This window comes from Pseudomonas sp. LB-090624, assembly GCF_003205205.1.
Classification (GTDB): Bacteria; Pseudomonadota; Gammaproteobacteria; order Pseudomonadales; family Pseudomonadaceae; genus Aquipseudomonas.
The window spans coordinates 1-56,479 of the sequence record NZ_QJRL01000024.1; the positions used below are offsets into that span (position 1 = coordinate 1).

Here is a 56,479-nt window from a genome sequence, read left to right on the forward strand (position 1 = left end):
CCAGATGAGGATGGCGGTGAGGGGGAACAGATAATTCATGTAGCAAGGGTACTCGCAAAGCAGTGTGTGTAGGCGTTGGCCGTTACAGCAGCAGCGCCTGTCAGATCGAGCGCCGCCCGGGCGGCGCTCGATCTCTGCAACACCCCAGAACTCACGTCATGCATCCCTTGCCCCCGCCTCGCCAGGCGCGAAGGGGCGCTGAGCATTCTTGGCTACACTCAGCTCGACCCCCGTGCATCGGGCGCGGAGCCAAGGAGACCACTCCATGAAAGTGCTGCACATTCCGTTACTGGCGCTGGCGCTATTGTTCAGCGCGCAAGGTTTCGCCGCCAATACTGCGCAACAGGAAAAGATGAAAACCTGCAACGCCGACGCTACCACCAAAGCCCTCAAGGGTGATGAGCGCAAGGCGTTCATGAGCACCTGCTTGAAGAAGGATGTCCCACAAACCCAGCAGGAGAAGATGAAAACCTGCAACGCCGACGCTACCACCAAGGCCCTGAAGGGGGACGAGCGCAAAGCCTTCATGAGCGACTGCCTGAAGAAGAAATGACCTGCGCCTATGCCTGCAGCCTCAAGGCTGGCAGACTGCGGGCATTCCTGCTGTCTGCCGTCGAGGCTGTATGACTTTCACCCCCCGCCAGATCACCCTGGCCAGTCTGATCATCGTCATGGCTGGGTTGCTGCTGGCCTTGCCCCTGAAGTTGCTGCCCAGCCTGCTGGCCGGGCTGTTGGTATTCGAACTGGTCAACATGCTGACCCCGCGCCTGCAGCCGCTGATTGCCGGGCAGCGCGCCCGCTGGTTGGCCGTGGCGCTGCTGGGCACATTGGTGGTCTTTACCCTGGCCTTGCTGATTGCCGGTGCTTTCAGTTTTCTGCTGCACGAGGCGGAAAACCCCGGCGCCTCGCTGGACAAGTTCATGGCCTTGGTCGAACAGGCCCGCAGTCAGCTGCCGCCGTTCATCGAAGCCTATCTGCCGGCCAGTGCCGCCGAATTCAAGGTGGCCATCGGCGACTGGATCAAAAGCCACCTGAGCGATCTGCAACTGGTGGGCAAGGGCATGGCGCACATGTTCGTGACGCTCCTGATCGGCATGATCCTCGGTGCCATCATCGCCTTGCAGCGCATTCCCGATGTGTCCCGGCGCAAGCCACTGGCGGCGGCGCTGTTCGAGCGCCTGAACCTGCTGGTGAAGGCGTTTCGCAACATTGTCTTCGCGCAGATCAAGATTTCGCTGCTCAACACCACCTTCACCGGTATCTTCCTGGCCGTGGTGTTGCCCCTGTTCGACGTGCACCTGCCGCTGACCAAGACGCTGATCGTGCTGACGTTCCTGTTGGGCCTGCTGCCGGTGATCGGCAACCTGATGTCCAACACCCTGATCACCATCGTTGGCTTGTCGCTGTCGATCTGGGTGGCGGCGGCGGCGCTGGGTTACCTTATCGTCATCCACAAGGTCGAGTACTTCCTCAACGCGCGGATCGTGGGTGGGCAGATCAGTGCCAAGGCGTGGGAGCTGCTGCTGGCGATGCTGGTGTTCGAGGCCGCGTTCGGTCTGCCCGGGGTGGTGGCGGGACCGGTCTACTATGCCTACCTCAAGAGTGAGCTGAAGCGGGCGGAGCTGGTCTGATTCAGGATTAGCCTGTGCCGGCCCTTCGCGGGCACAGGCTGAAGAAATGGCTCAGGCTGCGCCGTAACGCTTGCGCGCCTCAATGGCCAGCCCGCTACCAATGCTGCCAAAGATATTGCCTTCCACATGCCGGGCATTCGGCAGCATTGCCGAAACGCTGTTGCGCAGCGCCGGAATCCCGCTGGAGCCACCGGTGAAGAATACGGTGTCGACCTGCCCTTCATTCACCCCGGCCTTGGCCAGCAACTCGGTCACGCTACCGCGAACACGCTCCAGCAACCCTTCGATGGCATCTTCGAACAACACCCGGGTCAGCTCCGCAGTCAGCTCGGGCTCGACCCGGCGCAGGTCGATGCGGCGGCTGTCATGCTCGGTCAGTTCGATCTTGCTGGCTTCCACCTCCATCGCTAGCCAGTGGCCGGCGCGCTGTTCGATCAGTTTGAACAGGCGGTCGATACCGAAGCTGTCCTCGATGTCGTAGCGCATGCTGCCCAGCGCCAGCTGCGACTTCTGCGAGTACAAGGCGTTGATGGTGTGCCAGGTGGCCAGGTTGAGGTGATAGCTGGTCGGCATCAGCGCGCCGCTCTTCATCCGGCTGCCGTAGCCGAACAATGGCATCACGCCCTGCAGGCTCAACTGCTTGTCGAAGTCGGTCCCGCCGATGTGCACGCCACCGGTGGCAAGGATGTCGCTCTGGCGTTCGGCGACCAGGTGGCGCTCGGGCGACAGGCGGATCAGGGTGAAGTCCGAGGTACCACCGCCGATGTCGACGATAAGTACCAGCTCTTCACGGCTGATGCCCGACTCGTAGTCGAAGGCGGCGGCAATCGGCTCGTACTGGAACGACACGTCCTTGAAGCCGATCTTGCGCGCCACCTCGGCCAGGGTATCTTCAGCCTCCTGGTCGGCGGCCGCGTCTTCGTCGACGAAGAACACCGGCCGGCCCAGCACCACCTGGTCGAATTCACGACCTGCGGCGGCCTCGGCGCGCTTCTTCAGCTCGCCGATGAACATGCCCAGCAGGTCCTTGAACGGCAAGGCGCTGCCCAGCACACTGGTGTCATGCTTGATCAGCTTGGAGCCCAGCAGGCTTTTCAGCGAGCGCATCAGGCGGCCTTCGTAGCCTTCCAGGTACTCGTGCAATGCCAGGCGGCCATATACCGGGCGCCGTTCCTCGATGTTGAAGAACACCACCGAAGGCAAGGTGATCTTGCCGTCTTCCAGGGCAATCAGCGATTCCGCGCCAGGGCGGTGCCAGCCTACCGTGGAGTTGGAGGTGCCAAAGTCGATGCCCAGGGCGCGGGCCGGGGATACGTCAGACATGGGGAAATAGCTTCCGGAGGCAAAACGGCCGCGCAGTGTATGCCAGTTGGCTACAGAATCAAGACCAGTCGTCTGCCATGGGGCAAACCCAAGGTGGTCTTGAAAGGCTATGCTTGACCCCTATCTTCTGATGCAACACGCACTTTCACACTGGTGATCCACAGATGGACTTCAAAGACTATTACAAGATACTTGGCGTAGAGCCCACGGCGGACGAGAAGGCGATCAAGGCCGCGTACCGCAAGCTGGCGCGCAAGTATCACCCCGATGTCAGCAAGGAGCGCGATGCCGAGGACAAGTTCAAGGAGGCCAACGAGGCCTACGAGGTGCTTGGCGACGCGCAGAAACGTGCCGAGTTCGACGAAATCCGCAAGTATGGCGGCCAGCATGGCCGGCCATTCCAGGCACCTCCAGGCTGGGAAAGCCGTGGCGGTGGTGGCGGCTTCGAAGGCGGCGATTTCTCCGACTTCTTCAGCTCGATCTTCGGTAACCGCGGTGGCAACCCCTTCGGTGGCACCCGGCAGCAGCAACGCAGCGCCGGCAGGCGGGGGCAGGACGTGGAACTTGAACTGGCGGTATTCCTTGAAGAGACCCTGAGCAAGGAGTCCAAGCAGATCAGCTTCCAGGTGCCGCAAACCAATGCCATGGGCCAGCGCACCGGCTTCACCACCAAGACGCTGAACGTGAAGATTCCGGCCGGGGTGACCGACGGCGAGCGCATCCGCCTCAAAGGCCAGGGCGCGCCGGGCAGCGGTGGTGGGGCCAATGGCGACCTGTTCCTGACCATCCGCATGGCACCGCATCCGCTGTTCGATGTCGAAGGTCATGACCTGATCATCACCGTGCCGCTGGCACCGTGGGAGGCTGCGCTGGGCACCAAGGTGGCGGTGCCGACCCTGGAAGGCAAGATCAACCTCACCATCCGCCCGGACAGCCAGAGCGGCCAGCGCCTGCGCGTACCGGGCAAGGGCCTGGCCAACAAGAACGGCGAGCGCGGCAACCTTTATGCGCAGCTCAAAGTGGTCATGCCACCGGCATCCGACGAGTCTGCCCGCGAATTGTGGACAAAGCTTTCCGAGAAGGCGGCGTTCAACCCGAGGACACAATGGAGTAAGTGATCATGAGCAGCACCCTGATCGTTCAACTGGACATGCGTACCTTGTGTCAGGAAGCCGATGTGACGGCGGACTGCGTGATCGAAATCGTCGAACACGGCATTGTCGAACCTTCCGGGCGAACGCCGGAGGACTGGCTGTTTGACGATCAGGCGCCGTTATTGGCCAAACGCGCGGTGAAGCTGCACCAAGAGCTGGAACTGGAATGGGAAGGCGTGGCGCTGGCGCTGGAGCTACTGCAGGAAGTGCAGCAGTTGCGCAGTGAGAACAGCATGCTGAAGCAGCGGCTGGGCCGGTTTATCCAGCTGTAAGTTCCCCCGCCGGCATCTGTGGGGGATTGCCCAGCCCCAAGTACTGCATAAGCCTCAAGCCTGCGGGGGTACCTGTGGGAGCGGGCTTGCCCGCGAAGAATCCAACACGGTGCATGGCACGGGCTTCGCCCGTGTTCGCGGGACAAGCCCGCTCCCACAGGGATCGCGCAAGATTCTAGAAATTGAGCAAGACAGTTGATCCAACAATGGACCGAATTTCAGGTCGGTTGGGCGCCTGGGTTCAACACCAGCTGCATGAAGGTCAGGTCAAGCCAGCGGCCAAACTTTACCCCCACCTGGGGCATCTGGCCGGTCACTGCGAAGCCCAGACGCTCATGCAGGCGAACCGACGCCGCATTGCCACTCTCGATGGCCGCCACCATCACATGCTTGCCGCATCCCTTCGCACGCTCGATCAGCGCGGCCATCAACACCGGCCCCAACCCCTTGCCCCGCTGGTCGCCACGGATATACACCGAGTGCTCCACAGTCAGGCGGAAGCCCTCGAACGGCCGCCAGTCGCCAAACGAGGCATAGCCCAGCACGCCGGTTTCATCCCTGGCCACCAGGATCGGGTAGCCCTGCTGCGCGCGTGCTTCGAACCAGGCCTGGCGGTTGGCCAGGTCGACGGGGGTTTCGTTCCAGATCGCCGTGGTGTTGCGCACGGCGTCGTTGTAGATGTCGAGGATGCCCGGTACGTCGGCGGGCAGGGCGTCGCGGATTTGGTAACTCATGACAGCGTCTCGCAGGGTCGTTGGTTGCAGGTTAAATGGTTACCAGCCCGCGCACACCTTCGGCCTGCATGTTTTCGCCACGGCCGCGCTGGACGATTTCGCCACGGGCCATGACCAGGTACTGGTCGGCCAGCTCTTCGGCAAAGTCGTAGAACTGCTCCACCAGCAGGATTGCCATGTCCCCGCGTTCGGCCAGGCGGCGGATCACTGCGCCTATTTCCTTGATTACCGAGGGCTGAATGCCTTCGGTCGGCTCGTCGAGGATCAGCAACCGCGGCCGGCTGGCCAGGGCGCGGCCGATCGCCAGCTGTTGCTGCTGGCCGCCGGACAGGTCGCCGCCGCGCCGTTGCTTCATCTGTTCCAATACCGGGAACAGTTCATAGATGAACGCTGGCACTTCGCGGGCCTCACGGGCGGGGAAGCGCGACAGGCCCATCAGCAGGTTTTCCTCGACGGTCAGCCGCGGGAAGATCTCGCGCCCCTGTGGCACGTAGGCGATGCCGGCGTGAACGCGTTGCTGGGGTTTCAGTGCGGTGATCGGCTTGCCTTCCCATTCGATATTGCCTTCGCGAGCCGGCACCAGGCCCATCAGGCAGCGCAGCAGGGTGGTCTTGCCCACGCCATTGCGGCCGAGCAGGCAGGTGACTTCGCCGACGTTGGCTTCAAAGGACAGGCCGCGCAGGATGTGGCTGCCGCCGTAGTACTGGTGCAGGGTGTCGATCTTGAGCATATGAGAATTCCTGGAAGAGATGCTGTGCCTGTGCAGGCGATAGGGCCCGCACAGGTTTGAAGATCTAGCGGCCCAGATACACCTCGACCACCCGCTCATCCGCCTGCACCTGCTCCAGCGATCCCTCCGCCAGCACACTGCCCTGGTGCAGCACGGTCACATGGTCGGCAATGCTGCCGACAAAGCCCATGTCATGTTCCACCACCATCAGGGAATGCTTGCCGGCCAGGCCCTTGAACAGCTCGGCGGTAAACTCGGTCTCGGCATCGGTCATGCCCGCCACCGGTTCATCCAGCAACAGCAATTGCGGTTCCTGCACCAGCAGCATGCCGATTTCCAGAAACTGCTTTTGCCCGTGCGACAGCAGGCCGGCCTGGCGCTGGGCCAGCGGCAGCAAGCGCAAGGTGGTGAGCACCTCCTCGATGCGCTGGTGCTGCTCGCCGCCCAGACGTGCCGCCAGGCTGGCCCACACCGACTTGTCGGTCTTCAGCGCCAGCTCCAGGTTCTCGAACACCGTCAGCGCCTCGAACACCGTGGGCTTCTGGAACTTGCGGCCAATGCCGGCTTGGGCGATCTGGTACTCACCCATGCGGGTCAGGTCGAGGGTGTCGCCGAAATAAGCCGTGCCACTGTCGGGCCGGGTCTTGCCGGTGATCACGTCCATCATGGTGGTCTTGCCGGCGCCATTGGGGCCGATGATGCAGCGCAGTTCGCCCACGCCGATGTACAGGTTCAGGGCGTTCAGGGCCTTGAAGCCATCGAAGCTGACGCTGATGTCCTCCAGGCTCAGCACCGTGCCGTGGCGGGTATCCAGGCCGGCCTTGCGGCTGTGGCCCAGGCCGATGGCATCGCGGCCTGCGCCGAGCTGGTCGAACACCGGCTCAAGCATGAATTCTGGGTGTACCGGGGGCACGCCTCTCATGGCTGGCTCCTTTTCTTCAACAGGCCGACCACGCCCTTGGGCAGGTACAGGGTAACGAGAATGAACAGCGCGCCGAGGAAGAACAGCCAGAACTCCGGGAAGGCCACGGTGAACCAGCTTTTCATGCCATTGACCAGGCCGGCGCCGAGCAGCGGGCCGATCAGCGTGCCGCGCCCGCCGAGGGCCACCCATACGGCGGCTTCGATGGAGTTGGTCGGCGACATTTCGCTGGGGTTGATGATGCCCACCTGCGGCACGTACAACGCCCCGGCCAGGCCGCACAGCACCGCGCTGAGCACCCACACCAGCAGCTTGAAGCCGCGCGGGTCATAGCCGCAGAACATCAGGCGGTTCTCCGCGTCGCGTACTGCCGTCAACAGGCGGCCGAACTTGCTACGGGTCAGGCGCCAGCACAGGTAGAGGCTGGCCAACAGCAGGCCGACAGTCAGCAGGAACAGCACGGCCCGGGTGCCTTGCGCGGTAATGTCAAAGCCCAGGATGGTGCGGAAGTTGGTGAAGCCGTTGTTGCCGCCGAAGCCGGTTTCGTTGCGGAAGAACAGCAACATGCCGGCGAAGGTCAGGGCCTGGGTCATGATCGAGAAGTACACGCCCTTGATCCGTGAACGGAAGGCGAACCAGCCGAACACCAGCGCCAGCAGCCCAGGCGCCAGTACCACCAGGCATAGGGCCCAGGCAAAGTGCTGGGTACCAGCCCAGTACCACGGCAGCTCGGTCCATGACAGGAAGGTCATGAACCCCGGCAAGCCGTCGCCGGCCGCCTGGCGCATCAGGTACATGCCCATGGCGTAGCCGCCCAGGGCGAAGAACAGGCCATGGCCCAGCGAAAGCAAACCGGCGTAGCCCCAGACCAGGTCCAGCGCCAGCGCGACGATGGCATAGCAGAGGATCTTGCCGACCAGGGTCAGGGTGTAGGCCGAGACTTGCAGTGAGTGGTCCGCTGGCAGCAGCGACAGCAGCGGCAGGGCCACCAGCACCAGGACGACGACGGCGCCGATGGCCAGCGACAGGCGCGGCCCGGCCTTTTGCGTAGCGGTGACAAGCAGTGGCTGGTTCATCAGTCGATTACCCGTCCCTTGAGGGCGAACAGGCCTTGCGGGCGCTTCTGGATGAACAGAATGATCAACGCAAGGATAAGGATCTTGCCGAGTACCGCACCGATCTGCGGCTCCAGCAGCTTGTTGGCGATGCCGAGGCCGAAGGCGGCCCAGAGGCTGCCGGCCAGTTGCCCGACACCGCCAAGCACCACCACCAGGAACGAGTCGATGATGTAGCTCTGGCCCAGGTCCGGACCGACGTTGCCGACCTGGCTCAGGGCCACGCCGCCAAGCCCGGCAATGCCTGAACCAAGGCCGAAGGCGAGCATGTCGACGCGCCCGGTGGACACCCCGCAGCAGGCTGCCATGTTGCGGTTCTGGGTGACGGCCCGCACGTTGAGGCCCAGCCGCGTGCGGTTGAGCAGCAGCCAGGTCAGCAATACCACGGCCAGGGCGAAGCCGATGATGACCAGGCGGTTGTATGGCAGCACCAGGTTTGGCAACAGCTGGATGCCGCCCGACAGCCACGCCGGGTTGCTGACCTCGACGTTCTGCGCGCCGAACAGCAGGCGGATGGCCTGGATCAGGATCAGGCTGATACCCCAGGTGGCCAGCAGGGTTTCCAGCGGGCGGCCGTATAGGTGGCGGATCACGGTGCGCTCCAGTGCCATGCCGACCCCAGCACTGACGGCGAAGGCTACCGGCAGGGCGATCAGCGGGTAGAACTCGATGGCGCCTGGCGCGTAGCGCTGCATCAGCACCTGGACCATGTAGGTGCTGTAGGCACCGAGCATCAGCATTTCGCCATGGGCCATGTTGATCACCCCGAGCAGGCCGAAGGTGATGGCCAGGCCGAGCGCCGCCAGCAGCAGGATCGAACCCAGCGACAGCCCGCTGAAGGCCTGGCCGAGCAGTTCGCCGACCAGTAACTTGCGCTGCACCTGCGCCAGGCTGGTTTCGGCGGCTGTGCGCACGCCCGCGTCGGTTTCCGCGCCTGGTTGCAGCAGCGCCTCAAGGCGGGTACGGGCCAATGGGTCACCGGTTTCACCCAGCAGGCGCACAGCGGCCAGGCGCACTGCTGGCTCGCTGGCGCCCAGCTGCAGGTTGGCCAGGGCCAGGCCGAGGGCAGCCCGCACCGCAGCGTCCGGCTCGGCGGCGAAGCGCCGGTCGAGGAAGGCCATTTGCGCGGGTTGTGCGCTTTTCTGTAGTTGCTGGGCCGCGGCCAGGCGGGTGTCGCTGTTGTCGCTGAGCAACTGATGGCTGGCCAGGGCGTTGTCGATCAGGCCGCGCAGGCGGTTGTTCAGGCGCACCTTGCGGGTGTCGTCGGCGGCGATGCGGCCCTGGCGCAGGTTGTCCAGCAGCGGCAGGCGCCCGGCATCGGGTTGTGCTGCCCAGCCTTCGAGCAGGCTGGCTTGCTCGGCGGGCTTGGCGGTGAGAAAGAATTCGCCCTCGCTGGCCTGGGTGGCCATGGGCAACAGCAGAAGCAGGGTGAGCAGCAGTCTGAGCATGCGGGTAGTCCTGGTAATCGGTGGTCGATTCTTCGCGGGACAAGCCCGCTCCCAGAGGCCTGTGGGAGCGGGCTTGCCCCGCGAATGGGCTGCAAGGCAGCCCCATGCACTCAGTTACCTTTCACCGCATAGTCCGGACGCTTGTCGTTGCCCGGAATGAACGGGCTCCATGGTTGCGCCCGCAGCGGCTGCTCGGTTTCCCACACCACGCTGAACTGCCCGTCATCCTGGATTTCGCCGATCATCACCGGTTTGTGCAGGTGGTGGTTGGTCTTGTCCATGGTCAGGGTGAAGCCCGACGGCGCCTTGAAGCTCTGCCCGGCCAGTGCTTCGCGGACCTTGTCAACGTCGGTGGACTTGGCTTTCTCGACAGCCTGGGCCCACATGTGGATGCCCACGTAGGTGGCTTCCATCGGGTCGTTGGTCACTGCCTTGTCGGCGCCCGGCAGACCCTTGGCCTTGGCGTAGGCTTTCCAGTCGGCGACGAACTTCTGGTTGACCGGGTTATCCACGGACTCGAAGTAGTTCCATGCGGCCAGGTGGCCCACCAGCGGCTTGGTGTCGATGCCACGCAGTTCTTCTTCGCCCACCGAGAAGGCCACCACGGGCACGTCGGTGGCCTTCAGGCCCTGGTTGGCCAGCTCCTTGTAGAACGGCACGTTCGAGTCGCCATTGACCGTGGAGATGACTGCAGTCTTGCCGCCAGCGGAGAACTTCTTGATGTTGGCGACGATGGTCTGGTAATCGGCGTGGCCGAACGGGGTGTACACCTCCTCGATGTCCTTGTCGGCCACGCCCTTGCTGTGCAGGAACGCGCGCAGGATCTTGTTGGTGGTGCGCGGGTAGACGTAATCGGTACCCAGCAGGAAGAAGCGCTTGGCGCTGCCGCCGTCTTCGCTCATCAGGTATTCCACCGCCGGGATGGCCTGCTGGTTAGGCGCGGCGCCGGTGTAGAACACGTTCGGCGACATCTCCTCACCCTCGTATTGCACCGGGTAGAACAGCAGGCCGTTGAGCTCTTCGAATACCGGCAGCACCGACTTGCGTGACACCGAGGTCCAGCAGCCGAACACCACGGCGACCTTGTCCTGGGTCAGCAGCTGGCGGCTCTTTTCCGCGAACAGCGGCCAGTTGGAGGCCGGGTCGACCACCACCGGTTCGAGCATTTTGCCGTTGACCCCGCCTTTGGCGTTGATCTCGTCGATGGTCATCAGCGCCATGTCCTTGAGCGAGGTCTCGGAAATGGCCATGGTCCCCGACAGCGAATGCAGGATGCCGACCTTGATGGTCTCGGCGGCCTGGATGCTCCAGCTCAGGCCCATTGCGGCAATCGATGCGCTGAGGGTAAAGGCCTTGATCAGACTGCGACGCTTCATGTGCTCTCTCCGCTGAGTTTTTTATGGTGTTGGCCAAGCGGGGAGAGGCATTGCAAGGGGTGTGCCTAACGGCGGGATGCGCGCAATAGAGGGGTTGTGCGAGGTGTTGGGGCGTTGGTTGGATCCAGGTTGGTGCTTGATGGATTTACGTGCACAGGATTGGGGCCGCTGTGCGGCCCCGGGGCCATCAGCCGTTACGCACTGCCGTGCGCGGATGGCGCTTGCTGCGCACCCCCTGATAGGTCACCGCAAGCAGCACAAACCAGATCGGCGTCACCACCAGTGCCGCGCGGGTATCGTCTTCCAGGCTCAGCAGCACCAGGATGAAAGCAAAGAACACCAGGCACACGTAGCACATGAAGCGCCCGCCCGGCATCTTGTATTTCGATGCCTGGTGCAGCGCCACACGGTGCTTGCGGTACTTCAGGTACGACAGCAGGATCAGCGTCCAGACGAACATGAACAGCACCGCCGAAACGGTGGTTACCAAGGTGAACGCCTCGATCACGTTCGGCACCAGGTAGATCAGCACTGCCCCCAGCAGCAGGCAGGTGCAGGAGAAGAACAGGCCGTTGGCCGGTACCGAGCGGCTCGACAGTTTTTCGAACGCCTTGGGTGCGTCGCCTTCCTGCGACAGCCCGTACAGCATGCGGCTGGTGGAGAACACGCCGCTGTTTGCCGACGATGCCGCCGAGGTCAGTACCACGAAGTTGATGATGCTCGCCGCTGCCGGCAGACCGGCCAGCACGAACAGCTCGACGAACGGGCTCTTGCCCGGCACCACGTCACGCCATGGGGTCACCGCCATGATCGCGATCAGCGCCAGTACGTAGAACACGATGATGCGGATCGGGATCGAGTTGATCGCCCGTGGCAAAGTACGTTCCGGGTTCTTCGCCTCTGCGGCGGTGGTACCCACCAGCTCGATGCCGACGAAGGCGAACACGGCGATCTGGAAGCCGGCGAAAAAGCCCATCAGGCCGTTGGGGAACATGCCGCCGTCATTCCACAGGTTGGCCAGCTGCGCAGTGCGCCCGCTGGGCGAGGTGAAGCCGGTGATGACCATGTACAGCCCGGTGGCGACCAGGCCGAGGATGGCAACGATCTTGACCAGGGCGAACCAGAACTCCAGCTCGCCGAACATTTTCACCGTCACCAGATTCAACGACAGCAGGAGCGCCACGCAGGTCAGTGCCGGTATCCACTGTGGCAGGTCGGGGAACCAGAATTGCGTGTAGGCAGCGATGGCGACCACATCGGCGATGCCGGTGACCACCCAGCAGAACCAGTAGGTCCAGCCCGTGAAGTAGCCGGCCCACGGGCCGAGCAGGTCGGCGGAGAAGTCGATGAACGACTTGTAGTTGAGGTTCGACAGCAGCAGTTCGCCCATGGCGCGCATGACGAAGAACAGCATGAAGCCGATGATCATGTAGACGAAGATGATCGACGGCCCGGCCAGGCTGATGGTCTTGCCCGAGCCCATGAACAGGCCGGTGCCGATCGCGCCGCCGATGGCGATCAGCTGAATGTGGCGGTTGGTCAGGTTGCGTTGCAGATGCGGTTCATCTGGCGCTATGGGTGAGGTTTGCGTCATAGGCTGCATTCCCTTGTAAAGGTCTGTCTTCTTGTCAGAGGTAGCCGGGTAGGCTAACACGCGCGTTCCAGTTCAGGGCGCGACAGATCGACTCGACTTTTGGCTAGCAGCGTCTCCCTGTGTGGGCCTCTTCGCGGGCGAGCCCGCGCCTACAGAAGCGGGTTTGCCCGCGTCGAGGCCCGTTCAGGCAAAGCAAGGCTCAGGCGTTGGCCATCTCCCGGTGGCGCCTCACCACCAGGCTATCCACCACCCACATCACCAACATCGATACCCCTACCAGCGGGAACAGCACCCCTAGCACCAGCATCACCCCCACCGCTGCCTTCCAGCGCGGCAGGTCATGACGCAGCGGCGGCACACCCAGGCCACCCTCGGGCCGGCGCTTCCACCACATCACCAGCCCGCTCACCGAGCCCAGCATGATCATCAGGCATACCAGCAGGATGATGATCTGGTTGAACGCCCCGAACATCTTGCCTTCATGCAGCATCACCCCCAGCTCGGTGGCGCGGGCTACCGGGCTGTAGTCCTGCCAGCGCACATCCGCCAGCACCTTGCCGGTGTACTGGTCGACATGCAGGGTAGCGTCGTTGCGCGGGTCGTCCGCGAATACGGCAATGGTGAACACCCCGTCTGCGGTGGTGGGCAGGGTGACGCTGTAGCCTGGCTCGACCTGCCGCGCGGTGGCGATGTCCTCGACCTGCTGCAGGCTCACCAGCGGTGCCGCGGGCATGGCAGTAGTGGTGTGGTGCCCGGCATGCTCGGCGTGCGCGCCGGACTGCGGCATTGGCGTGTTTTCCATTGCCCACGGCACGGTCTGGCGATGCGCACTGTTCAGCTCCCGGGCCTGCTGGTCCGACTTGGGCACGTCGTTCCACATGGCTGCCGGGAAGCGGTTCCACAGATCGGCGTACTGCTTGCCCCACAGGCCGGTCCAGGTCATGCCGCTGAGCAGCATCAGCAACAGCAGGGCCGATCCCCAAAAACCGGTTACCGCGTGCAGGTCGCGCCACAGCAGCCGGCCGCGTGCCGATAGCCGTGGCCACAGCACGCCAGCACCATTGCGCCCGCGTGGCCACCACAAGTACAGGCCCGACACCACCAGCACGATGCCCCAGCCTGCGGCCAGTTCCACCAGGCGGTCACCCAGCGTGCCGACCATCAGCTCGCCATGCAGGGCACGGGCGATGGCCTGCAGGTTCTGCTTGCCGTCCTGCTCGCCGAGCACCTTGCCACTGTAAGGGTCGACGAACACATTCAGCTCGCGGCCACCGTCATGCACCACGAACTGCGCGCTGCGCTCGGCGTTCAGCGGTGGCAGGTACTGGCCGACATGGCCCTTGGGGTAGGCCTGGCGCACTTCGGCCAGCATCAGGTCGGCGCCCTGTCGATGGTGGCCGGCCTCGACCACCATCAGGTCGCGGTACAGCAGCGGGTCAAGCTGCGGCTTGAACAGGTAGATGATCCCGGTGATCGCCAGCAGGATCATGAACGGGGCCACGAACAGCCCCGCATAGAAGTGCCAACGCCAGGCCAGGTTATAGAAACTGATGCGTGTTCCTCTCATGGGAACCTCCTGTTTGACCAGCTGATGGGCGCACCCGAAGATGCGCCCGGGTTGTTGTCAGAAGCTGAAATCGACCTTGGTCCACACGGTCCTGCCTGGCTCGTTGACCGGCTGTGGATCGGTTGCCGGGTAGCCGAACCCGGCATTCCCGGCCAGGTTCAAGTGCTCGGCGTAGGTTTTGTCGAACAGGTTGTCGACCCCTGCGCTGAGCTTGAGGTTGCTGTTCACCTTGTAGGCGCCGTTCAGCGAAAACACGCCGAAGCCGGCGCTCTTGTCGTAGTCCTTGCCAACCACGTTGCCTTGGTTTTCGGCGATGCGATTCTGCGCCGCCACCAGCCGCCACAGCGCGCCGACGCTCCATGCGTCACGGCTGTAGGTCAGGCCCAGGCGGCTTTCCAGCGGTGGCATTTGCGGCAGTGCCTTGCCGTCGCTGCTGTTCTTGCCCCAGGCGTAGGCCAGCGTGGCGTCTGCCTTCCAGTTTTCCGTCAGCTGGTAGGCTGCGCCCAGCTCGCCACCCATGATGCGGGCGTCGATGTTCTGTGCCTGCGAGGTGCTCATGCCCATCATGCCGGTGCGGTAGTCGAACAGGATGTAGTTGCGGATCTGCCCGACATAGCCCGAGGCCCAGGCCTCCAGACGCTCGGTGCGGTACTGGATGCCGAAGTCGAGCTGGGTGGTTTTCTCTGGCTTGATGCTGTCGAAGGCATTGACCGAGCCGGCAGGGCCTTGGTCCGGGGAGAACAGCTCCCAGTAGTCAGGGAACCGTTGAGCATGGCCAAGCCCGATGTAGGTGGTGGCGGGGAGCGCCGCCAAGTCGTGCTCGTAGCGCAGGAAGCCGCTGGGCAGGGTGTCGGCACGGGTGTTGCCGTTGGTGGCGCTGTCATCGCGGAAATCCTTGGCCGAGGCGCGGTCCAGCCGTGCGCCGGTGATCAGCCGATCCGTGCCAGTGGCGTACCACGTCAGCTCGCCGAATGCACCGTAGTTGTGGAAGTCGGCGTCCTTGTCCCAAGGCTGGTTCTTGTAGGTGTCAATACCCATGGCACTGCGTGCGCGGTGTTCGTTGGTCTGCGCATCGATGCCGCTGATCAGCTGCACGTCAGCCCAGCGCCATGTGGCCTTGATACGCGCGCCCATGGTGCGGCGGTCGACTGCGGCGGCCATGGGGCCGGCCATCATGCCGGTGCCTGACGGCGTGCGCAGGCTGTAGTTGTCCATCACGTGGTCGGCGTAGTTGTAGTAGACCTGGGCCTCGACCTTGTCCAGCACCTCGCCGAGGTTGGACTTTTCGAAGCGCAGGCCCAGGCTTTCGCGCTTGAACTGCGAGCCGTCCATGCCGCGCCCGGCGTAGCGGGCTTCGCCATCGCCTTTGCCGGCGGTCAGCTCCAGCAGCGTGTCCTGGTCGGGCGTCCAGCCCAGCGCGACGTCGCCGTTCCACTTGTCCCAGCGGGATGGCAGGGTGTCGTGGCTGCCGTCATGGTAGTCGTCCGAGCGCGACTGGTTACCGACGAAGCGCGCATAGGCCTGGCTGTTGCCGGCTGCGGCGTCCAGCACCTTGTCGAAACGGCCGTTGGAGCCTGCCAGCAGGCTGGCGTTGACCCGGCTGCCGAGGGTGCCGAACTTTTCCGGTTCGCGTTCGAAGAGGATGGTGCCAGCCGAGCCGCCGGGGCCCCAGATTACGCTTTGCGGGCCTTTGATGACGGTCAGCCGGTCGTAGGTTTCCGGCGAAATGTAAGAAGTGGGAGCGTCCATGCGGTTGGGGCAGGCGCCGAGCATCAGGCCGCCATTGGTGAGAATGTTCAGGCGCGAGCCAAACATGCCGCGCAGAACCGGGTCGCCGTTGGTGCCGCCGGCGCGGATCGCCGAGAAGCCGGGGATGGTCTTCAGGTAGTCGGCGCCGTCGCTGGCCGGCACCGGCTGGCGTGGGTCTTTCGGGTTGGTGACCACCGTCAGCGGTGAGCTCGGGGCCACGGCAGTGATTACCGTCGGGCTTAGCTCGGGTGCGTCGTGCGCATGGCCTTCTTGGCCAAGGTCGGCGGCCAGGGCCACGGGCGCGAGCAGCGAGCCGCAGACGGCGGCGATGGTCCCACGCAGGGACAAGGCAAAAACAGGGGTGCAGCCAGACATAATGATTCCAGTCGATCAGTCATGAGTCAGCGCGAAGCCTCCTGGCTCCGTGCGCAAAATGTGCTTTCAGACGCTGATCGAGGAAGGTGGGGCGCGGCTGCGCGCACCGGGGAATACAGCCTGCCTGGCATGGCCCTGGTGCGTTGCGGCAAACAGGTGGCTGGTGGGGGCAAGGCCGCCGGCGCTTAGCGGGCTCAGGGCCTGGGGCAAGGCCGGGCAATTGAACAACAGGCTGCAGTAACCGCATTTTTCCCACATCACGTGCAACTGGCCATCGCTGCCGTGGCCGTGATGTGCGTCGCCGTGCTGATGGGCTGCCGTCATCGGCATGTCCATCGGCATGCCCATGCCAGCGTGGTGGTCCATCGGCATCGACTGGGAAATCAGCGGGCCGATGAAGATCATCCACATGGCGAACAGGCTCAGCCATCCGCCACCGGCGCGCCTGCGGTCAGGGCGGGTGGTACGGCGGGTGCTGTTGCGCGGCAGGCTCATGGCGAGTGCCTGTGAGCAGGTGTCAGTGCGCGTGTTCGTGGGCTTGCGGCTGGTCCGTCGGCGCCTGCTTCTGCACGGCCACTTCGACGGTCACATCGCCGGCTTTTTCGAAGTGCAGCGTCAACGGGAAGCGCTTGCCATCAACGAGCAGGCTGCGGTCCTTGGGCTGCATCAGCATCACGTGGTAGGCACTGGGGGCGAAGGTCAGGTCCTTGCCGGCGGGCACCGCCACGCTCGGTACCTGCTGCATCTTCATGGCGCCGCTGGCGCTCATCGCGTGTTCATGCAATTGCGCATCATCGGTGATGGGGCTGTCGACGCTGAGCAGGCGGTCATCGGCCTGGCCATTGTTGTGCACCACGAAATAGGCCGCCACGTTGGGGGCGTTGGGCGGCAGCTGCAGTGACCAGGGATGGGCAATGTGCAGGTCACCCACGCTGTATTCATGGGCATTGGCAAAGGCGCCAGGCAGCAGCAGGGCGGCCATGACGAGGGCGTGCTTGAGCATGGTGAATCTCCGTTCTGTTCAGGTTCAGGCAGACAGCGTAAGAACTCAGGCCAGCGGAGAGGCACGGGGGTTTAACGCAGGCCAGAGCTGGCGCGGCGTGGGGTGGGAGTCTGCAGGTGGTTGCAACAGCCCGGCGATCAGTGTCGGCGGGTTGTGCAACTGCGGCGGGTAGACTGGCAGGGCCAGCAGCGGTGCAGCGCCAGAGCAGCACCAGCAGTTCATCATGCCGCCGCTGTCGTCGCTTTGCGGGCCTAGATCGATCTTGGCCAGGGCCTGGACATCGACCTTGGCCTTGTTGGCCATGCTGGAACAGAAAGCCCCCCACAGCAGCTGCTCGGCCGGGCCCTTGGGCACGGCTGAGGCCAGCGGCATGGCCAGCAGGTTGAACAGCACTGCTAGGCAGGCTATCCAGGCTATGTGCCGACGTGGGGGCATGGAGAGATCCGGTCAGGAATCGTGGTGGGTATTGTAAGGCGGAGTATAGGTAAAAATGGCGGGGTGCGGTGAAGTGACGCAGGCAGGCAGTTGAACCGGTGTCTGCTGCTTCGCGGGCACGCCCGCGAAGAAGGCCAAATCAAGCTCAAGCCTTGTTGCGGCCCATCAGCCCGCGTACGGTCTCTTGCAGGTCTGCCGGTAGCACCACCACCTTGGCGTTGTTGCTGCTCGCCAGGTTCTCCATGGCCCCGACATAACGCTCGCCCAGCAAGTACATCGCCGGCACTGTCTCGTTGCCCACCGCTTCCTTCACCAGCGAAATCGCCCGGGCCGAAGCCTCGGCCAGGCTGATCTGCGCCTCGGCATCCAGCCTGGCGGCCTGCAGGCGCGCTTCTGCTTCAAGGATCGCCGCCTGTTTGGCCCCTTCGGCACGGGTCACGTCGGCCTTGCGCTCCCGCTCGGCCGCGGCCTGGCGCTCCATGGCCAGTTGCATGTTCTCCGAAGGCTTGATGTCCTGGATTTCCACCGAGCGCACGGTCACCCCCCAGTCTTCGGTCTGCTCCGACATTGCCTCGCGCAGGCGTGCCTTGATCTGCTCGCGGCTGGACAGCGCCTCATCGAGGTCCATGGCACCAACGATGGCGCGCAACGAGGTCATGGTCAGGCTGGTGACGGCGAAAGAGAAGTTCTGGACGCCATACGAGGCCTTCTGCGGGTCGACCACCTTGGCGAAGCACAGCGCATTGGCGACGATTACCGCGTTGTCCTTGGTGATGATTTCCTGCTCCTGCACATCAAGGATGATGTCCTTGGTCGGCAGGCGGTAGGCGACCACGTCCATGTACGGGATAACGATGTTCAGGCCCGGCTTGAGGGTGCTGTTGTAGCGGCCCAGGCGTTCGACGATCCATTCCTCGCCCTGGGGCACGATGCGTACCCCTTTGAATACGGTGATCAGGACGAACACCGCGATGGCGGCAACGACGATGAGGCTGGTCATGATGCAAAATTCCTTTTAGTGCGGGTTCAGGCCCGAATGACGCGGGCGGTGTTGCCTTCGATGGCGGTGAGGCGTACCCGCTCGCCAGCGGCGATTTCGCTGTCGGCGATGCAGGTCCATTCTTCATTGCCGAGGATCGGCTTCTGGAAACGTACGCGGCCTTTGTGGAACTCCGACACGCCAGCGGTCAGCAGGCCGACTTCGCCGATCACGCTGTCGGCGGTCCAGCGCACATCCGGCTGCTTGCGCCGGAACAGCTTGAACCACAGCACAGTGGTGGCCGACGACAGCAGGACCCACAGCAACACCTGCATGTCCAGCTGCAGGCTGGGGGCGGCCAGCGCGATGAGCGCGACCAGCACGGCACCGATGCCGAACCAGAGGATGAAGAACGTCGGCAGGACCAGTTCGAGCAGGGTCAGCGCGATGCCGAACACCAGCCAGATCCACCATTGCATTTCCATATGGGTAGTGCCTTCCAGAGGGGAGAGCCTCAGTTTAAGGCAGCGGCGCGGCACAGGGCCACTCGCCGGGTTGAAGGAAAAGTCCGAAAGGGCTGTAGGTTAGGCAACGTGCTGGCGATATTTGCTACCGCAGGTCGAGTGCTACAGCCAATTCATGCTGCGAGTTGAATGCCCGGTCCACCTCTGGCAAAGCCGGGCGCTTGAGGACCAGCACCGGCACCCCCAACTCCCTGGCCACCTCCAGCTTGGGCTCGGTCGCCACACTGCCGCTGTTCTTGCTGATCAGCACATCGATCCTGCGCCGCTGGAACAGCGCCCGTTCATCCGCGATATGAAACGGCCCCCGCGCACCGATCACTTCGCAGCGCTCGTTGCCAGGGCAGGCATCCAGCGCCCGCAAGGTCCAGAACTGCTCCGGCGGAATCTCATCCAGATGCTGCAGCGGCTCACGCCCCAGGGTGAACAGCGGCCGGCGGAACGGCTTGAGTGCTGCGACCAGCCCAGCCCAATCCTCCACTTCGCGCCAATCGTCCCCCGGTTGCGCCTGCCAGGCCGGGCGGCGCAAGGCCCAGCATGGGATGCCGGCACTGTGCGCGGCGCTGGCGGCATTGCGGCTGATTTGCGCGGCATAGGGATGGGTGGCATCGATCAGCAGGGTGATGCCCGACTCGCGCAGATAGCTGGCCAAGCCCTCCGCGCCGCCAAAGCCCCCGACCCGTACCTGGCATTGCAGGTCCTGCGGCACGCGACCGACACCGGCCAGGCTATAGACATGCTGTGGGCCGAGCCGGCGGGCGATGGCGAGGGCTTCGGTGATGCCGCCGAGCAGCAGGATACGGGCAGTCATTGCACGCCCGCCTTGCCGACGATGCCGCCCTGGCGGTCGATGGCGAACACTTCCACCTGTACTTGCGTCGGCACCACGCTGCGGGCGAAGGCCAAGGCATGAGTACATACCGCATCACCCAGGGCAATGCCGGCCGCATGGGCCAACGCGAGCGCCTGCTGGCTGGTGTTGGCACCAATGATGGCGGCCTGCAGCGCTGCGTCCGCACCGATGTCTGCGGCCCAGCCGGCCAGTTGCGGCAGGTCGATGCTGGAGTGGCGGCTATGCAGGTCCATGTGCCCGGCAGCCAGCTTGCTGATTTTGCCGAAACCACCACACAGCGTCAGGCGGGGTACGGGTACCTTGCGCAGGTGCTTGAGCACCGCGCCGACAAAGTCGCCCATTTCGATCAAGGCGATTTCCGGCAGGCCGTAGACCCGGCGCATGGTGTCCTCGCTGGCATTGCCGGTGCATGCGGCGATGTGTGTGTAGCCGTTGGTGTGGGCCACGTCGATGCCCTGGTGGATCGAAGCGATGTAAGCAGCGCAGGAAAACGGCCGCACGATACCGCTGGTGCCGAGGATCGACAGCCCGCCGAGGATACCCAGGCGCGGGTTCATGGTCTTCAGCGCCAACTGTTCGCCACCCTGGACACTGACCGTGACCTCGAAGCCGCCGGGATGGCCGCACTCATCGGCCAGGCGCTGCAAGTGCTCGCCGATCATACGCCGTGGTACCGGGTTGATGGCAGGCTCACCTACCGCCAGCACCAGGCCCGGGCGGGTCACGGTGCCCACGCCGCTGCCAGCGACAAAGCGGATGCCCGGCTCGCTCAGCAGGCGCACCTGGCTGTAGACCAGGGCACCATGGGTCACGTCGGGGTCGTCGCCGGCATCCTTGAGGGTGCCAGCTTCGGCGCGCTCACCTAGCAGGCGGCAGAACTCCAGGCGCATCTGCACCACCTTGCCTTTGGGCAGGGTGATAGCCACCGCGTCGTCACGCTGCCCGGTGAGCAGCAGCTTGGCTGCTGCCAGGCTGGTGGCAGTGGCGCAGCTGCCGGTGGTCAGGCCGCTGCGCAGCGGCGCGGGCTGTTCGCGGGTTTCTTCACGCATCGTCGGGCTTGACCACTTCCAGCAGGGTGATTGGCAGGGCCTGGCGCCAGGTGTCGAACGCCCCCAACGGCTGGGCATGGGCCACATGGATGCGGGTCAGCTCGCCACCATGCTGCTCGCGAAAGTGCGCCAGGGCCAGTTCGCTTTGAAGGGTTACAGCGTTGGCCACCAGGCGGCCGCCAGGGCGAAGCGTTGCCCAGCAGTGGTCGAGCACACCTTCACGGGTAACGCCGCCGCCGATGAAGATGGCATGCGGTGGTTCCAGGCCTTGCAACGCTGCTGGCGCCTTGCCGCGGATCAGTTGCAGCCCCGGTACACCGAGTGCATCGCGGTTGTGTTCGATGAAACCCTGGCGGCCTTCGTCGGCCTCGATGGCCAGGGCGCGGCAGGCCGGGTGGGCGCGCATCCATTCGATGCCGATCGAGCCACAGCCTGCGCCCACGTCCCACAACAGTTCGCCCGGCTGCGGCGCCAGGCGAGCCAGGGTCATGGCGCGGACATCGCGTTTGGTCAGCTGGCCGTCATGGCGGAAGGCGTTGTCTGGCAGCCCGGCCAAGCGATGCTGGCGCGGGGCGTCGGGCGCGGCCAGGCATTCGATGGCGACCAGGTTGAGTGCGGCGATGTCGGCGTGCTGCCAGTCCTGGGCGGTGCCGCACAGCTTGCGTTCGGCTTCACCACCCAGGTGCTCGAACACGCTCAGGCGGCTGGGCCCGAAGCCACGTTCACGCAGCAGCGTGGCAATGGCTGCCGGGCTATCACCGTCGTTGCTCAGCACCAGCAAACGCAGGCCGCTGTGCAAGTGGGCATTGAGTATCGCCAGCGGTCGGGTGACCAGCGATACCACGTGCAGGTCCTGCAGCGGCCAGCCCAGGCGGGCAGCGGCCAGGGCGCAGGAGGAGGGCATCGACAGCACACGCATTTCGGCGACAGGCACCTGCCGCGCCAGGCTGGCACCGACGCCATGGAACATCGGGTCGCCGCTGGCCAGTACGCACACCGGTTCGCCACGCAGGGCCAGCACCGGGGCCAGCGAGAATGGGCTTGGCCAGGCCAGCTGTTCAGCGGTTACGCAACGTGGCAGCAAGGCCAGCTGGCGCGGGCTGCCGAAGACCCGCACAGCGCCCAGCAGGGCGCGCCGGGCCTGTTTGCCCAGGCCGCTGAAGCCGTCTTCGCCGATGCCTACTACTGTCAGCCAGGGTGTCATGTGTACCTCTTCAAGATTTTGGGGGCGCGCAGCGCCCCCAAAAAAATCGGCTCAAATTCGAACGATGCTCGACCACCGGCTTTTCATGCCGCCGGACAAAGCAGGCATAATACCGCGCCTTCTACACTCAAGCGCACTTTCACAGATTGCCGGACACCCCATTGACCCAGGCCGAAGCCCCCACTGTCATCCCTCGTCCCTCGGCCTGCCCGGGGTTGTGGCGCATCGTCAGTGCCCGTGACGGCGGTATCTGCCGTATCAAGCTGCCGGGCGGCCTGTTGCTGGCCGACCAGGCCGACGCGGTGGCCGCGGCAGCCGAGCGCTTCGCCGGCGGCGTGATCGAAGCCACCAACCGTGGCAACCTGCAGATTCGCGGCATCGGTAGCGAGCACCGTGCCTTGGTCGACACCCTGCTCGCTGCGGGCCTGGGCCCACGCGAGGCGGCCGGCGACGATGTGCGCAACCTGATGCTCAGCCCGCTGGCAGGGCATGATCCGCTAATGCTGCTGGACGCCAGGCCGCTGGCCGGGCAGATCCTCGAGCTGTTGGAGGGCACCCCGCGGTTTCACCAGCTGTCAGCCAAGTTCGCCGTGCAACTGGATGCCGGCGAAGGCTTGGCCATGCTCGAACACCCCCACGACCTGTGGCTGTCGGCCGTGCGGCTGGAACAACAGCCCTGGCTGGCATTCGGCCTGGCGGGTTGTCCTTCAGGTGGCCCGGTGCTTGGCGCCGTACCCCTGGAACAGGGGCTGGCGCTGGTGCGGGCGGTGCTGGAGCGCTTCCTCGAACTGGCGACACCGGCACAGTCGCGCATGCGTCAGTTGCTTGAGGTCTGCTCGGCAACTGATTTCGTTGCAGGCCTGGGCCTGGACATCCGCCGCGATCCTGCCGTGCTCGCCTGGCGCCGAGAACCGCACCACGCTTCGTGGCTGGGCCAGCTGCCCCAGCCTCATGGCCTGGCCCTTGGGGTTGCGCCACCGCAAGGCCGGCTGACCCCGGCCATGCTGCGCGGTGCGGCACAGGTGGCCCGTGAACTGGGCGATGGCAGCCTGCGTCTGAGCCCTTGGCAAAGCCTGGTGCTGACTAACCTGCAAGCGCAACACATCGACCAGGCCCAGGCCGGATTGTCCGCAATCGGACTGCTGTGTCATGCCCATGAGCCGTTGGCGCGCATCAGCGCCTGCACCGGCAGCAGCGGTTGCGCCAAGGCGCTGGGCGAGACCAAGGCCGACGCAGTCACCCTGGCCGCACTGCTGGGCCCCGGTGCCCCTGCCAGCGTGCACCTCACCGGCTGCCCCCGTTCCTGTGCCGTGGCCCATGTGGCCCCGGCCACCCTGCTGGCCCGCTCCCCGGGCCGTTATGACCTGTACCTGCGTGACGCGCGCCAGCCGGGCTTTGGTGCCCTGCGCGGCACCGACCTTACCTTGAATGAAGCAGGCGCCATGCTCGACCTGCCGACGGAGCACCTCAATGATTGACTACATCCGCGATGGTCAGGAGATCTATCGCAATTCCTTCCGGATCATCCGTGAGGAAGCCCGACTCGAGCGGATCCCCGCAGACCTCGAAAAGCTTGCCGTACGGGTGATCCACGCCTGTGGCATGGTCGATGCCATCGAGGGTTTGCAGTTCTCCGACGGCGCCGGCCGGGCCGGGCGCGAGGCATTGCTCAATGGTGCGCCGATCCTGTGCGATGCGCACATGGTTGCCGAAGGCATCACCCGTGCCCGCCTGCCAGCAGACAACCAGGTCATCTGCACCCTGCGTGACCCCAGCGTGCCCGGCCTGGCCAAGGACGCCGGCAACACCCGTTCCGCAGTCGCTCTGGAGCTGTGGCGCCCGTACCTGGAAGGCAGCGTGGTGGTGATCGGCAACGCTCCGACCGCGTTGTTCTACCTGCTGGAAATGCTCGATGCCGGTGCCCCCAAGCCGGCGCTGATCCTGGGTTTCCCGGTCGGTTTCGTCGGCGCGGCCGAGTCCAAGGCCATGCTCGCCGCCGACAGCCGTGGTGTGCCGTTCGTGATCATGCAAGGCCGTCTGGGCGGCAGCGCGATGGCCGCCGCTGCGGTCAACGCCCTGGCCACGGAGGTGGAGTGATGGCGCCGCGTGGACGACTGCTGGGCCTTGGCGTGGGCCCGGGCGACCCTGAACTGATTACCCTCAAGGCCCTGCGCTTGCTGCGCGAGGCGCCGGTGGTCGGCTACTTCGTGGCCAAGGGCAAGCGTGGCAATGCCTTCGGCATCATCGAGGCGCACCTGCAGCCCGAGCAGACCTTGCTGCCGCTGGTCTACCCGGTGACCACCGAGGCCCTGCCGGCGCCTCTGTCCTATGAGCAGGTGATCAGCGACTTCTACGACGAAGCCAGCGTGCAGGTGGCAGAGCACCTGGATGCCGGTCGTGACGTGGCGGTGATCTGCGAAGGCGACCCGTTCTTCTACGGCTCCTACATGTACCTGCACGACCGGCTGGCGCAACGCTACGAGGCCGAAGTGATCCCTGGCGTCTGCTCGATGCTGGGTGGCGCTTCGGTGTTGGGCGCACCGCTGGTGTACCGCAACCAAAGCCTGTCGGTGCTGTCGGGCGTGTTGCCGGCCGAAGAGCTCAAGCGCCGCCTGGCCGATGCCGACGCGGCGGTGATCATGAAACTCGGCCGCAACTTCCCCAAGGTGCGCGAGGTGCTGGCCGAACTGGGTCTGGACGGGCGTGCGCTGTACGTGGAACGGGCCACCATGGCCAACCAGAAGATCGTACCGCTGGACCAGGTCGACCCGCAGTCGTCGCCGTACTTCTCGCTGATCATCGTGCCGGGGGAAAAATGGCAGGGCTGAACATGCACAAGGCGCCGGCAATCGTCGTTCTTGGCCCCGGCAGCCTGGCCACCGCGCAGCGTATCCAGCAGTGTTATCCACAGGCGTCGATCCATGGCCTGGAAGGCCGTGTCGAGGGTGCCGACTGCTATTACAGTGCGTTCGGCGATACCTTGCGTGGGCTGTACCAGCAAAACACGCCCATCATCGCCCTGTGCGCCGCCGGTATCATCATCCGCAGCCTCGCCAGCCTGCTCAGCGAGAAGGGCAGCGAGCCGCCGGTACTGGCCGTGGCCGAGGATGGCAGCGCAGTGGTGCCATTGCTCGGTGGCCTGGGCGGGGTGAACGTGATGGCGCGTGAAATTGCCGAAGCATTGGGCGTTGCCGCCGCCATCACCACCAGTGGCGAGCTGCGCTTTGGCACCTGCCTGTTGAACCCGCCGCAAGGCTATGCCTTGGCGGATATCGAGCAAGGCAAGCGCTTTGTCTCCGACCTGCTGGCGGGCGAGTCGGTGCGTATCGAAGGTGACGCGCCTTGGCTGCAGCACGCGCAGTTGCCCGCCAGCGAAGCGGCCCGGCGCACTATCCACGTGGGCTATCAGGCGCGTCCGGCCAGCCGCGACGAGCTGCTCATCCACCCGCGCTCGGTGGTTGTGGGGGTTGCGGGCGGTAATCTGCACAGTATTCGTGCAGCGTTGCAGCAGGCCGGCATCGCCGAGCCGTCGGTGGCTTGTATATTGGCTGACGAGCAAGCCATGGCTGACGTCGCCTTGCACGAAGCGGCCCAGGCCTTGGGTGTTGCCCTGCGCTTCGCTGCCAAGCCAGCCGATGTGGCCAGCATGGTGGCGGCGGCTTTGCCAGATGCCCAATTGGTCGAACAGGCAGACGCGGTCATTGCGTTGGCGCCTGCCCCGGTCGAGGTGGCAGAGGTTGGTCGCCGTCGTGGTCGCCTGGCTGTCATCGGCCTGGGCCCCGGCGCTGCCGAACTGATGGTGCCGGCGGTCAAGGCCGAGCTGGCGCGGGCCCAGGATGTGCTCGGTTACGAAACCTATGTGCGGATGGCCGGCCCGTTCCGTGACGACCAAGTCATGCACTGCACCGACAACCGTGAAGAGATGCAGCGTGCCCGGCATGCTTTCGAGCTGGCAGCGCAAGGCCGCTCGGTGGTGGTGGTGTCGTCAGGTGACCCAGGCGTGTTCGCCATGGCGGCGGCGGTGCTGGAGGCGTTGCACGAATCCAGCGACCCCGCCTGGCATCGCGTCGACCTCGAGATCTTGCCGGGCGTATCGGCTTCGCTGGCAACCGCTGCCCAGGCAGGCGCGCCGCTGGGGCATGACTTCTGCGTGATGTCGCTGTCGGACAACCTCAAGCCTTGGTCGATCATTGAAAAGCGTTTGGACCTGGCCGCGCAGGCCGACCTGGTATTGGCGTTCTACAACCCGATTTCCAAATCCAGGCCGCATCAGCTCGGTGTGGCGCTCGAAGTGGTCCGCCGTCATCGTGACGAGAACACGCCTGTAGTCCTTGGCCGTGACATCGGTAGGCCGGGGCAGACGCTGAAGGTAGTCACATTGGCCGAATTGCTGCCAGAAATGGTCGACATGCGCACCATGGTGCTGGTTGGGTCTTCCACCACCTGCACGTTCGATCGCTTGGCTGGCGGGGTCTGGGTCTACACCCCACGCTGGTACGGTGCAAAGCCATAAGCGGCGGCAGACTAGGCGGGTGAGGAACTGCTTCGTGGCAGTTTCCTGCAAAGGTCACAGGTAGGTTTGCGGCTGGAGCCATCAGGCTTCAACCGTAACCCTACTTGGAGACCTTTCATATGACTACTGACCACCAGAAGATGAAACTTGAGGTGCTGCCGGACAAGAACCTGTTTGTCTTCCCCGAGGGGATGAGCCAAGAAAACCTCGATGCTGCAAAGGCTTGCCATGCCCTGGCAACACAAAGTGCCAATAAGCTGTACAACGCCATCAACGATCCTCGGGTCTGGTTCGCCCACTACATTTTCGTTATGTCCAAGATGGGCTGGTCGCCGACCAACGTCGACGTATTGAAGGTCACAGAGAGCAATCAGCGCCTCGAAATCAGCAACCTGCTGGGCAAGGGCCTGCAGACGGCCTATGGCGCTTTCACAGGCGATTTGGCAACTGCACTGGAGGGCCTTGGGAAAACGGTTGTCAGCGCATTGGCCGCCAGTGCCAACAACGTTGAATTGCTTGGCCGTACCACTTCGGAAAATGACCGAACCGAGGTGAGCCTCAACCGATGCGAATACTCGAGCGAGGGCAATATGGCCATGGCTGTCAGTGCGATTCAGACCGACGCCAAACCCGACAAAACTGCTAACTATCTGCTGGCCAAATGGGACAGCAGTGGTACGACCAACTTTGCCTGTGGTGCGGTGTTGGAGTTCGATGCTCGTCAGTACGAAAAGCTGCGCAGCGCGGTTGAAGGCAAACTTGACGCCAGTGCCTTGGAAGTTCTGCTGGCCCTGGATATTTAATTAGAAAGCTGGCCTGCCGATATGTTTTCGGCAGGCCTGGAGGGCATGCAGATGCAAGCCAACTACACACTGTGGTTAAACGGCAATAGCCTGGTATTCATTGATGATACCGTCAGTGTTTCACGGGCAGAGACATTACTGAATATCCAGCTGGCAGCCTACCTGACCGCTAACAAGGGACACGCTATTCAGGATGATGAATGGCATAGAAATTATCTGCGAGTGCAGAGCAATTTCGGCTGCACGATCGTCAACATGCAGTCCCGCCCTGTTGCCGAGAAAAACGCAACGGCCTGCGAGCCTTGGCAGATCTTGCGGGCCAACCTCCTGACAGGCGTGCCCAGCACCCTGCGTGAGCCATTAGCCCAATGCCTTGACGCATACCCGGCCCAGTCAGACGGCGCCATCGAGCAGTTGTTGGCAGGGGAGTGCATTCGGCCGCCAGATGATAAAGGCATGAGCCATGTGCGTATTGAGTTGCGCTTGATATTGGCCGACTCGAGCATCATCAGTACCGAACTGGGCTTCAGTACTGCAGGGGCATTGACTGGAGATTGGCTGAGGCAGCCGCTAACACTTGCAAGCGACCAGTCTACCCAGCAGTTCGATGCCCACTATCAAACCGATGAAAAGGTGATTCATTCGATAAGTGCGGGTCTGCATGATTCTATCAAAGTCAAGCAACTGCAATACCGCAGCCAGATCAAACCTGTCGTTGCTTTGGGAGTAGAACATGAGTGAATTCAATCAAAAAGTTGCCAGTGGCAAACTCGTCCACAGCAGCCTGATATCGTTTTTGCCAGGCGTGAGTCGGGAAGCCCGTCAGGACATCCTGTTGGCCAACGCATTTGCCCAGCAGGTAGCATGGGGGGATTTCAACGAAGGCCTCGAGGCGGACTGGTTCAGGAACTACTGGCGGAACTTCGCGTTTCTGGGGTTCGACGGCAAACTCGCGCCTACGTCGGTTCGGCCGGGGCCTAACAAGGCCAGTATTGCGGAGCAGGCCCTTGCGAAGGTTCGTGAGAAAGGCTCAGCCAATCACTACCAGACTGCGGAATCCTCTGTACAGGCGTTACGCAAGGACACCCGGGCATTGAGCGCCTTTGAAAGCACGGCTGCTTCCAAAGGTATCGCGCGTTTTCAGTTGATTCCATGCGCTCAGCAGTCCAGCGGCTTTATCGACATGGTGATGGTTCATATGCAAATGTCGATGAAGAAAACCGTGAAAGATTTTCTGTTCCTCCAGTCGTCCAAGGAAGTGAAGCTCGAGGAAATCCGTGTCGAAGTGGTCCACTTCAACTTGCAGGGCTTCCGTGAGGACTACCGCAAGCGGGCACAGGCCAGCGTCGACAAGCAAAACGGCAAGGCCATACACGACCTGCAACTGTAAAGCACCCGGCCCGTGAGTCAGGGCAACAGGTAGCCGCGGATCCCGGTGAAGATGATCTGCGCGGCCAGGGCGCAGACGAACAGCCCCATTAGCCGGCTGACAATCTGCAAGCCCTGGTCACCGAGCAGCCGCTCGATACCGTGGGAGAGATACAACACCAGGCCCACGGTAAAGCTGGCCAGGGCGATGCTGACAATGGCCAGCAGTTTGTCGTCCCAGTGTGGTTGGCTTACCCCCATCACCAGCAAGGCACCGATGGTGCCAGGCCCGACGGTGAGCGGGATGGTCAGTGGCACGATGGGTGACGTCCTGTTGCACGTTGTCGGCCTGGACGGCGGGTCTGCCTTGGGCCATGCCCAGTGCGGAAATGAACAGCACGCTGCCTGCGCCGATACGAAACGCATCGGCGGTAATGCCGAAAATGCCGAATATCGCCCGCCCGAACAGGTACAGCAGCACGCTGGCGATGAGCGCTGCGAAGGCCACTTTCCAGGCCAGTTGCTTGCGCTCCTTGCTGGAGTGGCCACGAGTCAGGCTGATGAAGCACGACAGCACGAAGAACGGGCTGTAGAGCACGAGCATTTTCAGGTAGACGCTGAACAACTCATGGAGCATGGGGGGTAGTCCAGGCAGTGATGGCTGGGCAGAGTTTATCAGCAGATGCTGTTGCCATCCTGTGCCGGCAGATCAGGAAGTATGCACCGGGTCAGCCGTGGCTTCGCGGTGATTGGCCCAGTACTGAATCAGCTCCCGCAATTGCGACAATTCCACCGGTTTGGCCATGTGCCCATCCATGCCGGCCAGGCGCGCGCGCTCCTTGTGTTCGGCAAGAATGTGCGCAGTCAGTGCCACCACGGGGGTACGCTGGCGCTGGTTGGCCGCCTCCCAGGCACGTAATTGCTGGGTGGCCGAGAAACCATCCAGAACAGGCATTTCACAGTCCATCAACACCAGGTCGTAACGGCGTGCCTGCATCGCCTGCAAGGCTTCTTCGCCATTGCTGGCGGTGTCGGGCTCAAGGTTGAGCTTGCCGAGCATGCCGCGAATCACCTTGGTCGAGATGCTGTTGTCTTCGGCGACCAGCACGCGGAAGTCACCGGGCAGGTCCAGTGCCTGGGGGATGCCGGGCGGGCTCGCAGGCACCGCCTGCTCACGGCCGCGCTGGGCCAGTTCTTCGGCCAAGGTGGTTTTCAGCGTATAGCCGGCTACCGGCTTGGCGAGTATCCGCTTGACCCCTGCGTTACGCGCGATGACCTTGCTGGGCGCGTTGCTTATACCGGTGAGCATCACTACCAGGATGTCATGGTTCAGGCTGGGGTCTTCCTTGATCTTGGCGGCCAGTTGCATGCCTGTCATGCCGGGCATGTTCTGGTCCAGCAGCACGGCATCGAAGTAGTCGCGCAGGTGCGCCTTGGTGCGCAGCAGGGCCAAGGCTTCCTTGCCTGACGGCACTGCGCTGACATTCATGCCCCAGGCGCTGCACTGCTGGACCAGCACCTTGCGGCAGGTCTCGTTGTCGTCCACCACCAGCACGCGGGCATCGCGCAGCGGGCCGTCCAGGTCGGCCGGGGGCTGTTCGAGGCGCGACGGGTCCAGCGGCAAGGTCAGCCACAGGGTATTGCCCATCCCGGTGCTGCTCTTGATGCCGAACTCACCCTGCATCAGGCCGATCAGCTGCTTGGCGATGACCAGCCCAAGGTGGCCGCCCAGCTTGTTGCTGGAGAGGAAGTGGTGGCTGTGCAGCTCGGCCTGCAGCAGCGCTTCGCGGTCGGCGGCAGGCAATGGCTCGCCGCTGTCCTGCACGGCAATGCGCAGGCGCGGCACCTCGCCGCGTTGGTCCAGCGCCACCACCAGCAGGATCTCCCCCTGATCGGTGTTTTTAAGCGCGTTTTCCAGCAGGCTCGACAAGGCCTGGCGCAGACGCGTCGGGTCGCCGCTGATCACCCGCGGTACTTGCGGCTGGGTGAAGCTGATCAGTTCGATGTTTTGCTGCTCGGCCTTGGCGCGGAAGATGTTCAGGCAGTCCTCGATCAGCGCATTGAGGTCGAACTGCACGTCATCCAGCTCGATCTGCCGGGACTCCAGCTTGGAAATGTCGAGAATTTCGTTGATCAGCGTGAGTAGCTCGTTGCCGGCGCTGTGAATGGTCTGCACGTAGTCGCGTTGCTTCACCGACAGCGGCGTGCCCAGCAACAGCTCGGTCATGCCCAGCACCCCGTTCATCGGGGTACGGATTTCGTGGCTGATCTTGGCCAGGAACTCGGCCTTGGCGTTGATTTCGGCATCGCTGGCGGCCAGCGCACGGCTGGCGCTGAAACGCTCTTCGCTCATGCGCCGCAGGCGCTCGCTGACGGCCAGGTTGAGCAGCAGGCCACTGACCACGGTCAGGCCCAGCAGGATACACAGCAGCCACGGCGTCGCAGTGCGGGTCAGGCCCAGCAGTGCCGGGAGCAGCACAAGCCCGCCCAGGTTGAACACCACCATGGCCAGGCTGAACAGGCGCGCGGGTGCATAGCCTTTGTACCAGTGATAGCTGCTGACCAGCAGCATGCTCACGCTGCCCAGCGCCATCAGGGCGTAGGTCATGAGGTTGAGGGGCAGGGTATCGACGAACAGCAGCACCAGGCCGCTGACCCCGACAATCAGCATTTCCCCTTGCAGCAGGCGGTTCAGCCGTGGCGAGTTGCACGGCGAGAAGAAATGCTGGGTGAAATACAGCCCCGCCAGACCGGCCAGCACCAGTGTCAGGTAGGCAGCGGGCGTTTGCGCACTGTGCCATACATGCCACCAGGGGCCACTGAGGTTCAGCAGGATCAGGCCGCTGAGCAGCATCAGGCCGTGGTACAGCGCCAGGATCAAGGTGGTACTGGAGCGGCTGTAAAGGAAGCGGATCAGGTTGTGCATGATCAGCATCACCAAACCACCGAACAGCATGCCGAACAGCAGCGGCTGGCCTTGATCGGAGGCGGCCTCGGCCGCTGGCTCCAGGCTGATGGCCGGGCGCAGTTGGTGCTCTGAGACCAGGCGCAGATAGATGTCCAGCGGTTGCTTGCTGTTGGGAAGTGACAGTACATGATCGCTGCCACGCAGGGTCGGGCTGGCATTGCCGGCCTGGCGGCCGTGGTGCAGCTGACGCAGAAGATGGTCGCCTTCGAGGGCGTAGAGGTCCAGGCCAGAAAGGTCGGGGGCAAACACCCGCAGCAATTGCTCCTGGTCGCCAGGGGGCAGGCGGTAGTGCAGCCACAAGGCCTGTTCCGCAGGCGCTGCATCCAGCTCGGCTAACACCAGTGGGCTGAACTGGTTGCGGTAGCGCTCGGAGCGTACGTCGCTCAGTTGCAGGTTGGCCTGTTCGTCGAGCAGAACGGTCCAGCCTCCGTCCTGTTCGGCCATAGCCGGGAACATGCAGAGCAGGGTCAGCAAGCTGACGATAAGAGCTGAGGCAATCCGAAGCCGACGCACTACGAAATCCCTTCTTAGCCGATGTGCCGGGTACTAACTATGCGCGGCGCGCCAAGTCGAAGGCAAGGCCCAAACCGGGCCCTGTCGACCAGCCGGATGCCGTGTGCGCAAGGCGCCACGGCGCTCCGGCAGTACTTACTGCTGGTGCTCACCGCGCTCGCGGGCGATGGCCCGGTAGCCGATGTCGGAACGGTAGAAGCTACCGCTCCAGCTTACTTCCTTGGCCAGGCGGTATGCTTGCTGCTGCGCGTCGGCAACGGTGCTGCCCATGGCAGTGGCACACAGTACGCGGCCGCCGTTGGTAGCCACCTGGCCATCCTTGAGCGTAGTACCGGCGTGGAATACCTTGCCTTCGATCTGCGCAGCAGCGTCCAGGCCGCTGATCAGGTCGCCCTTGGCGTAGTCGCCGGGGTAGCCGCCCGCTGCCAGCACCACACCCAGGCTCGGGCGTGGGTCCCACTGGGCTTCGACCTTGTCCAGCGCCTTGGCGAAAGCGGCCTCGACCAGCAGTACCAGGCTCGACTCCAGGCGCAGCATGACTGGCTGGGTTTCCGGGTCGCCGAAGCGGCAGTTGAACTCGATGACCTTGGGGTTGCCCGCCTTGTCGATCATCAGGCCAGCATAGAGGAAGCCCGTGTAGACGTTGCCTTCTTCGGCCATCCCGCGCACGGTCGGCCAGATCACCTGGTCCATCACGCGCTGGTGCACCTCGGCGGTAACCACCGGGGCAGGGGAGTAGGCACCCATGCCGCCGGTGTTCGGGCCGGTGTCCTGGTCGCCGACACGCTTGTGGTCCTGGCTGGTGGCCATGGGCAGCACGTTGTGGCCGTCGACCATGACGATGAAGCTGGCTTCCTCGCCGTCGAGGAACTCTTCGATCACAACACGCGAACCGGCTTCACCGAAGGCGTTACCGGCCAGCATGTCACGCACGGCGGCTTCGGCTTCTTCCTGGGTCATGGCGACGATTACGCCCTTGCCCGCAGCCAGGCCGTCGGCCTTGATCACGATCGGCGCGCCCTTTTCCTGCAGGTAGGCCAGGGCTGGCTCGATCTCAGTGAAGTTCTGGTAGTCGGCAGTCGGGATCTTGTGACGTGCCAGGAAGTCCTTGGTGAAGGCCTTGGAGCCTTCCAGCTGGGCCGCACCCTTGGTTGGGCCGAAGCAGTCCAGGCCGCGGCTGCGGAACAGGTCGACCACACCGATGACCAGCGGGGCTTCCGGGCCAACGATGGTCAGGTCGACGTTTTTCTCGGCGAAGTCGGCCAGTTGCTCCAGGGCGCAAACGTCGATGGCGACGTTCTCGCACTTGGCTTCAGTGGCGGTGCCAGCGTTGCCGGGGGCAACGAAGACTTTCTCGACGCGTGGGTCCTGGGCGACTTTCCAGGCCAGGGCGTGCTCGCGGCCACCGCTGCCGATGATCAAAACTTTCATGTCAAAACCTCGATTCAGGTGATCCCGAAGCTGGCGCCGCTCCCACAGGATCTCGACTCGCCTCGGGATCCGCGTAATTAGTGGCGGAAGTGACGCATACCGGTGAACACCATGGCGATGCCAGCTTCATCAGCGGCAGCAATCACCTCTGCATCGCGCATCGAGCCACCCGGCTGGATCACGGCGCTGATACCCACTTTAGCCGCATTGTCGATACCATCACGGAACGGGAAGAACGCGTCCGAAGCCATGACCGCGCCTTGTACCTGCAGGCCAGCGTGCTCAGCCTTGATTGCAGCGATGCGGGCGGAGTTGACGCGGCTCATCTGGCCGGCGCCGACGCCGATGGTCTGGCGCTGCTTGGCGTAGACAATGGCGTTGGACTTGACGAACTTGGCCACCTTCCAGGCGAACACCAAGTCGTGGATTTCTTGCTCGGTCGGGGCGCGCTTGGTAACGATTTTCAGGTCATCGGCGGTGATCATGCCGATATCACGGCTCTGCACCAGCAGGCCACCATTGACGCGCTTGAAGTCCCACCCGGCAGCGCGCTCGGCTGGCCACTCGCCGCATTCCAGCAGGCGTACGTTCTGCTTGGCAGCCACCACGTCGCGGGCAGCCTGGGAGATTTTCGGGGCGATGATCACTTCGACGAACTGGCGCTCGACGATGGCTTTGGCGGTTTCACCGTCCAGCTCGCGGTTGAAGGCGATGATGCCGCCGAATGCCGACTCGGTGTCGGTAGCGTAGGCCAGGTCGTAGGCCTTGCGGATGCCGCCTTCGTCTTCAGGCACAACGGCCACGCCGCACGGGTTGGCGTGCTTGACGATGACGCAGGCCGGCTTGACGAAGCTCTTCACGCACTCCAGTGCGGCGTCGGTGTCGGCCACATTGTTGAACGACAGTTCCTTGCCCTGCAGCTGCACGGCGGTGGAGATGCTCGCTTCGCCTTTCTTGGCTTCGACATAGAACGCCGCGCTTTGGTGCGGGTTCTCGCCGTAGCGCATTTCCTGGGCCTTGACGAACTGGCTGTTGAAGGTGCGCGGGAATTCGCTGCGCGCCTCGGTGCTGAGGTTATCCTTGGCCTGGTCGATGGTGCCCATGTAGTTGGCGATCATGCCGTCGTAGGCAGCAGTGTGCTCGAAGGCCTTGAGCATCAGGTCGAAGCGCTGGGCATAGGTCAGGCCGCCGGCCTTGAGGCCTTCGACGATGCCGGCGTAGTCGCTGGCGTTGACCACGATGGCCACGTCCTTGTGGTTCTTGGCGGCCGAGCGGACCATGGTCGGGCCGCCGATGTCGATGTTCTCGATGGCGGTCGGCAGGTCACAGCCAGGCTTGGAAATGGTGGCTTCGAACGGGTACAGGTTGACCGCCACCAGGTCGATCGGCTTGATGCCGTGCTCGTTCATGATGGCGTCGTCGGTACCACGACGGCCGAGGATGCCACCGTGGATCTTCGGGTGCAGGGTCTTGACCCGGCCATCCATCATTTCGGCGAAGCCGGTGTAGTCGGCCACTTCCACCGCGTTCACGCCGTTGTCCTTGAGCAGCTTATAGGTGCCGCCGGTGGACAGGATCTCGACACCGAGCTGCTGCAGCTCACGGGCGAATTCGAGGATACCGGTCTTGTCGGAGACGCTGATCAGGGCGCGGCGGACTGGCAGGCGGGTAGTCTGGTCGGTCATTTCGGATTCCAATAACGCGGTGGAGTCAGCAAAAAAGGCGCCTCTGTTCAGGGAGCCGCCTTTTCTGGTTGGGATTCTGGCTTACAACAAGTCGTACTGCTTGAGCTTCTTGCGCAGGGTGCCTCGGTTCAGCCCGAGCATCTCGCTGGCCTTGGTCTGGTTGCCCTTCACGTAGTTCATCACGCTTTCGAGCAGGGGCGCCTCGACTTCGGAGAGCACCAGGTTGTACACGTCCGTGACGGTCGCGCCTTCCAGATGGGCGAAGTAGTTGTGCAGCGCCTTCTCGACGCTGTCGCGAAGGGTCTGGCCCTCTTCGCTCGGCGTGTTCAGGTGCTGTTTCAGGTTGGCGTTGTCGCTCACGGGCGTTGTTCCACTCACAAAATTCTCGGTCATCATCGTCATGCGGCCACCCCTTGTCCGTCCTCTGTCTCAAGGCTCTGTCGACGCTCGCTGAAAAAACCGCGAACGTTGGCGCACTGCGCTTGTGTGTCTTCCAAAGCGTTGAACCGGGAGCGAAACTCCTTGCCGCCGGGTCGTGTTGCCAGGTACCAGCCAACGTGCTTGCGGGCGATACGTACGCCCATCACATCGCCATAGAAGGCATGCAGCGCGGCCAGGTGCTCTAGCAGGATGCGTTCCACTTCGTCCAGCTGCGGTGCCGGCAAGTGCTCGCCGGTACGCAGGTAATGCTCGATCTCGCGAAAGATCCATGGCCGCCCCTGGGCAGCCCGACCAATCAGCAGGCCATCGACGCCGGTGGCGTCCAGCACCGCCCGGGCCTTTTCTGGCGAGGTGATATCGCCGTTGGCAAAAACCGGGATCGACACCGCCTGCTTGATGGCAGCGATGGTGTCGTATTCGGCCTCGCCGGTGTACAGGTCGGCGCGTGTGCGGCCATGCACCGCCAGCGCCTGGATGCCGGCCTGCTCGGCGATCTTTGCCACGTTCAGGCCGTTCTTGTTCGCCCGGTCCCAGCCGGTGCGGATCTTCAGGGTCACCGGAACATCCACAGCGCCGACCACGGCGTGGAGGATCTCGCTGACCAGGGCTTCATCTCTCAATAAAGCAGAGCCCGCCGCTTTGTTGCAGACTTTTTTTGCCGGGCAGCCCATGTTGATATCGATGATCTGGGCGCCCGCTTCGACGTTGGCCTGTGCCGCCGCAGCCATCATCTGCGCATCACCGCCGGCGATCTGCACCGAGCGGGGCTCGGGATCACCTTCATGGATGCGGCGCAGGCTCGACTTGCGGCTGTTCCACAGGCTCATGTCGCTGCTGACCATTTCCGACACCACCATCCCGGCACCCAAGCGCTGGCAAAGTGTACGGAAAGGCTGGTCCGTAACCCCGGCCATGGGCGCAAGGATCAGGTTATTGCGTAGTGTGTATGGGCCGATGCGTACCGCCGACATAGGTGATCCCTGTTGTGGGGCCGAATCTTGGAGTTCGAAAAAGGGTTGGCATGATACCCGCTCTCGGTGACCGGATAAAGATGGATTTGGATAAAATCTGAACAGTTGTCGGCTTATGACATTTGCTTTGGTTGGCGCGCACCTGTGGGCGCGGCCTTGCGTCGCGATGGGTCGCAAGGCCGCTTCCGAAAGGCGAAGGGCGCGCTGTTTATTCCGGCGAGCGGAAGCTCAGGCTGTAGTTGACCGCCTTCGGCCCTGGGTCAAGGATGTCCAGGGCAATGTGGATCGGTGTCTGGCTGGGCATTTCGCCACGGCCGGCCAGTTCCCCCGACAGGTACTCGCTCGGTTTGAACCGGCGGCTGGCGATCAGTTGGCCGTTGAGGTCGGCGAAGCGCAGCTCCAGCAGCGGGAACGGCTGGGCGAACGGCGCTCGGTTGTAGATGATCGCATCCACGATCAGGGCACCTTTGAAGTCCGGGTGACTGCGCACCACCAGGTTGCTGCTCTTGATCCGGGAAATGTCGACGCGGGTGGGGACCTGACAGCCGACCAGCGGGCAGACTTGCTGGAAGATCGGCCGGTACTGGTCCTGGCGGGCCATTTCGTCGAAGTGGAACCAGACATACTGAAATGCCAGCAAGCCAGCGGCCAGCAGGGTCAGGAAGCCCCACAGCAGACGCTTGCCCCAGTTGGGTGCGGGCTTTTCCCAGCCCAGCTGCAGCGGGTCGTCGACCACATCGACCAGCGGCTCCTTGCGCGACGGGCGCTCGGGTTTGCTGGTCAGGCCCGGCTCCAGGCGTTCGCCGGGTAACGCCTCGACAGGGTCGTCATCGTGCGCCGACAGGTGCAGCGGCAATGGCTCATCGTCGCGGGCGCTCAGGCCTTTTTCCGGCATATCGTCATCGCTGGCACGCAGCGGTTCGCTGAATGCGGGCTGGTCATCGATTTCGGCTGCGCGGTGTACGGGCGGCTCCTCATCGATGTCCAGGTCGAGGTTGCTGCCCAGGGTAGGCTCGGTGCGCTCCCCGGGTTCTGGTTGCAGGTCCAGTGGATCGGGCTGCGGCTCAAGCAGTACCGGTGCCGGCTCCGCTGGAGGAGGCGGCTCGAAGGGGTCATCGGTGGCGGTGCCGAACAGGTCGTGCTCGTGCGCATGCTCGTCCGGGTGCGGATCGTCACGCCGCGCCTGCAACCCGTTATCCGGGTTGACGGGGCGTGCGGGGGCCGGTTGGCCGCGCCGCTCCAGGCGAGCCAGTTCCTGGTCGAGGTCCAGTGCGTCCAGCGCTTGGGCAGTGAGGGCCCACTCTTCGTCCGGCGTTATGCTGCGCTCGCGGCTCAGAGGTTCGGGGGTAACCGCGGGCGCTGGCACTGGCTCGGCAGGCGCCGCGGGTGCCGGCGCCGCTACCGGCACCTCAGGTGCGTTGGCACGGGTTTGCTCCAGCAGTTGCTTGGCGGCGTTGAACACCTGCAGGCAGTGGCCGCAACGCACCACGCCACGCGCCACGCTCAACTGGTGGTGGGTGACGCGAAAGCTGGTCTGGCAATGCGGGCACTGGGTGACGAAACTGTCGGTCATGCGGCGATCCGGGAGCTGTGCAAGAAAGTATTCTAGGCCCGCTTAGCGGCGCCGACCACTGATGCGTACCCAGCCATCGCGGACGACGATCGGGTCCAGGTCGAAGTCTGCAGCGTAGGCGGCAGCCACTTCTTCACCCTGCTCGGCGAGGATACCCGACAGCGCCAGCAGGCCACCTGGGCGGACCAGGCCGGACAGCTGCGGCGCCAGCGACACCAGTGGGCCAGCAAGGATGTTGGCGACCAGCACGTCGGCTTGCATGGCCGGCATGTGCTCGGGCAGGTACAGCGCCAGCTTCTCGTCGGCAATGCCGTTGCGCTGGGCGTTGTCGCGCGAGGCCTCGATGGCCTGCACGTCGATGTCGGTACCCACCGCTTCGCGGGCGCCCAGCAGCAGCGCGGCGATGGCGAGGATGCCCGAGCCGCAGCCGAAGTCCAGCACCTGGGTGCCATCGAGCTGCTGGCCATCGAGCCATTCCAGGCACAGTGCGGTGGTGGGATGGGTGCCGGTGCCGAAGGCCAGGCCTGGGTCCAGCAGCAGGTTCACGGCGGCTTTGTCCGGGGCGTCGTGCCAGCTGGGCACGATCCACAGGCGACGGCCGAAGCGCATCGGCTGGAAGTTATCCATCCAGCTGCGCTCCCAGTCCTGATCTTCGATCACCTCGGCCTGGTGCTCGGGCAACGCGGTGCCAGTCAGCAGGCGCAGGTGGGCGAACACCTGCTCAGGGTCGGCATCGGCTTCGAACAGGGCCAGCAGGTGGGTGTGTGACCACAGAGGGGTGGTGTTCAGGTCTGGCTCGAAAATCGGTTGATCCTCGGCATCCATGAACGTGACCGAGACCGCGCCTACTTCAAGCAGGGCATCTTCGTAGGTTTCGGCTTGTTCCGGGCTGATGGCCAGGCGTACTTGCAGCCAAGGCATGGCGGGCACCTTTGGTAAATCGACAGAAGGCAGCCCCAGGCTGCGCGAAGGCTGGCAGTTTACGCGAGTGCGGGGGGTTTGTAGAGAAGGCCGGGCTCGCTCCTTGTGGGGACGGCCTTGCGTCACGATCGGGCCGCAAAGCGGCCCCGTGTTCCAGCATTTATTCAGGGTCGCATCAGACGAAGCAGAGCGAAAGCGACTCAGCTATATAAGCAGGCTTGTCTTCGCCCTCGATCTCCAGTGTGGCGATCGCCTTTAGCAGCCACTGCCCCGGCTTTTTCTCCGTCACCTCGGCCAGGTCCACCTTCAAACGCACTTGGCTATTCACCTTCACTGGCTGGATGAAACGTACGCTGTCCAGCCCGTAGTTCACGACCATCTTCAAGCCTTGTGGCAGCACCAGAATGTCTTCGATCAGCTTGGGTATCAGGGACAAGGTCAGAAAGCCATGGGCGATGGTGCCGCCAAACGGTGTTTTTGCTGCCTTTTCCGGGTCAACATGGATGAACTGGAAGTCGCCGGTAGCCTCGGCGAACAGGTTGATGCGCTGCTGGTCGATCTTCAGCCAAGCCGAGCGCCCCAGCTCCTTACCAACGTATTGCGAAAGCTCTGTAACCGGTACATAGGGCATCGCGGACTCTCCCGATTGTCAGTTGGTACGAAAGTGCAAGATCAGCACGGCGAACCGCTTCAGTCAAGTTACCCGCTTTTCGGCGAATATCGGTCTATTGCCCCGCGTGCTTATAATGACGGCCATGCCCGAGGGAGATGCTTATGCTGTTGCGTGGTTTGACCTGGCTGGTGCTGTTCCAGTTGCTGGGGACGGCGATCAATCATCTGTTGGTGCCGTTCCTGCCGGGGCCGATCATCGGCCTGTTGCTGCTGTTGTGCTTCCTGATGGCCCGTGGCGAAGTCGGTAAGCCGCTGAACGAAGCAGCCGGCAGCCTGCTGCGCTACCTGCCGCTGTTGCTGGTGCCACCGGCCGTGGGGGTGATGGTGTATGCCAGGGACATCGCCGCCGATTTCTGGGCGATTGCCGGCGCCTTGCTGATCTCCTGTCTGCTAACCCTGGTGTTCGTCGGTGTGTTGATGCAAAAGCTCATCCATCGCCAGGGTAAGGGTGAGGAGCAACCATGACGCTTGATTGGCAAGGCACCCTCAGTGCGGTCGTGCATCATCCCTTGTTCGGTATCGGTATTACCCTGGCGGCCTACCAGGTGGTGCTGGCAGCCTACGAGAAGACGCGCTGGATCTTCCTGCAGCCGGTGCTGGTGTCGATGCTGCTGGTGATCGGCGTGCTGCTGGTGTGCGGCCTCGACTACGGCGAATACCGCAAGAGCACCGAAATCATGAACACCCTGCTTGGGCCTGCCACCGTGGCCCTGGCCGTGCCGCTGTATCTCAACCTGCGGCGTATTCGCCAATTGTTCTGGCCCATCTTTACTACGCTGGTAGTCGGGGGCCTGTTCGCCACCTTGTGCTGCCTGCTGCTAGGCTGGTGGTTCGGCGCCGAGCACATGATCCTGATGACCATGGCGCCCAAGTCGGTGACTTCGCCCATTGCCATGCTGGTGGCCGAGCAGATCGGCGGCGTGGCGGCCCTGGCGGCGGTTTTCGTGCTGATCACCGGGGTGATCGGGGCGATCTTCGGCCCGGCGCTGTTGAGCCGCTTTGGCGTGCACAGCCCCGAGGCGCGTGGCATGTCGCTGGGCGTGACCGCACACGCGGTGGGTACTTCGGTGGCCCTGCAGGAAAGTGACGAATGCGGCGCCTTTGCCGCGCTGGCGATGAGCTTGATGGGCGTGGCCACGGCGGTGTTCCTGCCGCTGGCGGTCAGCCTTGTGGCTTGAGGAGTTGTGATGACGCTACCGCTGTTTCCGCTCAATACCGTGCTGTTTCCGGGCTGCTTCCTCGATTTGCAGATTTTCGAGGCGCGCTACCTGGACATGATCGGGCGCTGCATGAAGCAGGGCGAAGGTTTCGGGGTGGTGTGCATCCTTGAAGGCGAACAGGTTGGCAAGGCGCCGCCTGTGGTCGCCTCGATAGGTTGTGAAGCGGTGATCCGCGACTTCGTGCAGCAGGACAACGGACTGCTGGGTATACGCGTTGAAGGTGTGCGGCGCTTCAACCTGGACAGCACCGAGGTGCAGAAGGACCAATTGCTGGTAGGGCAGGTGCAATGGCTGCTCGAGCAGGCGGACAGCCCGTTGCTCGAGGCGGATGACGACCTGCTGGCGCTGCTGGTGGCCCTGGGCGAGCATCCGATGGTTGAAGCCCTGGACATGCCGCGCCAGGTGGACGGGCGCCAGGCGCTGGCCAACCAGCTGGCGTACCTGTTGCCGTTCATGGAAGAAGACAAGCTGGACTTGCTGAGCATTGACTCGCCGCAAGAGCGGCTGGAGGAAATCCAGAAGTTGCTGGAGCGGATTCAGGGTGAGCTGTTCGCCTGACGTTTTTCAGGGGCTGCGCCGGCCTCCCCGCAGCGTGTGCTGCGAAAAGGCCAATGCAGGCGGCATCAATATTGGTATCTAAGCAAGGCCTGCGGCAACGCATGCATGGCAAAGAACGCCAGCAACGCCACACACGCCGGCAGCACCAGCCACCACACCCGTTGCGGCAAGGCCGGTAGCGTCTGCTGTTGCTGCACCAAGGTCAGGCTGAGCGCGCACACGCAGCACGCCAGCAAGGCCCCGGCGAGAATGTCGGTTGGCCAGTGCGCCCCCAGGTATACCCGTGACAGGGCGATCGCCAGCGCCGGAATGCAGCCCAGCATTACCCAGGTCAGGCGCATGCGTGGCGGCTGACCGCGCCCGGCCAGCACCGCCATCACCAGGAAAAAGGCAAAAGACGCCGAGCTGTGGCCGCTGGGCATGCTGTAGCTGGTCAGCGGGTCGGTCAGTACTTCGGGCCTGGCGCGGGCGAACAGCCATTTAAGGCTGCCATTCGCGAGCGCTGTACCCATCAAGGCGCCCCCGGCGAACAGCGCATGGCGCCACTGCCGGGCAAGCAGCAGCAAGCCTGTCAGCAAGCCACCGAGGAAGAACTGGGTCTTGAAGTCGCCCAGGCGAGTGACCAGCACCACAGTGCCGTCAATGGCCTGGCTGCGGTGCTCCTGTACCAGCGTCATCACGCCTTGGTCGAATTCGTGCAGGTAGGGCCAACCGAGGAAAATCCCAGCCAGGGCGAGGAAACTCAACCCCGCGACCAGGCGGGTGCCGTGGCGCTGGTCGCGGATGCTGCTGTTCAGGCTCAGGCCGATCACCACCGCCAGGGTGCCGGCGATAATGCCGGCGTCCAGCCAGAAGCCCTCAGGCAACGGTAGACGCATGGCCGCGCCAGTCGCCCAGCCAGGCAGCAGGTAAGCCACCGACCAGCCGGCGCCGGCCACCAGGCTGACGGCAATGAAGCGCGGCAGCGGCATGTCGAACATGCCGGCGACCATCGGCAGCATGGGCCGTAGCGGGCCGATGAAGCGGCCTACCAGCAGGCTGGCGATACCGTAGCGCTGGAAGTACGTTTCGGCGCTGCCGATCCATTCCGGGTGGTGGCGGAGCAAGGGCAAGCGCCGAATATTCTGGTGGAAGTGCTTGCCCACGGTATACGACAGGGCATCGCCCAGCAGCCCGCCGAGAAAGCCCAGCAGCAGTGTTTCGCCCAGGCTGAAGGCGCCGCTGCCGGCCAGCACCGCAACGGCGAACAGCAACACGGTGCCCGGCACGATGATGCCGGCGATGGCCAGGCATTCAATGCAGGCCACCAGGAAAATTGCCACGCCAAGCCACTGCGGGTTGGCGCTGAGCCAGCCGGTCAGGCTGTCGAGCCATTCGCCCATGTTTAGCTTCCTTGTTCGAGAATGAAGAAATCGCGGCCTTCGACTTGGCCGCGCCGTAATGGGTTCCGCGTGCAGAAACGGGCGTATTCGGCATCGACGAAGCGGTAGGGCAAGTGTTCGTCGCGCCCGTGCGGGATGCCCAGGCGGGCGGCCTGGATCACCTTCGGCACGGCATTGCCGCAGTCCTCCACGTACAGGCGCCCGGTGTCGAAGCGCTGGGCGTCCCAGTGCGGCACTTTCAGGCCCAGAGCGCGGCACAGCAGGGTCTGCCCGGCACACAGGCGCTCATCCGGGCGTAGCCTGCCGCTGGCATCGGGGTTGTTCAGTTGCATCTGCGCCAGGCTGTCGGGCCCCGAGAGGGCGTCCTGCCAAGGGTAGGCCGATTTGATCAGCACCGCGTTGCCAGGGCCGTGGGCGCTGAAGTTCAGCGAATCGCCGCCACGGGCGTAGTACATGTAGATGTGCCCACCGTCGAGGAACAGTGCCTTGCGCTTTTCGGTGTAGCCGAGCGAGGCGTGGCTGCCTTTGTCGGTCAGGTAGTAAGCCTCGGTTTCGATGATGCGCGCGGCCAGCCACAGGTTGCCTTGGCGATGGCGGATGACCTTGCCCAGCAGGGCCTTGGCCAGGGTCTGGGCGTCACGGTCGAAAAAGCTGTCGGGCAGGGCTGGCATGCGGGCAGTTCGTGGCTGGGGAGGCGGGGATGATAGCAATGAATGGCTTAATGGAGGCTGAACCTGCAGGGGTATTGATTGGTATCCATATGTTTCATTGGTAGGGGGCTGGAGGTGTTCGCCTTGGGGTGTTGGGTGTCTGTGAGATCGAGCGCCGCCCGCGCGGCGCATCGCGAGCTGCGCTCGCTCCTACGTTTGTTTCGGGCCAATTATTCCTGGGGAATTTGCGCGCGAACGCCTTGGGGCATGGCTTGCTATCGCGTCGCATGAACAAGGGGGCGCGCGCGTCTGTCACAGGCGTTACTGGCCCGAAACAAACGTAGGAGCGAGCGTAGCTCGCGATGCGCCGCGTGGGCGGCGCTCGCTCTCACAGGCGCCAAACACCTCCAGGCGAACCCCCATTTTCTACCATCCGCCACCCGCCGCTGGGCGTACACCTGCGCGGCAGTTATAATCAGCCGATTTCCCCTTCGCCAAGACACCGAACCCATGACTGAGTCCGTTCTTGACTACATGACCCGCCTGGGTCGCGCTGCCCGTGAGGCCTCCCGGGTGATCGGCCGTGCCAGCACCGCGCAAAAGAACCGCGCCCTGCAAGCCGCCGCCGATGCGCTGGACGCGGCACGAGCCGAGCTCACTGCCGCCAACGAACTGGACCTGGCCGCTGGCCGCGCCAATGGCCTGGAGCCGGCGCTGCTCGACCGCCTGGCGCTGACCCCAGCCCGTATCGACGGTATGATCACCGGCCTGCGCCAGGTGGCCAGCCTGCCGGATCCGGTCGGCGCCATCCGCGACATGAGCTACCGCCCATCGGGTATCCAGGTCGGCAAGATGCGTACACCCCTGGGGGTGATCGGGATCATCTACGAATCGCGTCCGAATGTGACCATCGATGCCGCCAGCCTGTGCCTGAAGTCGGGTAACGCGACCATTCTGCGTGGCGGCTCCGAAGCCATCCACTCCAATCGCGCGATTGCCACCTGCATCCAGCGTGGCCTGGCCGAGGCCGGCTTGCCGGCGGCCGTGGTGCAAGTGGTCGAGACCACCGACCGCGAAGCCGTGGGCGCGCTGATCAGCATGCCCGAGTTCGTCGATGTCATCGTGCCGCGCGGTGGCCGTGGCCTGATCGAGCGCATCAGCCGCGACGCCCGCGTACCGGTTATCAAGCATCTGGACGGTATCTGCCACGTTTACGTCAGCCAGCATGCTGACCTGGACAAGGCCTGGAACGTGGCCTTCAACGCGAAGACTTACCGGTACGGCATCTGCGGCGCGATGGAAACGCTGCTGGTCGACCAGCAGGTTGCCGAGCGCTTCCTGCCGGAAATGGCCCGCCGCTTCCAGGAAAAAGGCGTGGAGCTGCGTGGCTGTGAGCGCACCCGTGCGTTCATCGACGCCAAGCCCGCCACCGAAGACGACTGGCACACCGAGTACCTCGACGCGATCCTGTCGATTCGCGTCGTCGACGGCCTGGACCAGGCGATCGAGCACATCAACCATTACGGCTCGCACCACACTGATTCGATCATCAGCGAACATCAGGGTGAGGCCCGCCAATTCATGGCCGAAGTCGATTCGGCCTCGGTCATGCTGAACACCCCGACCTGCTTTGCCGATGGCTTCGAGTACGGTCTCGGCGCGGAAATCGGTATTTCCACCGACAAGCTGCATGCTCGCGGCCCGGTCGGCCTGGAAGGCCTGACCTGCGAGAAGTACGTGGTGATCGGCGACGGCCAGCTGCGCGGCCAGGGGTCCTGCTGAGTTGAGCAAGGCCCAGGTAGTCCGGCGCATCGGCATTCTAGGCGGCACCTTCGACCCCGTGCACATCGGCCACCTGCGCAGCGCGCTGGAAGTGGCCGAGTTCATGGGGCTGGACGAGCTGCGCCTGTTGCCCAACGCCCGGCCGCCGCACCGCGATACCCCGCAAGTCGCCGCGCTGGATCGCCTGGCCATGGTTCGCCAAGCAGTGCAGGGCGTCGACTGCCTGAGCGTCGATGCCCGCGAGCTGGAGCGGGACAAGCCGTCGTACACCATCGATACGCTGGAGTCGATCCGCGCCGAACTGGCCGGCCACGACCAGCTGTTCCTGGTGCTTGGCTGGGATGCCTTCTGTGGCCTGCCTGCCTGGCATCGCTGGGAAGAACTGCTGCAACATTGTCACATCCTGGTGCTGCAACGCCCGGATGCCGACGTAGAACCCCCTGACGAGCTGCGCAACCTGCTGGCTGCGCGCTCGGAGAGCGATCCCACCGCCATGTCCGGCCCGGCGGGAAATATTTCGTTCGTCTGGCAGACACCGCTTGCGGTGTCGGCTACACAGATCCGACAGCTGCTGGCCAGCGGCAAATCGGTGAGGTTCCTGGTGCCGGACGCCGTACTGGCCTACATCGAGGCGCACGAACTGTATCGTGCGCCTAACTGACGGTGCCTCTGGCGCCTCATCCAACGAGTTGAACGAGTTTTATATGACCAAGCAGAAAATTTACGGCGAAGAACTGGTCGCAGTGACCAAGGCAGCGCTGGAAGACGTCAAGGCCCAGGACATCCAGGTCATCGACGTGCGCGACAAGCACAGCCTGACCGACTACATGATCATTGCCACGGGTACCTCCAACCGCCAGATCAACGCGATGGCCGAAAAGGTTCGCGAAGCCGTCAAGGCCAAGGGCGCCCAGCCACTGGGCGAAGAAGGCAAGGGTGACAGCGACTGGGTACTGCTGGACCTGAACGACGTCATCGTGCACATGATGACCGCCGCCGCCCGTCAGTTCTACGACCTGGAGCGCCTGTGGCAGGGTGCCGAGCAAAGCCGTGCCGCCGATGGCAAGCACCACAGCCCGGACCATGCCCACGAGTACTCCGACAAGCTCAAAGACCGCGAATAAGGAAAGCGCTGTGCGTCTGCGCCTGATCGCGGTCGGCTCGCGCATGCCGAAGTGGGTCGAGGAAGGCTGGCATGAATATGCCAAGCGCCTCCCTGCCGAGCTGTCGCTGGAGCTGGTGGAAATCCCGCTGAACACCCGTGGCAAGAATGCCGATGTCGCCCGCCTGATCCGTCAGGAGGGCGAAGCCATGCTGAGCAAGGTGCAGCCCGGGGAACGCATCGTTACCCTCGAGGTCCATGGCAAGCCGTGGAGTACCGAGCAGCTGGCCACCGAGCTGGACCGCTGGCGGCTCGATGCGCGCACGGTAAATTTGATGGTGGGGGGCCCGGAAGGCCTGGCGCCGGAGGTTTGCGCGCGCGCCGAGCAACGTTGGTCGCTGTCGCCGCTGACCCTGCCGCACCCGTTGGTAAGGATACTCATCGGCGAGCAGATCTACCGCGCCTGGACCGTGTTGTCCGGGCACCCTTACCACAAATGAGCCTGTAAGCAGTCCGATGTCGCAGCCGATCCGTCTCAAGGACCACGAGAAAGACGCCCGCCTGGTGCGCAACCGCGTCGTGGTCGGCGCAGTGGCGATCATGTTGCTCATCTGCGTGTTGATTGCGCGGCTGTACTACTTGCAGATCATCCAGTACGACTACCACTCGACGCTGTCGGAAAACAACCGGGTGCATGTGCAGCCGATTCCGCCGACACGCGGGCTGATCTTCGACCGTAATGGTGTGATCGTGGCCGACAACCGGCCCAGCTTTAGTCTGTCGATGACCCGCGAACGTGCCGGTAATTGGCAGGAAGTGCTGGATACCATCGTCGAAGTGCTGGAACTGACCGACGACGACCGGGCGTTGTTCGAGAAGCGTATGCGCCAGGGGCGCCGGCCGTTCGAGCCGGTGCCGATCCTGTTCGAGCTCAACGAAGAGCAGATCGCCCGCGTCGCGGTTAACCAGTTCCGCCTGCCAGGCGTGGAAGTGGTGGCCCAGTTGGTGCGGCATTACCCGCAGGGTGCGCATTTCGCGCATTCGGTGGGTTATGTGGGGCGGATCAACGAGAAAGAGCTCAAAACCCTTGATCCGGTCAACTACAGCGGCACCCACCACATTGGCAAGACCGGCATCGAGCGCTTCTACGAGGACGCCTTGCATGGCCAGGTGGGTTACGAGGAAGTCGAGACCAACGCCCGTGGCAGGGTGCTGCGGGTGCTCAAGCGCACCGACCCCAAGCCGGGCAAGGACATTGTGCTGAGCCTGGACATCAAGCTGCAGGAGGCCGCCGAAGCCGCTCTGGGTGGCCGGCGTGGCGCGGTGGTGGCGCTCGACCCGCGTACCGGTGAGGTGCTGGCGATGGTCAGCCAGCCAAGCTTCGATCCCAACCTGTTCGTCACCGGCATCAGCTTCAAGGCCTATGCCGAGCTGCGCGACTCGATCGACCGGCCGCTGTTCAACCGCGTATTGCGCGGCCTGTACCCGCCCGGTTCGACCATCAAGCCGGCCGTGGCTATCGCGGGGCTCGACAGTGGCGTAGTGAATGCCGGCAGCCGGGTGTTCGACCCAGGCTACTACCAATTGCCCAACTACGATCACAAGTACCGTAACTGGAACCGCTCGGGCGATGGCTGGGTCGACCTGGACACCGCGATCATGCGTTCCAACGACACCTACTTCTACGATCTTGCACACAAGATGGGCATCGATCGGCTGTCCAGCTACATGAACAAATTCGGCATTGGCCAGCGGGTTTCCCTCGACATGTTCGAGGAATCCTCCGGGTTGATGCCGTCGCGCGAATGGAAGCGCGCCACTCGTCGCCAGGCCTGGTTCCCTGGCGAAACCCTGATTCTCGGTATCGGCCAGGGCTACATGCAAGCCACCCCGCTGCAACTCGCCCAAGCGACTGCACTGATCGCCAACAAAGGCGTGTGGAACCGCCCGCATCTGGCCAAGACCATCGAGGGCCTGCCGCCGGTGGACGAGAACCCGATGGAAAACATCGTGCTGCGTGACAAGTCAGACTGGGCCAAGGTTACCCATGGCATGGAGCAGGTGATGCACAACGCCCGTGGTACCGCGCGCAAGGCTGCTGCCGGTGCCCAGTACCGCATTGCCGGCAAGAGCGGTACCGCCCAGGTGGTGGCGATCAAGCAGGGCGAGAAGTATGACCGCAACAAGCTCCAGGAGCGTCACCGCGACCACGCACTGTTCGTCGCCTTTGCCCCAGCCGATGACCCGAAGATCGTGGTCTCGGTGATGGTCGAGAACGGTGAGTCCGGCTCCGGTGTCGCGGCGCCCGTGGTCCGCCAGATCATGGACGCCTGGCTGCTCGACGAAAACGGCCGGCTCAAGCCCGAGTTCGCGCCAGCCACCGTTACCCAGGAATCGTCCCTGTGATGAACAATTTCGATCGCATGCTCTCCAGCGAGGATGTGATGCGTCGGCGCGCCAGCTTTCTGCAGCGCATCCATGTCGACGGCCCCTTGCTGATCATCCTGCTGACCCTCGCAGCCGGCAGCCTGTTCGTGCTGTATTCGGCCAGTGGCAAGAACTGGGACCTGCTGCTCAAACAGGCCACGTCGTTCGGTATCGGGCTGGTGTCGATGTTCGTCATCGCCCAGCTGGAGCCGCGATTCATGGCCCGCTGGGTGCCCTTGGCCTACCTGACCGGGGTGCTGTTGCTGGTGGTGGTGGACGTGATGGGCCATAACGCCATGGGTGCCACGCGCTGGATCAACATCCCCGGGGTGATCCGCTTCCAGCCGTCGGAATTCATGAAGATCATCATGCCCGCGACCATTGCCTGGTACTTGTCCAAGCGGACATTGCCGCCGCACTTGAAACATGTGGCGATCAGTCTGGTGCTGATCGGTGTGCCGTTCATCCTGATCGTGCGCCAGCCCGACCTGGGAACGGCGCTGCTGATCCTCGCCTCCGGCGCCTTCGTGCTGTTCATGGGCGGGCTACGCTGGCGCTGGATCCTCAGCGTGCTGGCGGCGACGGTGCCGGTGGCGGTGGCGATGTGGTTCTTCGTCATGCACGACTACCAGAAACAGCGGGTATTGACCTTTCTCGACCCGGAAAGCGACCCGTTGGGCACCGGCTGGAACATCATTCAGTCCAAGGCGGCGATCGGCTCGGGCGGGGTGTTCGGCAAGGGCTGGCTGCTCGGCACCCAGTCGCACCTGGACTTCCTTCCGGAAAGCCATACCGACTTCATCATTGCCGTGCTCGGCGAGGAATTCGGCCTGGTCGGTATCTGCCTGCTGCTGATTGTCTACCTGCTGCTCATCGGCCGTGGCCTGATGATCACCGCCCAGGCGCAGACCCTGTTTGGCAAGCTGTTGGCAGGCAGCCTGACCATGACCTTCTTTGTATACGTGTTCGTCAATATCGGAATGGTCAGCGGCCTTCTGCCCGTGGTGGGCGTGCCGCTGCCCTTTATCAGCTATGGCGGAACATCGTTGGTGACGCTGCTGTCAGCGTTTGGCGTGCTGATGTCGATCCACACGCACCGCAAATGGATCGCGCAGGTTTGAATAAGGTGAACAATTTCATGCAAGCAGTGCGTAACTGGGCTGCCCGTTGTGTGCCGTGGATCGGCGCGGTGGGCCTGTTCGGCGCTGTACAGCTGGCCCATGCCGGCGATTACCAGGGCTCGCCACAGGTGGCCGCGTTCGTTGGCGAAATGAGCCGCGATTACGGTTTTGCCCCTGAGCAACTGATGGGTGTGTTCAGTGAGGTACAGCGCAAGCAGTCGATCCTCGATGCCATTTCGCGTCCGGCCGAACGGGTCAAGCCGTGGAAGGACTACCGGCCGATGTTCATTACCGACGCGCGCATCGCCCGCGGCGTGGACTTCTGGCGCCAGCACGAGGCTGTGCTGGCCCGTGCCGAGCAGCAATACGGCGTACCGGCGCAGTACATCGTCGCCATCATTGGCGTCGAAACCTTCTTTGGCCGCAACACCGGTAACTACCGGGTGATCGATGCGCTGTCGACCCTGGGCTTCGACTACCCGCCACGGGCCGAATTCTTCCGCAAGGAACTGCGCGAGTTCTTGTTGCTGGCGCGTGACGAGCAGCTCGATCCGCTGACACTCAAGGGTTCCTATGCAGGGGCCATGGGCCTGCCGCAGTTCATGCCAAGCAGCTTCCGCAACTACGCGGTGGACTTCGACGGCGACGGCCACATCAATATCTGGAACAACCCGGACGATGCCATCGGCAGCGTCGCCAGCTACTTCAAGCGCCACGGCTGGGTGGCCGGGGAGGGCGTGGTCAGCCGCGCCTGGGTCGAGGGTGCGCGGGCCGACGAGGGCTTGACCACTGGCATCGAACCGGTCAAGACGGTCGGGGAGTTGCGCACGCTTGGCTGGTCGGTTCATGATTCGCTGCGCGATGATCTGCCGGTTACAGCCTTCCGCCTTGAAGGCGATAGTGGCCCCGAGTACTGGATGGGGCTGAAGAACTTCTACGCGATCACTCGCTACAACCGCAGCGTGATGTATGCCATGGCGGTGCATCAGCTTGCGGAACAGCTGGTTCAAGTACGGGGCGTCAAGTAATGCGCGCAATCATCTCTGGCAACTCTTTCAAGCTGCTGACCTGCCTCGCCGTCGGCGTGGTGCTGGCTAGCTGCTCCTCCAATCGCCCGACCCAGCAAAGCAGCGGCAACGTCGTGCGTAGCCAGCCGGGCCTGGATATCAACCGGGCGCACAAGGACGGCGCACCGTGGTGGGACGTGGATGTGAACAAGATCCCCGACGCCACGCCGACCGTGCACACCGGCAACTACAAGGCCAACCCGTATACGGTGTTGGGCAAGACCTATTACCCGATGCAGGACTCGCGCAACTACCGCGCCGAGGGCACCGCGTCGTGGTACGGCACCAAGTTCCACGGGCAGAACACCGCCAATGGCGAACTGTACGACCTGTATGGCATGAGCGCGGCTCACAAGACCCTGCCTCTGCCGGCCTACGTCAAGGTGACCAACCTCGCCAATAACCGCAGCGTCATCCTGCGGGTCAACGACCGTGGCCCCTTCTATTCCGACCGCATCATCGATTTGTCCTACGCCGCGGCAAAAAAGCTCGGTTATGCCGAGATCGGTACCGCGCACGTACGCGTCGAGGGCATCGACCCGCAGCAGTGGTGGGCCCAGCGTGGCCAGACCCCGCCGATGGTGCTGAAAGAGCCGCAAGTGGCGCAGACCCAGGCGATCCCGGCCACTACCGGTCGTGTCGAGCAATGGACCCCACCGCCACAGCAGCATGCGGCGCCTGTGGTGCCGGTGCAGGTGGGTGGCAACAACGTACCTGGCGGCAACGGCGGCAGCTTCCTGCAGGTGGGGGCCTTCGCCAACCCGGACGCCGCCGAGTTGCTGCGGTCCAAGCTCAGCACCATGGTCAGCGCGCCGGTGTTCATCAGCTCTATCGTGCGCAACCAGCAGACCCTGCATCGGGTGCGCCTGGGGCCGATCGGCAGCCAAGGCGAGATACAACAGGCTCAAGACAGCATTCGCCTGGCGAACTTGGGGCAGGCCAAGCTGGTCACAGCTGACTGACTGTGGGGGCGGGCTTGCCCGCGGAGAAGGCGGCACCAAACTGTCGGTTTTGTCATGAATTGCCGGGCGCAGGCATGTACAATGTCGGCTTTTGCCCGCAGTGACATAACGCCGCACTTTGCTGGGCCAGGCCCTCGGCCATAAAACTAGACTGACTGGCGCTGGGCACATGATCTTGCCCAGGGAACATCAGACCATTAGCGATTTTCGAGAGACGGATGAACATCACCAACCTTGCCAAACGACTTTGCCTGCCCGTACTGCTGATGATCACGCCTGCCGCCTTCGCGGCTGAGCAGATGACACCTGCACCACCGCAACTGGCAGCCAAGTCCTACGTACTCATGGACGCGTCCAGCGGCAACGTGCTGGTCGAGAACAACGGTGACGAGCGCCTGCCGCCAGCCAGCCTGACCAAGCTGATGACTGCCTACATCGCTACCCTGGACATCCGTCGCGGCCAGATCGGCGAGAATGACCCGGTTACCGTCAGTGAAAACGCCTGGCGTACCGGCGGTTCGCGCATGTTCATCAAGGTGGGCAGCCAGGTAACGGTCAGCGACCTGCTGCACGGCATCATCATCCAGTCCGGCAACGATGCCTCGGTCGCCCTGTCCGAGCACATCGCCGGCAGCGAAGATGCCTTCGCCGACATGATGAACAAGACGGCTGCCGACTTGGGCATGAGCAATAGCCACTTCATGAACCCGACCGGCCTGCCGAACCCGGAGCACTACTCGTCTGCCCACGACATGGCGATCCTGGCCCGTGCGATCATCAACGTCGACCCGGCCCACTACGCCATCTACTCGCAGAAAGAGTTCTTCTGGAACAACATCAAGCAGCCTAACCGCAACCTGCTGCTGTGGCGTGACAAGACGGTCGACGGCCTGAAAACCGGTCACACCGAAGAAGCCGGCTACTGCATGGTGGCTTCGGCTGTGCGCGACGGCCAGCGCCTGATCGCCGTGGTGTTCGGCACCAACAGCGAGCAGTCGCGCGCTGCCGAGACCCAGAAGCTGCTGACCTATGGCTTCCGCTTCTTCGAAACCCAGACCTTCTACCAGAAGGGCACCGAGCTGACCCAGGCACCGGTCTGGAAAGGCGCCTCCAGTGTCGTCAAGGCGGGCCTGGCCGACGACCTGACCATGACTATGCCTAAAGGCCAATTGAAGCGTCTGCAGGCTTCGATGACCATGAACCCGCAAATTACTGCACCAATCGCCAAAGGTGACGTGATCGGTAAAGTGGAAGTCAAACTGGACGAGCAAGTGGTTCACAGCGCCGACCTGATCGCCCTCGATGGTGTCGAGGAAGGTGGTTTCTTCCGCCGTATATGGGATAGCATCCGTCTATTCTTCTATGGCTTGTTCAACTGATACGTGACCTGCAAGCCCCCGCAGATCCGGCGGGGGCCTTGTTGTTGCCACGGCTTACGAGGCCGTTTCCGCCATGAGCGAACCAGACGTAAAGTCGCACAAGATCGAATTCCCCTGCGCCGATTACCCGATCAAGGTAATCGGCGATACCGTTGTCGGCTTCAAGGACACGGTGATCGAGATCCTCAGCAAGCACGCCAAGGTCGACATTTCCACCCTGGCCGAACGCCAGAGCAAGGAAGGCAAGTACACCACGGTGCAATTGCACATCGTTGCCGAAAGCGAGAACCAGCTGCACGATATCAATAGCGCCCTGCGTGCTACCGGCATCGTGAAAATGGTGCTTTGATGTCCGCCTGCCTCGGTTTTCGCGAGCTTGGCCTACAGCCGTACGAACCGGTGCTGGAGGCCATGCGTCGCTTTACCGAGCAGCGCAGCCCGGACAGCCAGGATGAAGTCTGGCTGGTCGAGCACCCCGCAGTCTTCACCCAGGGCCAGGCCGGCAAGGCCGAGCACCTGCTGGTGCCGGGCGACATCCCGGTGGTGCAGACCGACCGCGGCGGCCAGGTGACCTACCATGGCCCCGGGCAGCTGGTGGCCTACCTGCTGCTGGATGTACGCCGTCTGGGCTTTGGCGTGCGCGAGCTGGTCAGCCGTATCGAGCAGAGCCTCGTTGATCTGCTCAGCAGCTACGCCGTGCAGGCTTCTGCCAAGCCCGACGCCCCTGGCGTCTATGTCGATGGAGCGAAAATCGCCTCCCTCGGCCTGCGAATTCGCAATGGCCGTTCGTTCCACGGCCTTGCCCTGAACGTGGACATGGACCTTGCGCCATTCCGCCGAATCAACCCCTGCGGTTATGCGGGGCTGGCGATGACCCAGCTGCGTGACCTGGCAGGCCCGATCGAACTCGACGAGGTCAGGACAAGGCTGCGCGGACAGCTGGTCAAGCACCTCGACTACGCTGAGCAGACGACCCTCACGGGCGGAATCGACTGAATATGACAACTGTGCAAGAAGCCGTGCCGAACCTGATACCCACCCAGGATGCCACCCCGCGCCCAGCGCCAAAGAAGGTGGAAGCTGGGGTCAAGCTGCGTGGCGCCGACAAGGTCGCGCGCATCCCGGTAAAGATCATCCCTACTGACGAGCTGCCGAAAAAGCCTGACTGGATCCGCGTGCGTATCCCGGTATCGCCCGAGGTCGACCGTATCAAGCAGTTGCTGCGCAAGCACAAGCTGCACAGCGTTTGCGAAGAGGCATCCTGCCCGAACCTGGGCGAGTGTTTCTCCGGTGGCACCGCCACTTTCATGATCATGGGTGACATCTGTACCCGTCGTTGCCCATTCTGCGACGTTGGCCATGGTCGGCCGAAGCCGCTGGATCTGGACGAGCCGAAAAACCTGGCGGTCGCCATCGCCGACCTGCGCCTGAAGTATGTGGTGATTACCTCGGTGGACCGCGACGACTTGCGCGACGGCGGCGCCCAGCACTTTGCCGATTGCATCCGCGAAATTCGCGCGCTGTCGCCAGGTGTCCAGCTGGAAACCCTGGTGCCGGATTACCGTGGCCGTATGGACGTTGCGCTGGAAATTACCGCGCAAGAGCCGCCGGATGTGTTCAACCACAACCTCGAGACCGTACCGCGCCTGTACAAGGCTGCGCGCCCGGGGTCGGACTACGACTGGTCGCTGGACCTGCTGCAGAAATTCAAGCAGCTGGTACCGCATGTGCCCACCAAGTCGGGCCTGATGCTCGGCCTGGGCGAAACCGACGAGGAAGTGATCGAGGTGATGCACCGCATGCGTGAGCATGACATCGACATGCTCACCCTCGGCCAGTACCTGCAGCCTTCGCGCAGCCACCTGCCGGTGCAGCGATTTGTCCATCCCGACACCTTCGCCTGGTTCGCCGAGGAAGGTTACAAGATGGGCTTCAAGAACGTCGCATCGGGCCCTCTGGTACGTTCTTCGTACCACGCCGACCAGCAGGCGCACGAAGCCAAGATCAAACTCTGAGCCAGGGCTGTAGCACAAATGCCGATGCTTGCCGAAAAGGCAGCATCGGCATTTTTTTTTGTGGGCCACAAGCCATAAGCTACGAGCGAGAAGAAGTCTGGAGCTGCATGATGAATTGTGTCGATACTGTTCACGTACTTTTGCCCAAGGCGATCCCGAAGGATGCCTGCTTCGCGATCATTGCGCCGGCAGGCTCGGCGCGCTTGGACACGCACAAGGTGAGCCAGTGGTTCGCTGAGCGTGGCTACCGTTGCCGGATTTACCCAGGTGCCCTGCAGGCCCATGGTTACCTGGCGGGGCCGGACCAGCAGCGCCTGCGGGACCTGCATGATGCATTTGCCGACCCGGCCATCGACGCCATCCTGTGCATGCGTGGCGGCTATGGCAGCATGCGCCTGCTCGATCAGCTCGACTTCGAGCTGATCCGGCGCAACCCCAAACCGCTGATCGGCTATAGCGACATCACTGCGTTGCACACGGCGATTTACCGTCACGCCGGGCTGCTCACCTTCCATGGGGGGATGCTCAATGCGGATCTGCTGGGGGCCAAGTTGCCACCCACGGAGTCGTCGTTGCTGGCGCAGCTGGGTGGGCATGTGCGCGCGGGCGAGCAAATCGTGCACCCGGCGGACTATGCCTTGAGCAGTGTATTACCGGGCGTGGCCAGCGGCCCGCTGCTCGGTGGCAACCTGTCGATGCTGGGTGCGACCATGGGGACGCCGGCCGAGCTGGATACCCAAGGCTGCATCCTGTTCATCGAGGACGTCAACGAGCCGTTGTACCGGGTGGACCGGCTGCTGACCCAATTGCGCCTGGCCGGCAAGCTGGAGGGCGTGAAGGGCGTACTGGTGGGCGACTTTGCCGGTATTACCACGGCGGCTTTGGCGCCGTTGCTGAAAGATATCTTCGCGCCGCTGGGGG

The 56,479-nt window shown here is 63.5% G+C and carries 55 protein-coding genes and 1 pseudogene (1 of these 56 cut by a window edge); 27 read left to right on the top strand and 29 right to left on the bottom strand.

All coding sequences use genetic code 11. The features are described 5' to 3' along the window. Positions 1-265 precede the first annotated feature (265 nt). Positions 266-553, top strand: a complete 288-nt coding sequence (locus DMX11_RS19445; protein ID WP_110745986.1) for a PsiF family protein — start codon at positions 266-268, stop codon at positions 551-553. Between the two features lie 70 nt (positions 554-623). Beyond that, positions 624-1,631: an AI-2E family transporter gene (locus DMX11_RS19450; protein ID WP_110745987.1), complete on the top strand. Its 1,008-nt coding sequence runs from the start codon at positions 624-626 to the stop codon at positions 1,629-1,631. Positions 1,632-1,682: 51 nt separating this feature from the next. Here DMX11_RS19450 and DMX11_RS19455 read toward each other — a convergent pair whose 3' ends face one another. Next, positions 1,683-2,954 carry an Hsp70 family protein gene (locus tag DMX11_RS19455; protein ID WP_110745988.1) on the bottom strand — a complete coding sequence of 424 codons (1,272 nt, stop codon included), beginning with the start codon at positions 2,952-2,954 and terminating at the stop codon, positions 1,683-1,685. A gap of 164 nt (positions 2,955-3,118) precedes the next feature. Between DMX11_RS19455 and cbpA the strand changes: the two genes are divergently transcribed. Together cbpA and DMX11_RS19465 are read left to right on the top strand one after the other, a co-directional pair. Beyond that, positions 3,119-4,072, top strand: a complete 954-nt coding sequence (gene cbpA, locus DMX11_RS19460) for a curved DNA-binding protein (RefSeq protein WP_110745989.1) — start codon at positions 3,119-3,121, stop codon at positions 4,070-4,072. Positions 4,073-4,074: 2 nt separating this feature from the next. Next, positions 4,075-4,380 (top strand): chaperone modulator CbpM, encoded by a 306-nt coding sequence (locus tag DMX11_RS19465; protein WP_110745990.1) that lies wholly within the window; start codon positions 4,075-4,077, stop codon positions 4,378-4,380. A gap of 218 nt (positions 4,381-4,598) precedes the next feature. Here the strand turns inward: DMX11_RS19465 and DMX11_RS19470 are convergent, their stop codons facing one another. The 17 genes from DMX11_RS19470 to cbiE all read right to left on the bottom strand — a co-directional run bounded on the left by DMX11_RS19470 (position 4,599) and on the right by cbiE (position 22,034). After that, entirely contained in the window at positions 4,599-5,114 is a 516-nt protein-coding gene (locus DMX11_RS19470; RefSeq protein ID WP_110745991.1) for a GNAT family N-acetyltransferase, read from the bottom strand. A gap of 31 nt (positions 5,115-5,145) precedes the next feature. Then, a complete protein-coding gene (gene urtE, locus DMX11_RS19475; RefSeq protein WP_110745992.1) occupies positions 5,146-5,844 on the bottom strand; it encodes an urea ABC transporter ATP-binding subunit UrtE in 699 nt (232 codons plus the stop codon). A gap of 64 nt (positions 5,845-5,908) precedes the next feature. Further along, positions 5,909-6,766: an urea ABC transporter ATP-binding protein UrtD gene (urtD, locus tag DMX11_RS19480; protein WP_110745993.1), complete on the bottom strand. Its 858-nt coding sequence runs from the start codon at positions 6,764-6,766 to the stop codon at positions 5,909-5,911. After that, a complete protein-coding gene (gene urtC / locus DMX11_RS19485) occupies positions 6,763-7,842 on the bottom strand; it encodes an urea ABC transporter permease subunit UrtC (protein WP_110745994.1) in 1,080 nt (359 codons plus the stop codon). Before urtC ends, urtD begins: the two co-directional genes overlap by 4 nt. Further along, positions 7,842-9,329: an urea ABC transporter permease subunit UrtB gene (gene urtB / locus DMX11_RS19490; protein ID WP_110745995.1), complete on the bottom strand. Its 1,488-nt coding sequence runs from the start codon at positions 9,327-9,329 to the stop codon at positions 7,842-7,844. Before urtB ends, urtC begins: the two co-directional genes overlap by 1 nt. Before the next feature lie 110 nt (positions 9,330-9,439). After that, entirely contained in the window at positions 9,440-10,705 is a 1,266-nt protein-coding gene (gene urtA / locus DMX11_RS19500) for an urea ABC transporter substrate-binding protein (protein WP_012274414.1), read from the bottom strand. Between the two features lie 187 nt (positions 10,706-10,892). Next, the gene (gene cycA / locus DMX11_RS19505) at positions 10,893-12,299 is read right to left on the bottom strand and encodes a D-serine/D-alanine/glycine transporter (protein ID WP_110745997.1); all 1,407 of its coding nucleotides are present in this window, start codon (positions 12,297-12,299) and stop codon (positions 10,893-10,895) included. A gap of 199 nt (positions 12,300-12,498) precedes the next feature. After that, positions 12,499-13,866 (bottom strand): PepSY domain-containing protein, encoded by a 1,368-nt coding sequence (locus tag DMX11_RS19510; RefSeq protein ID WP_110745998.1) that lies wholly within the window; start codon positions 13,864-13,866, stop codon positions 12,499-12,501. Positions 13,867-13,923: 57 nt separating this feature from the next. Continuing rightward, the gene (locus tag DMX11_RS19515; RefSeq protein ID WP_110745999.1) at positions 13,924-15,990 is read right to left on the bottom strand and encodes a TonB-dependent copper receptor; all 2,067 of its coding nucleotides are present in this window, start codon (positions 15,988-15,990) and stop codon (positions 13,924-13,926) included. 66 nt (positions 15,991-16,056) lie between these two features. Further along, positions 16,057-16,485, bottom strand: coding sequence for a DUF2946 domain-containing protein (locus DMX11_RS19520; RefSeq protein WP_110746000.1), 429 nt, complete (start codon positions 16,483-16,485; stop codon positions 16,057-16,059). A 22-nt stretch (positions 16,486-16,507) separates the two neighbouring features. Next, positions 16,508-16,993, bottom strand: coding sequence for a copper chaperone PCu(A)C (locus DMX11_RS19525; RefSeq protein ID WP_110746001.1), 486 nt, complete (start codon positions 16,991-16,993; stop codon positions 16,508-16,510). A gap of 45 nt (positions 16,994-17,038) precedes the next feature. Beyond that, positions 17,039-17,428 (bottom strand): DUF2946 domain-containing protein, encoded by a 390-nt coding sequence (locus DMX11_RS19530; RefSeq protein ID WP_110746002.1) that lies wholly within the window; start codon positions 17,426-17,428, stop codon positions 17,039-17,041. A gap of 145 nt (positions 17,429-17,573) precedes the next feature. Continuing rightward, positions 17,574-18,428, bottom strand: a complete 855-nt coding sequence (locus DMX11_RS19535; protein WP_110746003.1) for an SPFH domain-containing protein — start codon at positions 18,426-18,428, stop codon at positions 17,574-17,576. A 26-nt stretch (positions 18,429-18,454) separates the two neighbouring features. Then, a complete protein-coding gene (locus DMX11_RS19540) occupies positions 18,455-18,892 on the bottom strand; it encodes an NfeD family protein (RefSeq protein WP_110746004.1) in 438 nt (145 codons plus the stop codon). A 124-nt stretch (positions 18,893-19,016) separates the two neighbouring features. Next, positions 19,017-19,739 carry a cobalt-precorrin-6A reductase gene (locus DMX11_RS19545; protein WP_110746005.1) on the bottom strand — a complete coding sequence of 241 codons (723 nt, stop codon included), beginning with the start codon at positions 19,737-19,739 and terminating at the stop codon, positions 19,017-19,019. Next, positions 19,736-20,830, bottom strand: coding sequence for a cobalt-precorrin-5B (C(1))-methyltransferase (locus DMX11_RS19550; RefSeq protein ID WP_110746006.1), 1,095 nt, complete (start codon positions 20,828-20,830; stop codon positions 19,736-19,738). Before DMX11_RS19550 ends, DMX11_RS19545 begins: the two co-directional genes overlap by 4 nt. Beyond that, entirely contained in the window at positions 20,823-22,034 is a 1,212-nt protein-coding gene (gene cbiE / locus DMX11_RS19555; protein WP_110746007.1) for a precorrin-6y C5,15-methyltransferase (decarboxylating) subunit CbiE, read from the bottom strand. Before cbiE ends, DMX11_RS19550 begins: the two co-directional genes overlap by 8 nt. A 146-nt stretch (positions 22,035-22,180) precedes the next feature. On the opposite strand from cbiE, the gene cobG reads away from it, so the two are divergent. From cobG to DMX11_RS19590, 7 genes are all read left to right on the top strand, one after another. Further along, positions 22,181-23,512, top strand: a complete 1,332-nt coding sequence (gene cobG, locus DMX11_RS19560) for a precorrin-3B synthase (RefSeq protein ID WP_110746008.1) — start codon at positions 22,181-22,183, stop codon at positions 23,510-23,512. Further along, positions 23,505-24,131 carry a precorrin-8X methylmutase gene (locus DMX11_RS19565; RefSeq protein WP_110746009.1) on the top strand — a complete coding sequence of 209 codons (627 nt, stop codon included), beginning with the start codon at positions 23,505-23,507 and terminating at the stop codon, positions 24,129-24,131. The genes cobG and DMX11_RS19565 overlap by 8 nt, the downstream gene beginning before the upstream one ends. Further along, a complete protein-coding gene (locus tag DMX11_RS19570; RefSeq protein ID WP_015271958.1) occupies positions 24,131-24,862 on the top strand; it encodes a precorrin-2 C(20)-methyltransferase in 732 nt (243 codons plus the stop codon). The genes DMX11_RS19565 and DMX11_RS19570 overlap by 1 nt, the downstream gene beginning before the upstream one ends. Further along, on the top strand, positions 24,850-26,547 hold the full coding sequence (gene cobJ / locus DMX11_RS19575) for a precorrin-3B C(17)-methyltransferase (RefSeq protein ID WP_110746010.1): 1,698 nt from the start codon (positions 24,850-24,852) through the stop codon (positions 26,545-26,547). Before DMX11_RS19570 ends, cobJ begins: the two co-directional genes overlap by 13 nt. A gap of 119 nt (positions 26,548-26,666) precedes the next feature. Beyond that, positions 26,667-27,350: a hypothetical protein gene (locus DMX11_RS19580; protein ID WP_110746011.1), complete on the top strand. Its 684-nt coding sequence runs from the start codon at positions 26,667-26,669 to the stop codon at positions 27,348-27,350. Positions 27,351-27,401: 51 nt separating this feature from the next. Then, positions 27,402-28,091, top strand: coding sequence for a hypothetical protein (locus DMX11_RS19585; RefSeq protein ID WP_110746052.1), 690 nt, complete (start codon positions 27,402-27,404; stop codon positions 28,089-28,091). Beyond that, positions 28,084-28,740, top strand: coding sequence for a hypothetical protein (locus tag DMX11_RS19590; RefSeq protein WP_110746012.1), 657 nt, complete (start codon positions 28,084-28,086; stop codon positions 28,738-28,740). Before DMX11_RS19585 ends, DMX11_RS19590 begins: the two co-directional genes overlap by 8 nt. 17 nt (positions 28,741-28,757) lie before the next feature. Here DMX11_RS19590 and DMX11_RS19595 read toward each other — a convergent pair. The 9 genes and pseudogenes from DMX11_RS19595 to DMX11_RS19635 form a co-directional block, all read right to left on the bottom strand. Further along, positions 28,758-29,355 (bottom strand): annotated as a pseudogene (locus DMX11_RS19595) (MarC family protein). 72 nt (positions 29,356-29,427) lie between these two features. Next, complete coding sequence (locus DMX11_RS19600) at positions 29,428-32,199, bottom strand: hybrid sensor histidine kinase/response regulator (RefSeq protein ID WP_110746013.1); 2,772 nt, start codon at positions 32,197-32,199, stop codon at positions 29,428-29,430. 135 nt (positions 32,200-32,334) lie between these two features. Then, the gene (gene purD, locus DMX11_RS19605) at positions 32,335-33,630 is read right to left on the bottom strand and encodes a phosphoribosylamine--glycine ligase (protein WP_110746014.1); all 1,296 of its coding nucleotides are present in this window, start codon (positions 33,628-33,630) and stop codon (positions 32,335-32,337) included. A 77-nt stretch (positions 33,631-33,707) separates the two neighbouring features. Further along, positions 33,708-35,315 carry a bifunctional phosphoribosylaminoimidazolecarboxamide formyltransferase/IMP cyclohydrolase gene (gene purH, locus DMX11_RS19610; protein ID WP_110746015.1) on the bottom strand — a complete coding sequence of 536 codons (1,608 nt, stop codon included), beginning with the start codon at positions 35,313-35,315 and terminating at the stop codon, positions 33,708-33,710. An 81-nt stretch (positions 35,316-35,396) separates the two neighbouring features. Further along, positions 35,397-35,717, bottom strand: coding sequence for a DNA-binding transcriptional regulator Fis (gene fis, locus DMX11_RS19615; protein ID WP_003249693.1), 321 nt, complete (start codon positions 35,715-35,717; stop codon positions 35,397-35,399). Continuing rightward, positions 35,714-36,727, bottom strand: coding sequence for a tRNA dihydrouridine synthase DusB (gene dusB, locus DMX11_RS19620; RefSeq protein WP_110746016.1), 1,014 nt, complete (start codon positions 36,725-36,727; stop codon positions 35,714-35,716). The genes fis and dusB overlap by 4 nt, the downstream gene beginning before the upstream one ends. A 208-nt stretch (positions 36,728-36,935) precedes the next feature. Beyond that, a complete protein-coding gene (locus DMX11_RS19625) occupies positions 36,936-38,300 on the bottom strand; it encodes a DUF3426 domain-containing protein (RefSeq protein WP_110746017.1) in 1,365 nt (454 codons plus the stop codon). A gap of 42 nt (positions 38,301-38,342) precedes the next feature. Then, the gene (gene prmA / locus DMX11_RS19630; protein WP_110746018.1) at positions 38,343-39,221 is read right to left on the bottom strand and encodes a 50S ribosomal protein L11 methyltransferase; all 879 of its coding nucleotides are present in this window, start codon (positions 39,219-39,221) and stop codon (positions 38,343-38,345) included. 175 nt (positions 39,222-39,396) lie between these two features. Then, the gene (locus DMX11_RS19635; protein WP_110746019.1) at positions 39,397-39,852 is read right to left on the bottom strand and encodes a MaoC family dehydratase; all 456 of its coding nucleotides are present in this window, start codon (positions 39,850-39,852) and stop codon (positions 39,397-39,399) included. Between the two features lie 143 nt (positions 39,853-39,995). Here DMX11_RS19635 and DMX11_RS19640 point away from each other — a divergent pair, with 143 nt between their 5' ends. The 3 genes from DMX11_RS19640 to DMX11_RS19650 are packed head-to-tail and all read left to right on the top strand — an operon-like array spanning position 39,996 to position 41,671. After that, a complete protein-coding gene (locus DMX11_RS19640) occupies positions 39,996-40,358 on the top strand; it encodes a CidA/LrgA family protein (protein WP_110746020.1) in 363 nt (120 codons plus the stop codon). Then, a complete protein-coding gene (locus tag DMX11_RS19645; RefSeq protein ID WP_110746021.1) occupies positions 40,355-41,071 on the top strand; it encodes an LrgB family protein in 717 nt (238 codons plus the stop codon). Before DMX11_RS19640 ends, DMX11_RS19645 begins: the two co-directional genes overlap by 4 nt. Before the next feature lie 9 nt (positions 41,072-41,080). Beyond that, positions 41,081-41,671, top strand: coding sequence for an LON peptidase substrate-binding domain-containing protein (locus tag DMX11_RS19650; RefSeq protein ID WP_110746022.1), 591 nt, complete (start codon positions 41,081-41,083; stop codon positions 41,669-41,671). A gap of 65 nt (positions 41,672-41,736) precedes the next feature. On the opposite strand, the gene DMX11_RS19655 is transcribed toward DMX11_RS19650, so the two are convergent. Next, entirely contained in the window at positions 41,737-43,053 is a 1,317-nt protein-coding gene (locus tag DMX11_RS19655) for a bifunctional DedA family/phosphatase PAP2 family protein (protein ID WP_110746023.1), read from the bottom strand. Positions 43,054-43,055: 2 nt separating this feature from the next. Next, on the bottom strand, positions 43,056-43,724 hold the full coding sequence (locus DMX11_RS19660; protein ID WP_110746024.1) for a DNA-3-methyladenine glycosylase: 669 nt from the start codon (positions 43,722-43,724) through the stop codon (positions 43,056-43,058). Between the two features lie 489 nt (positions 43,725-44,213). On the opposite strand from DMX11_RS19660, the gene DMX11_RS19665 reads away from it, so the two are divergent. The 13 genes from DMX11_RS19665 to DMX11_RS19725 form a co-directional block, all read left to right on the top strand. Next, a complete protein-coding gene (locus DMX11_RS19665) occupies positions 44,214-45,485 on the top strand; it encodes a glutamate-5-semialdehyde dehydrogenase (RefSeq protein WP_110746025.1) in 1,272 nt (423 codons plus the stop codon). A gap of 1 nt (position 45,486) precedes the next feature. Then, positions 45,487-46,146, top strand: a complete 660-nt coding sequence (nadD, locus tag DMX11_RS19670) for a nicotinate-nucleotide adenylyltransferase (RefSeq protein WP_110746026.1) — start codon at positions 45,487-45,489, stop codon at positions 46,144-46,146. Positions 46,147-46,189: 43 nt separating this feature from the next. Next, a complete protein-coding gene (gene rsfS / locus DMX11_RS19675) occupies positions 46,190-46,609 on the top strand; it encodes a ribosome silencing factor (RefSeq protein WP_003249719.1) in 420 nt (139 codons plus the stop codon). 10 nt (positions 46,610-46,619) lie between these two features. After that, on the top strand, positions 46,620-47,087 hold the full coding sequence (gene rlmH, locus DMX11_RS19680) for a 23S rRNA (pseudouridine(1915)-N(3))-methyltransferase RlmH (RefSeq protein ID WP_003249722.1): 468 nt from the start codon (positions 46,620-46,622) through the stop codon (positions 47,085-47,087). Between the two features lie 16 nt (positions 47,088-47,103). Further along, positions 47,104-48,993 carry a penicillin-binding protein 2 gene (mrdA, locus tag DMX11_RS19685; RefSeq protein WP_110746027.1) on the top strand — a complete coding sequence of 630 codons (1,890 nt, stop codon included), beginning with the start codon at positions 47,104-47,106 and terminating at the stop codon, positions 48,991-48,993. Positions 48,994-49,031: 38 nt separating this feature from the next. Then, entirely contained in the window at positions 49,032-50,135 is a 1,104-nt protein-coding gene (gene rodA, locus DMX11_RS19690; RefSeq protein WP_042139378.1) for a rod shape-determining protein RodA, read from the top strand. Positions 50,136-50,152: 17 nt separating this feature from the next. Continuing rightward, the gene (mltB, locus tag DMX11_RS19695) at positions 50,153-51,163 is read left to right on the top strand and encodes a lytic murein transglycosylase B (protein ID WP_110746053.1); all 1,011 of its coding nucleotides are present in this window, start codon (positions 50,153-50,155) and stop codon (positions 51,161-51,163) included. Then, positions 51,163-52,164 (top strand): septal ring lytic transglycosylase RlpA family protein, encoded by a 1,002-nt coding sequence (locus DMX11_RS19700; protein WP_110746028.1) that lies wholly within the window; start codon positions 51,163-51,165, stop codon positions 52,162-52,164. The genes mltB and DMX11_RS19700 overlap by 1 nt, the downstream gene beginning before the upstream one ends. Positions 52,165-52,382: 218 nt before the next feature. Further along, a complete protein-coding gene (locus DMX11_RS19705; RefSeq protein ID WP_110746029.1) occupies positions 52,383-53,543 on the top strand; it encodes a D-alanyl-D-alanine carboxypeptidase family protein in 1,161 nt (386 codons plus the stop codon). A 73-nt stretch (positions 53,544-53,616) separates the two neighbouring features. Next, a complete protein-coding gene (locus DMX11_RS19710) occupies positions 53,617-53,892 on the top strand; it encodes a DUF493 domain-containing protein (RefSeq protein WP_110746030.1) in 276 nt (91 codons plus the stop codon). Next, entirely contained in the window at positions 53,892-54,539 is a 648-nt protein-coding gene (gene lipB, locus DMX11_RS19715; RefSeq protein WP_110746031.1) for a lipoyl(octanoyl) transferase LipB, read from the top strand. The genes DMX11_RS19710 and lipB overlap by 1 nt, the downstream gene beginning before the upstream one ends. A 2-nt stretch (positions 54,540-54,541) precedes the next feature. Beyond that, entirely contained in the window at positions 54,542-55,558 is a 1,017-nt protein-coding gene (gene lipA / locus DMX11_RS19720) for a lipoyl synthase (RefSeq protein WP_003249742.1), read from the top strand. Between the two features lie 110 nt (positions 55,559-55,668). Further along, positions 55,669-56,479: the 5' portion of an LD-carboxypeptidase gene (locus DMX11_RS19725; protein ID WP_110746032.1), read on the top strand. It continues 128 nt past the right edge of the window; 811 of the gene's 939 nt are visible here — the first part of the coding sequence; its start codon is at positions 55,669-55,671; its stop codon lies off the right edge, out of view.

Coding starts and splice junctions, on each gene's coding strand:
- DMX11_RS19445 (WP_110745986.1), top strand. CDS start 266: ATGAAAGTGCTGCACATTCCGTTACTGGCGCTGGCGCTATTGTTCAGC.
- DMX11_RS19450 (WP_110745987.1), top strand. CDS start 624: ATGACTTTCACCCCCCGCCAGATCACCCTGGCCAGTCTGATCATCGTC.
- DMX11_RS19455 (WP_110745988.1), bottom strand. CDS start 2,954: ATGTCTGACGTATCCCCGGCCCGCGCCCTGGGCATCGACTTTGGCACC.
- cbpA (WP_110745989.1), top strand. CDS start 3,119: ATGGACTTCAAAGACTATTACAAGATACTTGGCGTAGAGCCCACGGCG.
- DMX11_RS19465 (WP_110745990.1), top strand. CDS start 4,075: ATGAGCAGCACCCTGATCGTTCAACTGGACATGCGTACCTTGTGTCAG.
- DMX11_RS19470 (WP_110745991.1), bottom strand. CDS start 5,114: ATGAGTTACCAAATCCGCGACGCCCTGCCCGCCGACGTACCGGGCATC.
- urtE (WP_110745992.1), bottom strand. CDS start 5,844: ATGCTCAAGATCGACACCCTGCACCAGTACTACGGCGGCAGCCACATC.
- urtD (WP_110745993.1), bottom strand. CDS start 6,766: ATGAGAGGCGTGCCCCCGGTACACCCAGAATTCATGCTTGAGCCGGTG.
- urtC (WP_110745994.1), bottom strand. CDS start 7,842: ATGAACCAGCCACTGCTTGTCACCGCTACGCAAAAGGCCGGGCCGCGC.
- urtB (WP_110745995.1), bottom strand. CDS start 9,329: ATGCTCAGACTGCTGCTCACCCTGCTTCTGCTGTTGCCCATGGCCACC.
- urtA (WP_012274414.1), bottom strand. CDS start 10,705: ATGAAGCGTCGCAGTCTGATCAAGGCCTTTACCCTCAGCGCATCGATT.
- cycA (WP_110745997.1), bottom strand. CDS start 12,299: ATGACGCAAACCTCACCCATAGCGCCAGATGAACCGCATCTGCAACGC.
- DMX11_RS19510 (WP_110745998.1), bottom strand. CDS start 13,866: ATGAGAGGAACACGCATCAGTTTCTATAACCTGGCCTGGCGTTGGCAC.
- DMX11_RS19515 (WP_110745999.1), bottom strand. CDS start 15,990: ATGTCTGGCTGCACCCCTGTTTTTGCCTTGTCCCTGCGTGGGACCATC.
- DMX11_RS19520 (WP_110746000.1), bottom strand. CDS start 16,485: ATGAGCCTGCCGCGCAACAGCACCCGCCGTACCACCCGCCCTGACCGC.
- DMX11_RS19525 (WP_110746001.1), bottom strand. CDS start 16,993: ATGCTCAAGCACGCCCTCGTCATGGCCGCCCTGCTGCTGCCTGGCGCC.
- DMX11_RS19530 (WP_110746002.1), bottom strand. CDS start 17,428: ATGCCCCCACGTCGGCACATAGCCTGGATAGCCTGCCTAGCAGTGCTG.
- DMX11_RS19535 (WP_110746003.1), bottom strand. CDS start 18,428: ATGACCAGCCTCATCGTCGTTGCCGCCATCGCGGTGTTCGTCCTGATC.
- DMX11_RS19540 (WP_110746004.1), bottom strand. CDS start 18,892: ATGGAAATGCAATGGTGGATCTGGCTGGTGTTCGGCATCGCGCTGACC.
- DMX11_RS19545 (WP_110746005.1), bottom strand. CDS start 19,739: ATGACTGCCCGTATCCTGCTGCTCGGCGGCATCACCGAAGCCCTCGCC.
- DMX11_RS19550 (WP_110746006.1), bottom strand. CDS start 20,830: ATGCGTGAAGAAACCCGCGAACAGCCCGCGCCGCTGCGCAGCGGCCTG.
- cbiE (WP_110746007.1), bottom strand. CDS start 22,034: ATGACACCCTGGCTGACAGTAGTAGGCATCGGCGAAGACGGCTTCAGC.
- DMX11_RS19565 (WP_110746009.1), top strand. CDS start 23,505: ATGATTGACTACATCCGCGATGGTCAGGAGATCTATCGCAATTCCTTC.
- DMX11_RS19570 (WP_015271958.1), top strand. CDS start 24,131: ATGGCGCCGCGTGGACGACTGCTGGGCCTTGGCGTGGGCCCGGGCGAC.
- cobJ (WP_110746010.1), top strand. CDS start 24,850: ATGGCAGGGCTGAACATGCACAAGGCGCCGGCAATCGTCGTTCTTGGC.
- DMX11_RS19580 (WP_110746011.1), top strand. CDS start 26,667: ATGACTACTGACCACCAGAAGATGAAACTTGAGGTGCTGCCGGACAAG.
- DMX11_RS19585 (WP_110746052.1), top strand. CDS start 27,402: ATGCAAGCCAACTACACACTGTGGTTAAACGGCAATAGCCTGGTATTC.
- DMX11_RS19590 (WP_110746012.1), top strand. CDS start 28,084: ATGAGTGAATTCAATCAAAAAGTTGCCAGTGGCAAACTCGTCCACAGC.
- purD (WP_110746014.1), bottom strand. CDS start 33,630: ATGAAAGTTTTGATCATCGGCAGCGGTGGCCGCGAGCACGCCCTGGCC.
- purH (WP_110746015.1), bottom strand. CDS start 35,315: ATGACCGACCAGACTACCCGCCTGCCAGTCCGCCGCGCCCTGATCAGC.
- fis (WP_003249693.1), bottom strand. CDS start 35,717: ATGACGATGATGACCGAGAATTTTGTGAGTGGAACAACGCCCGTGAGC.
- dusB (WP_110746016.1), bottom strand. CDS start 36,727: ATGTCGGCGGTACGCATCGGCCCATACACACTACGCAATAACCTGATC.
- DMX11_RS19625 (WP_110746017.1), bottom strand. CDS start 38,300: ATGACCGACAGTTTCGTCACCCAGTGCCCGCATTGCCAGACCAGCTTT.
- prmA (WP_110746018.1), bottom strand. CDS start 39,221: ATGCCTTGGCTGCAAGTACGCCTGGCCATCAGCCCGGAACAAGCCGAA.
- DMX11_RS19635 (WP_110746019.1), bottom strand. CDS start 39,852: ATGCCCTATGTACCGGTTACAGAGCTTTCGCAATACGTTGGTAAGGAG.
- DMX11_RS19640 (WP_110746020.1), top strand. CDS start 39,996: ATGCTGTTGCGTGGTTTGACCTGGCTGGTGCTGTTCCAGTTGCTGGGG.
- DMX11_RS19645 (WP_110746021.1), top strand. CDS start 40,355: ATGACGCTTGATTGGCAAGGCACCCTCAGTGCGGTCGTGCATCATCCC.
- DMX11_RS19650 (WP_110746022.1), top strand. CDS start 41,081: ATGACGCTACCGCTGTTTCCGCTCAATACCGTGCTGTTTCCGGGCTGC.
- DMX11_RS19655 (WP_110746023.1), bottom strand. CDS start 43,053: ATGGGCGAATGGCTCGACAGCCTGACCGGCTGGCTCAGCGCCAACCCG.
- DMX11_RS19660 (WP_110746024.1), bottom strand. CDS start 43,724: ATGCCAGCCCTGCCCGACAGCTTTTTCGACCGTGACGCCCAGACCCTG.
- DMX11_RS19665 (WP_110746025.1), top strand. CDS start 44,214: ATGACTGAGTCCGTTCTTGACTACATGACCCGCCTGGGTCGCGCTGCC.
- rsfS (WP_003249719.1), top strand. CDS start 46,190: ATGACCAAGCAGAAAATTTACGGCGAAGAACTGGTCGCAGTGACCAAG.
- mrdA (WP_110746027.1), top strand. CDS start 47,104: ATGTCGCAGCCGATCCGTCTCAAGGACCACGAGAAAGACGCCCGCCTG.
- rodA (WP_042139378.1), top strand. CDS start 49,032: ATGCGTCGGCGCGCCAGCTTTCTGCAGCGCATCCATGTCGACGGCCCC.
- mltB (WP_110746053.1), top strand. CDS start 50,153: ATGCAAGCAGTGCGTAACTGGGCTGCCCGTTGTGTGCCGTGGATCGGC.
- DMX11_RS19700 (WP_110746028.1), top strand. CDS start 51,163: ATGCGCGCAATCATCTCTGGCAACTCTTTCAAGCTGCTGACCTGCCTC.
- DMX11_RS19705 (WP_110746029.1), top strand. CDS start 52,383: ATGAACATCACCAACCTTGCCAAACGACTTTGCCTGCCCGTACTGCTG.
- DMX11_RS19710 (WP_110746030.1), top strand. CDS start 53,617: ATGAGCGAACCAGACGTAAAGTCGCACAAGATCGAATTCCCCTGCGCC.
- lipB (WP_110746031.1), top strand. CDS start 53,892: ATGTCCGCCTGCCTCGGTTTTCGCGAGCTTGGCCTACAGCCGTACGAA.
- lipA (WP_003249742.1), top strand. CDS start 54,542: ATGACAACTGTGCAAGAAGCCGTGCCGAACCTGATACCCACCCAGGAT.